The 57,671-nt window shown below is 45.6% G+C and carries 49 protein-coding genes and 1 pseudogene (1 of these 50 only partly in view); 26 read left to right on the top strand and 24 right to left on the bottom strand.

Annotated elements, in window-relative coordinates:
• Window positions 1–658 precede the first annotated feature (658 nt).
• Complete coding sequence (locus BN1123_RS20500; RefSeq protein WP_080768683.1) at window positions 659–2,479, top strand: recombinase family protein; 1,821 nt, start codon at window positions 659–661, stop codon at window positions 2,477–2,479.
• A gap of 614 nt (window positions 2,480–3,093) precedes the next feature.
• Here BN1123_RS20500 and BN1123_RS20505 read toward each other — a convergent pair.
• Genes BN1123_RS20505 through BN1123_RS00645 form a run of 4 tightly spaced genes read right to left on the bottom strand, consistent with a single transcriptional unit; the run spans window position 3,094 to window position 7,667 of the window.
• Window positions 3,094–3,573, bottom strand: a complete 480-nt coding sequence (locus tag BN1123_RS20505) for a Mov34/MPN/PAD-1 family protein (RefSeq protein ID WP_162517109.1) — start codon at window positions 3,571–3,573, stop codon at window positions 3,094–3,096.
• A complete protein-coding gene (locus tag BN1123_RS20510; protein WP_164537386.1) occupies window positions 3,560–5,281 on the bottom strand; it encodes a ThiF family adenylyltransferase in 1,722 nt (573 codons plus the stop codon). The genes BN1123_RS20505 and BN1123_RS20510 overlap by 14 nt, the downstream gene beginning before the upstream one ends.
• A 2-nt stretch (window positions 5,282–5,283) precedes the next feature.
• Window positions 5,284–6,582 (bottom strand): CBASS cGAMP synthase, encoded by a 1,299-nt coding sequence (locus BN1123_RS00640; protein WP_042024857.1) that lies wholly within the window; start codon window positions 6,580–6,582, stop codon window positions 5,284–5,286.
• Entirely contained in the window at window positions 6,579–7,667 is a 1,089-nt protein-coding gene (locus tag BN1123_RS00645) for a CBASS cGAMP-activated phospholipase (protein WP_042024858.1), read from the bottom strand. The genes BN1123_RS00640 and BN1123_RS00645 overlap by 4 nt, the downstream gene beginning before the upstream one ends.
• A 445-nt stretch (window positions 7,668–8,112) precedes the next feature.
• Between BN1123_RS00645 and BN1123_RS21765 the strand changes: the two are divergent.
• Window positions 8,113–8,346, top strand: a pseudogene (locus tag BN1123_RS21765) (DUF4172 domain-containing protein); the annotation flags it as partial.
• Window positions 8,347–8,412: 66 nt separating this feature from the next.
• On the top strand, window positions 8,413–9,240 hold the full coding sequence (locus tag BN1123_RS00650) for a Fic family protein (protein ID WP_224212420.1): 828 nt from the start codon (window positions 8,413–8,415) through the stop codon (window positions 9,238–9,240).
• A 397-nt stretch (window positions 9,241–9,637) separates the two neighbouring features.
• On the opposite strand, the gene BN1123_RS00655 is transcribed toward BN1123_RS00650, so the two are convergent.
• Both BN1123_RS00655 and BN1123_RS20520 read right to left on the bottom strand, forming a co-directional pair.
• Window positions 9,638–10,045 (bottom strand): H-NS family histone-like protein, encoded by a 408-nt coding sequence (locus BN1123_RS00655; RefSeq protein ID WP_042024860.1) that lies wholly within the window; start codon window positions 10,043–10,045, stop codon window positions 9,638–9,640.
• A 595-nt stretch (window positions 10,046–10,640) separates the two neighbouring features.
• Complete coding sequence (locus tag BN1123_RS20520) at window positions 10,641–10,832, bottom strand: hypothetical protein (RefSeq protein ID WP_042083548.1); 192 nt, start codon at window positions 10,830–10,832, stop codon at window positions 10,641–10,643.
• 111 nt (window positions 10,833–10,943) lie between these two features.
• On the opposite strand from BN1123_RS20520, the gene BN1123_RS20525 reads away from it, so the two are divergent.
• The 4 genes from BN1123_RS20525 to BN1123_RS21170 all read left to right on the top strand — a co-directional run bounded on the left by BN1123_RS20525 (window position 10,944) and on the right by BN1123_RS21170 (window position 15,144).
• The gene (locus BN1123_RS20525) at window positions 10,944–11,396 is read left to right on the top strand and encodes an antitoxin Xre/MbcA/ParS toxin-binding domain-containing protein (RefSeq protein WP_042083553.1); all 453 of its coding nucleotides are present in this window, start codon (window positions 10,944–10,946) and stop codon (window positions 11,394–11,396) included.
• A gap of 721 nt (window positions 11,397–12,117) precedes the next feature.
• Entirely contained in the window at window positions 12,118–13,608 is a 1,491-nt protein-coding gene (locus BN1123_RS00660) for a SulP family inorganic anion transporter (protein ID WP_042024861.1), read from the top strand.
• A complete protein-coding gene (locus tag BN1123_RS00665; RefSeq protein WP_224212397.1) occupies window positions 13,583–14,473 on the top strand; it encodes a universal stress protein in 891 nt (296 codons plus the stop codon). Before BN1123_RS00660 ends, BN1123_RS00665 begins: the two co-directional genes overlap by 26 nt.
• A 260-nt stretch (window positions 14,474–14,733) precedes the next feature.
• Complete coding sequence (locus tag BN1123_RS21170; RefSeq protein WP_128815196.1) at window positions 14,734–15,144, top strand: hypothetical protein; 411 nt, start codon at window positions 14,734–14,736, stop codon at window positions 15,142–15,144.
• 314 nt (window positions 15,145–15,458) lie between these two features.
• Here BN1123_RS21170 and BN1123_RS20530 read toward each other — a convergent pair whose 3' ends face one another.
• On the bottom strand, window positions 15,459–16,334 hold the full coding sequence (locus BN1123_RS20530) for a LysR family transcriptional regulator (RefSeq protein ID WP_080768715.1): 876 nt from the start codon (window positions 16,332–16,334) through the stop codon (window positions 15,459–15,461).
• Window positions 16,335–16,433: 99 nt separating this feature from the next.
• Here BN1123_RS20530 and BN1123_RS00670 point away from each other — a divergent pair, with 99 nt between their 5' ends.
• Together BN1123_RS00670 and BN1123_RS20535 are read left to right on the top strand one after the other, a co-directional pair.
• Window positions 16,434–17,495, top strand: a complete 1,062-nt coding sequence (locus BN1123_RS00670; RefSeq protein WP_052449224.1) for a YeiH family protein — start codon at window positions 16,434–16,436, stop codon at window positions 17,493–17,495.
• A 309-nt stretch (window positions 17,496–17,804) separates the two neighbouring features.
• Window positions 17,805–18,248 (top strand): CopD family protein, encoded by a 444-nt coding sequence (locus BN1123_RS20535; RefSeq protein WP_042084603.1) that lies wholly within the window; start codon window positions 17,805–17,807, stop codon window positions 18,246–18,248.
• Window positions 18,249–18,400: 152 nt separating this feature from the next.
• Here the strand turns inward: BN1123_RS20535 and BN1123_RS20540 are convergent, their stop codons facing one another.
• Window positions 18,401–19,072, bottom strand: coding sequence for a response regulator (locus BN1123_RS20540; protein ID WP_080768714.1), 672 nt, complete (start codon window positions 19,070–19,072; stop codon window positions 18,401–18,403).
• Window positions 19,073–19,145: 73 nt separating this feature from the next.
• Window positions 19,146–20,672, bottom strand: coding sequence for a nitric oxide reductase transcriptional regulator NorR (norR, locus tag BN1123_RS20545; protein ID WP_082037433.1), 1,527 nt, complete (start codon window positions 20,670–20,672; stop codon window positions 19,146–19,148).
• Window positions 20,673–20,842: 170 nt separating this feature from the next.
• On the opposite strand from norR, the gene norV reads away from it, so the two are divergent.
• The 4 genes from norV (at window position 20,843) to BN1123_RS20555 (ending at window position 25,220) form a co-directional block, all read left to right on the top strand.
• Window positions 20,843–22,324: an anaerobic nitric oxide reductase flavorubredoxin gene (norV, locus tag BN1123_RS00675; protein ID WP_017408675.1), complete on the top strand. Its 1,482-nt coding sequence runs from the start codon at window positions 20,843–20,845 to the stop codon at window positions 22,322–22,324.
• Entirely contained in the window at window positions 22,321–23,490 is a 1,170-nt protein-coding gene (norW, locus tag BN1123_RS00680) for an NADH:flavorubredoxin reductase NorW (protein ID WP_042024864.1), read from the top strand. The genes norV and norW overlap by 4 nt, the downstream gene beginning before the upstream one ends.
• A 62-nt stretch (window positions 23,491–23,552) precedes the next feature.
• Complete coding sequence (locus tag BN1123_RS20550; protein WP_017408673.1) at window positions 23,553–23,894, top strand: TehB family protein; 342 nt, start codon at window positions 23,553–23,555, stop codon at window positions 23,892–23,894.
• 108 nt (window positions 23,895–24,002) lie between these two features.
• The gene (locus BN1123_RS20555) at window positions 24,003–25,220 is read left to right on the top strand and encodes a 4Fe-4S binding protein (RefSeq protein ID WP_082037434.1); all 1,218 of its coding nucleotides are present in this window, start codon (window positions 24,003–24,005) and stop codon (window positions 25,218–25,220) included.
• Between the two features lie 78 nt (window positions 25,221–25,298).
• On the opposite strand, the gene narL is transcribed toward BN1123_RS20555, so the two are convergent.
• Both narL and BN1123_RS20565 read right to left on the bottom strand, forming a co-directional pair.
• On the bottom strand, window positions 25,299–25,976 hold the full coding sequence (gene narL, locus BN1123_RS20560; protein WP_017408671.1) for a two-component system response regulator NarL: 678 nt from the start codon (window positions 25,974–25,976) through the stop codon (window positions 25,299–25,301).
• A gap of 9 nt (window positions 25,977–25,985) precedes the next feature.
• Window positions 25,986–27,608: a histidine kinase gene (locus BN1123_RS20565; RefSeq protein ID WP_197064412.1), complete on the bottom strand. Its 1,623-nt coding sequence runs from the start codon at window positions 27,606–27,608 to the stop codon at window positions 25,986–25,988.
• Between the two features lie 447 nt (window positions 27,609–28,055).
• On the opposite strand from BN1123_RS20565, the gene BN1123_RS00690 reads away from it, so the two are divergent.
• The 6 genes from BN1123_RS00690 (at window position 28,056) to BN1123_RS21175 (ending at window position 36,696) form a co-directional block, all read left to right on the top strand.
• Entirely contained in the window at window positions 28,056–29,471 is a 1,416-nt protein-coding gene (locus BN1123_RS00690) for a NarK family nitrate/nitrite MFS transporter (RefSeq protein ID WP_042024865.1), read from the top strand.
• A 38-nt stretch (window positions 29,472–29,509) separates the two neighbouring features.
• Complete coding sequence (locus tag BN1123_RS00695; protein ID WP_042024866.1) at window positions 29,510–33,274, top strand: nitrate reductase subunit alpha; 3,765 nt, start codon at window positions 29,510–29,512, stop codon at window positions 33,272–33,274.
• Window positions 33,275–33,276: 2 nt separating this feature from the next.
• A complete protein-coding gene (gene narH, locus BN1123_RS20570; RefSeq protein ID WP_042084597.1) occupies window positions 33,277–34,815 on the top strand; it encodes a nitrate reductase subunit beta in 1,539 nt (512 codons plus the stop codon).
• Window positions 34,812–35,519 (top strand): nitrate reductase molybdenum cofactor assembly chaperone, encoded by a 708-nt coding sequence (gene narJ / locus BN1123_RS00700; RefSeq protein ID WP_042024867.1) that lies wholly within the window; start codon window positions 34,812–34,814, stop codon window positions 35,517–35,519. The genes narH and narJ overlap by 4 nt, the downstream gene beginning before the upstream one ends.
• Complete coding sequence (gene narI, locus BN1123_RS20575) at window positions 35,516–36,193, top strand: respiratory nitrate reductase subunit gamma (protein WP_042084594.1); 678 nt, start codon at window positions 35,516–35,518, stop codon at window positions 36,191–36,193. Before narJ ends, narI begins: the two co-directional genes overlap by 4 nt.
• An 86-nt stretch (window positions 36,194–36,279) precedes the next feature.
• Entirely contained in the window at window positions 36,280–36,696 is a 417-nt protein-coding gene (locus tag BN1123_RS21175; RefSeq protein WP_155395964.1) for a hypothetical protein, read from the top strand.
• 58 nt (window positions 36,697–36,754) lie between these two features.
• Here the strand turns inward: BN1123_RS21175 and BN1123_RS20580 are convergent, their stop codons facing one another.
• Window positions 36,755–37,177: a MarR family winged helix-turn-helix transcriptional regulator gene (locus BN1123_RS20580; protein WP_080768711.1), complete on the bottom strand. Its 423-nt coding sequence runs from the start codon at window positions 37,175–37,177 to the stop codon at window positions 36,755–36,757.
• A 102-nt stretch (window positions 37,178–37,279) separates the two neighbouring features.
• On the opposite strand from BN1123_RS20580, the gene BN1123_RS20585 reads away from it, so the two are divergent.
• From BN1123_RS20585 to BN1123_RS00705, 3 genes are all read left to right on the top strand, one after another.
• Window positions 37,280–37,861 carry a flavin reductase family protein gene (locus BN1123_RS20585; protein ID WP_159143395.1) on the top strand — a complete coding sequence of 194 codons (582 nt, stop codon included), beginning with the start codon at window positions 37,280–37,282 and terminating at the stop codon, window positions 37,859–37,861.
• Between the two features lie 63 nt (window positions 37,862–37,924).
• Window positions 37,925–38,287: a putative zinc-binding protein gene (locus BN1123_RS20590; protein ID WP_080768709.1), complete on the top strand. Its 363-nt coding sequence runs from the start codon at window positions 37,925–37,927 to the stop codon at window positions 38,285–38,287.
• 170 nt (window positions 38,288–38,457) lie between these two features.
• On the top strand, window positions 38,458–39,414 hold the full coding sequence (locus BN1123_RS00705) for a GGDEF domain-containing protein (RefSeq protein WP_042024868.1): 957 nt from the start codon (window positions 38,458–38,460) through the stop codon (window positions 39,412–39,414).
• Window positions 39,415–39,458: 44 nt separating this feature from the next.
• On the opposite strand, the gene BN1123_RS00710 is transcribed toward BN1123_RS00705, so the two are convergent.
• The 6 genes from BN1123_RS00710 to BN1123_RS00730 all read right to left on the bottom strand — a co-directional run bounded on the left by BN1123_RS00710 (window position 39,459) and on the right by BN1123_RS00730 (window position 47,775).
• Entirely contained in the window at window positions 39,459–41,606 is a 2,148-nt protein-coding gene (locus tag BN1123_RS00710; protein ID WP_052449225.1) for a putative bifunctional diguanylate cyclase/phosphodiesterase, read from the bottom strand.
• 21 nt (window positions 41,607–41,627) lie between these two features.
• Window positions 41,628–41,873: a hypothetical protein gene (locus BN1123_RS21605; RefSeq protein ID WP_052447230.1), complete on the bottom strand. Its 246-nt coding sequence runs from the start codon at window positions 41,871–41,873 to the stop codon at window positions 41,628–41,630.
• A 3-nt stretch (window positions 41,874–41,876) separates the two neighbouring features.
• Window positions 41,877–42,086 carry a YgaP family membrane protein gene (locus BN1123_RS00715; RefSeq protein WP_042024869.1) on the bottom strand — a complete coding sequence of 70 codons (210 nt, stop codon included), beginning with the start codon at window positions 42,084–42,086 and terminating at the stop codon, window positions 41,877–41,879.
• Window positions 42,087–42,366: 280 nt separating this feature from the next.
• Window positions 42,367–43,692 (bottom strand): competence protein CoiA family protein, encoded by a 1,326-nt coding sequence (locus BN1123_RS20405; protein ID WP_052449226.1) that lies wholly within the window; start codon window positions 43,690–43,692, stop codon window positions 42,367–42,369.
• Window positions 43,693–44,060: 368 nt separating this feature from the next.
• On the bottom strand, window positions 44,061–46,310 hold the full coding sequence (locus BN1123_RS00725) for a hypothetical protein (RefSeq protein ID WP_139459913.1): 2,250 nt from the start codon (window positions 46,308–46,310) through the stop codon (window positions 44,061–44,063).
• Window positions 46,311–47,547: 1,237 nt separating this feature from the next.
• The gene (locus BN1123_RS00730; RefSeq protein WP_080768707.1) at window positions 47,548–47,775 is read right to left on the bottom strand and encodes a helix-turn-helix domain-containing protein; all 228 of its coding nucleotides are present in this window, start codon (window positions 47,773–47,775) and stop codon (window positions 47,548–47,550) included.
• A 110-nt stretch (window positions 47,776–47,885) separates the two neighbouring features.
• Between BN1123_RS00730 and BN1123_RS00735 the strand changes: the two genes are divergently transcribed.
• Together BN1123_RS00735 and BN1123_RS00740 are read left to right on the top strand one after the other, a co-directional pair.
• Window positions 47,886–48,125 (top strand): hypothetical protein, encoded by a 240-nt coding sequence (locus tag BN1123_RS00735; RefSeq protein WP_042024897.1) that lies wholly within the window; start codon window positions 47,886–47,888, stop codon window positions 48,123–48,125.
• Between the two features lie 762 nt (window positions 48,126–48,887).
• Window positions 48,888–50,012, top strand: coding sequence for an HD domain-containing phosphohydrolase (locus BN1123_RS00740; protein ID WP_042024871.1), 1,125 nt, complete (start codon window positions 48,888–48,890; stop codon window positions 50,010–50,012).
• Window positions 50,013–50,091: 79 nt separating this feature from the next.
• Here BN1123_RS00740 and BN1123_RS00745 read toward each other — a convergent pair whose 3' ends face one another.
• The 6 genes from BN1123_RS00745 to BN1123_RS00775 all read right to left on the bottom strand — a co-directional run bounded on the left by BN1123_RS00745 (window position 50,092) and on the right by BN1123_RS00775 (window position 53,932).
• Complete coding sequence (locus tag BN1123_RS00745; RefSeq protein WP_026457974.1) at window positions 50,092–50,277, bottom strand: hypothetical protein; 186 nt, start codon at window positions 50,275–50,277, stop codon at window positions 50,092–50,094.
• Window positions 50,259–50,807 carry a NifB/NifX family molybdenum-iron cluster-binding protein gene (locus BN1123_RS00750; RefSeq protein ID WP_082037436.1) on the bottom strand — a complete coding sequence of 183 codons (549 nt, stop codon included), beginning with the start codon at window positions 50,805–50,807 and terminating at the stop codon, window positions 50,259–50,261. Before BN1123_RS00750 ends, BN1123_RS00745 begins: the two co-directional genes overlap by 19 nt.
• Window positions 50,797–51,117 carry a DUF134 domain-containing protein gene (locus BN1123_RS00755; RefSeq protein ID WP_042024872.1) on the bottom strand — a complete coding sequence of 107 codons (321 nt, stop codon included), beginning with the start codon at window positions 51,115–51,117 and terminating at the stop codon, window positions 50,797–50,799. The genes BN1123_RS00750 and BN1123_RS00755 overlap by 11 nt, the downstream gene beginning before the upstream one ends.
• A 186-nt stretch (window positions 51,118–51,303) precedes the next feature.
• Window positions 51,304–52,485, bottom strand: a complete 1,182-nt coding sequence (locus tag BN1123_RS00760; protein ID WP_042024873.1) for a dicarboxylate/amino acid:cation symporter — start codon at window positions 52,483–52,485, stop codon at window positions 51,304–51,306.
• Window positions 52,486–52,677: 192 nt separating this feature from the next.
• A complete protein-coding gene (locus tag BN1123_RS21180) occupies window positions 52,678–53,211 on the bottom strand; it encodes a class I SAM-dependent methyltransferase (protein ID WP_156130266.1) in 534 nt (177 codons plus the stop codon).
• Window positions 53,212–53,290: 79 nt separating this feature from the next.
• Entirely contained in the window at window positions 53,291–53,932 is a 642-nt protein-coding gene (locus tag BN1123_RS00775) for a TetR family transcriptional regulator (protein ID WP_042024876.1), read from the bottom strand.
• A gap of 140 nt (window positions 53,933–54,072) precedes the next feature.
• Between BN1123_RS00775 and BN1123_RS00780 the strand changes: the two genes are divergently transcribed.
• Together BN1123_RS00780 and BN1123_RS00785 are read left to right on the top strand one after the other, a co-directional pair.
• Window positions 54,073–55,254: an efflux RND transporter periplasmic adaptor subunit gene (locus tag BN1123_RS00780; RefSeq protein ID WP_042024877.1), complete on the top strand. Its 1,182-nt coding sequence runs from the start codon at window positions 54,073–54,075 to the stop codon at window positions 55,252–55,254.
• A 17-nt stretch (window positions 55,255–55,271) separates the two neighbouring features.
• Window positions 55,272–57,671, top strand: the 5' portion of a protein-coding gene (locus BN1123_RS00785) for an efflux RND transporter permease subunit (RefSeq protein WP_042024878.1). Its footprint extends 750 nt past the window's final position; the window shows 2,400 of its 3,150 coding nt (coding positions 1–2,400); the start codon lies at window positions 55,272–55,274; its stop codon lies off the right edge, out of view.

Raw genomic sequence — 57,671 nt, forward strand, 5'->3', positions numbered from 1 at the left:
CAGAAAGCAGAAAGCAGAAATGTGCCGATCTTCCTTACTTGCCAGTTGGTCAAAGAAGTGACATTCAATATAATTAATATGTTTACGTGGTCACGTTCTTCCTGCTTATTTTGACCAAACTCATCGGCTGACCATCATGTTCTCGGTGCCACACCATCACGGACTTTGGTCAAGTATCTTTTTATCATTGGAGTCTATCGTCATCTACACCGAATATGCGCAACCTTCATTTCGCGCTTGAGCAAGCGTATCTTGAGAAAGAACAAGACATCGCCATGGTGGTGGTATTATTACGGCAGTATGACTGCGAACCCTCGTTTCTCCTTGCTACTTCCTAGCCTGAAATATATAAGTGGAAATTAATAATAGAGAGTATGGATAGTTTATTTCTGATGAGGTGATTATTTTTTGATGGGGGTTGATATCTAGTGTTTTTGGATATAACCTTCCATTTAAATGTTTGCTAGTGGTTATATACCGTGTGTCGGCAATAGTGTTTGTGTTCAGAAAATGAACGGCGCTAAGTGATTGTGTCGTAGCTGGGCATCTGGTCTAGGCATGTCTGCTTTAATTTAATTCAACTGTACCGGTAGCGTACAAGTATAGTTGTGTATCTAGCATATATAGCCTCGTCATAGAATCAATTTTTGGAGATGTTATGGATTTAAGGTCGTCTGCACCAACACTATATCTGTATAGTCGTGTAAGTACGGATAAGCAGGCCGCCGGTAATAAAACTGGCGTACAACGTCAGACTGAGGGGGCTTTGGTTGATGCAACAAAGTTAAAATATAGTAACATGCCTGTTATCTATATGTCAGATAACGGAATGTCAGCCAGTAAGGGGGAAAACATTGAACATGGATGTCTGGGGAGGTTTATTGAACTAAGTCGTTCAGGTCATATTGCACCCGGCTCTGTATTGGCCATGGAAAACATCGATCGTTTCTCTCGCTTAGCGTTAACAAGAGCCAGTGAGTTCTTAACCTGTATTCTCGCAGCCAATATTGTTGTTTATACATGGATTGATGGGGCAGTATATCAAAAAGATAATCTTGCATCCGCGATTTTGTCACTAGTTAAACTTGAAAGCAGCAATGATTATACAAATAAACTTTCTGCTCGGGTTACTGGTGCAGCTCGTGTTGCATTAAAGCGTCATCAAAATGGTGAGTGCGATGCAGATGGTTATCCAGCTGCAATTAATGGCTTCGGTAAAAATAAATTTTGGGTTGATACGACAACTGGGTTTGTACGCCCTCATCCATATTATTTCTCTATAGTTAAAGAAATGATTATGATGATTCGAGAAGGGAGGGGGCATATAGCAATTAAAAAGCATTTAGATGAAAGTTATACCCCCCCTACAATAGCTCAAAATTCTAATAAAGAGGGGTGGGGAATAAATCTTATTAAAAAGATTATAAGTGATCGTGCAGTTTTAGGCGAAAAAATAATTCATATTGATGGTCGCGAGCATCTGTTGGTAAATTATTATCCCGCTGTTTGCACTGAGGCTGAATTTGCACAAGCTAAGCGAGTGCGTAGTGAAAAAAAACAGTTTACTAGTAAGATGAAAAACGCTGCGGGCATTGTTACTGGAATGCGTATAGCCACTTGTGGGGACTGTGGCAGTTCACTACAGGTCTACCGTAGTAAAGCCGGAAAAAAAGATGAAAAGCTCCGTTATAAATGCAGCGGAAGGTCAGACACTTCGGTGAAAAGCTGCACAGCTGCAACATTTGATAATAGATATTTTGAGTATGCACTAATGTTGCTGATTGGCAGCGTGATACTTCAGCCTAAAAAAAATACAAATGAGAATAAAGTTGCTTCGATTAAAAATAAAATAGAATCGATAAGTTCAAAAATAGAAATCATGATTCAATCTGTGGGAGCAACCACAGAGGGAGATATACATATTCTGTTGACTGAACGACTAGATAAATTATCTAGGGAACGTAAACAGTTAAATGAAGAATTGACCATTGAGATTAGTCATGCGGAGGCTTCTATTAACCCAGATATATATATGCTGATACCACCAAACTACATTGACTACAATCAGGCTGATATAAGGAACGAGGTAAGGGATATAATATATAAGACAGTAAAATCAATAAAGGTGCATTCTGTTACTGGCTGTTTCTATATTCAGGTTGAGTTGTTTGGTGGAATGAGTACCGATGGTATTGTTATTGACAATAAGTATATCTCCGACTTCGGTTTTGATATGCACCATCAGCAGGAGAACGAGGAAGCATTCCTGGCTTACAATAAATTTGTCAATAACTTCGAGTGTATCGATAAAGATGGAAAGTTAATTAGAATGTTAGACTTGGTGAATGGCACTGATTTTATAATTTCTGATGAACTATATCTCAATCAAAGGGTAAAGGTTTTAAAGGAGAAGCCTATGACTGAGGAAATGCGTACTGCTATTGAAAAATTTGAAACTTGGGTTCCTAAAATCCAGTAATTAATATGCCGGTTAGTGATAAGGATTTTTGCCATTGCTAATGGTTGATATGTAAAATCACTAAATTATTCTGCTAAGATAAATAATGCTGTATATTCACGGCATGATGTGTAGCGTCATGCATATGAATGAGCAAAAAAATGAAATTTTGTGGTGGCCCCATGCAGCGCAAGCTGCAAGACTGAAAGAATCCACCAAAATGGAAATGAGATTCAACTAAACCACCAATTTCTCTACATATTTTTTGATACCCAACCTAGTATTTTCTAATGCTTGCTGTAGCGCCACCCAGCAGCAATAAATCCAGTTTTTCATTAGCTCCGGTCTGTTATTTTAACCTCGCAGTTCCTTTCCAGTAGGCATACTTGCGGGAACGAACTCTAGGCGTGTCAATTCTCTCTAGAAAACGTTGTTTTTTTTCTTTAAAAATAGCATCTTAGACTATGAGTGTCTTGTAGCTTGCTCGATGACTACCATATGAATTTACCCTATAGCTGCTTCCAACATTTTTTGAGCTGTGCATGGCAAGGTAAATATGGGAAATGGTTAAAATTACCTTACCCTAGTGCATCTTAATAGTTAGGAAATTAAAATTTCAGATACCACTGTATCTTTCAAATTAGTATATTTTTCAATGCTTCACAGCGACCATTCTCACAGTAGCCCCACCAGTCAGTCTTTTGACCAATGATCGCTACTATGGATGTGCTGTTTTTAGGTAAGCCTTTACGCCAACTAGATACGTCAGTGGCAGAGGGCAAAGGATTCGATTCAGGATGGGTATGCCACTCACCTATGTAAGTAAGATAGCCTCCTGATGTGTGCCAAAGTTGATCAACCATAACTTGATGGTGTTGTTTTTTACGTACAAAACCAAAACGCGATGCTTGGTCGTAGGGACTAGGTTCTGTAACGTGAGTTATTATTATATGAGGTGGCCGAATTTCTCCAATAAATACACCTCCTTGCTCAGGTTGACTGTGATGTAACTGCCGATATCGATTTAAAATATGAAGTACCGCAGTCTCAACGATTATTAGTCCACCAGCTCTATTACTCAAGGTCAGCTCAGCCTTGACGTCAGGAACAAACACTACATTCTCCAAATTTTTTCAGCTTTCTACGCTTATGATGAATTACATTACCTGTCGAGTGTTGAGCATAGGTCCAGGGAAGCTTATCCTGAAGAGTATTCAGCACGGCCTCTTGAATTAGTGCGGCAGTAATTGTGCTGACGCTAGCATCATAGGGTGTAAAAATGCTGCCGCAGGAAACTCGATGAGGAGCTACAGGTCTATCGACCTCCTTGAGGATCTCGAGACGCTTGGCACATTCATAACAGGCTTTTCCATCGTCGATCATAACAACAGACGCTTGACCATAAGCATCATTGTAGCCGTGGATGATGAAGGGAGGACGTTGGGTAGAAGCTCGAGCCAAGTAACTGAGCATTTTACTTGTTGGGGCGTGACCAGTAGCATCGATCACAATATCATAGCCACGAATATTATCTTCATTCATTTCAAAACGATAAGGTTTGACATCTATTCTTGGATTGCCCAAAGAGTCACGCTTTATTAGCTTACTTAGGGCCTCAGCTTTATTCCAACCGATATAAGTGGCTGGGAGAGCATGCCGACTCAGATTGCCTGGAGACAGAATGTCACTGTCACAGAGAACTAGCCGACCGGTATTGCCACGCCCTGCTCCTACCTTGGCAAGCAGCTGAGCAGCAAAGCCACCAATGGTGCCGCAGCCAATTATCAAGATTTGCTTGTTCTCAAGATCAAGGAAAACAGGTCTGTTGCGCCGTTGAAGCTCTTGGTCGCTTATCGAGCTCACATTTAAGCGAGAGAATGCGGTCGTTGCGGATTTTGATCTGAGCATAGGAAGGGTAGAGCCGAGCTTTAGTTTGTGTTTACCTCCCCTAGATTTAGCTCGTTCCGTTGTACGGTGTTTCAGGATCGTCTGGGTGGCTTTACTGAAGCAGACTTCAAAGCCAATGATGCCTTCGTTCGAAATATCGAACAACACCATTTGCCTGCCCTTGGTGAGCCTGGTGAGTATTCCATTGGCCAGTGAGTCATGAGCAGGGAGGTCAGCAGATTTTAACCAATCAAAGACTTCCCTGAGTGATTGAGGCGGCCATTTACTTGGTGCTATCGCAGTGTTGTTAACTCTGACAACGGTCACGTCGCCATCAATGCCCACAGCCGGTTTTTCTCCTCGTAACCTAAACCAGTCATCCCTTTGCCCAGCGTTGCGGAAGACAACATATTCTTTGTCTGTTTGTCCATCTGCTGAGGTTGCCACTTTCAGCGACTTGTATGAGAATTTTGTACCTGAAAGCTTGCCTGCATCACCATAAATGTAAGCATCCACGACCCCATTCCAGTAGTTCACAAACTCGGTTTGAAATTCCTCTTGCCGTTGATGGCCAGCTGTTACGGCATTGTCCAATGCTTGCTGGATCAGGCTGTTTAACATGGTAATTACAGCAGGTGGGTGTTGGGGATCCCAATCGGCAGTGTCCTGGTTCACCAAACATAATCTTTGGAAACTGCTTATGTGAGGTAAGGCCATACCGATTAAGTTGGCAGGGCGACTGATAACGTAAGTTTCCGGCAAGCGACTAAGATCTTCTCTTGGCCTAACTACAGCAATAATGAATTCGCCTGCCTGTGTTTGGTAGGCTTTTATATAGGCTGGACACTCTCTCGGTAGAGAAATTGGTAGGCCGGTGATGTTGCGACTCTCGACATATCGAAAGCCGCTATGTAATAACAAGTTATGGATAGTCACTATCAACCACTCGTCATTGAATCGGTCATTTGGCTTTGTCGTTGAGGTTGTCGTTGTTGTTGGTATGCAGGTATGGCAACCCAAGGCTTGATAAGCTCTTCGTTTACAACACTGTCACCAAAAAGTCCATTTAGAGTTTTCAGTACTTCGTTCTTTGTTGAGAGCCTATTCAGTGCTCGATTAAGTTCTTCGTGCAGAGTCTCTGCTTTCGAGATAATGCTCTGAACCGTATTATCATCCATCTTTTCCTTGGGAAACAACAAGCGACCTTCATCTGAGGCATCTGGACTTTCCACTCCATCCCTTAACTTGGTGGCCAACTGTTCTGTTACTTTTAACAAAAGTTCACCATGATCTTTTGTGTCAGGCATAGGTGTATTATCAAAGGTGTCAACGACGCATTTCATAAGAGCTATGGAGGATAATTCAGGAGATTTCCACTGCACATCTCGCCAAGCCTTCAGGTATCGACAGACCTGCCGCATAGGGTCACCATGTCGCGCTACTGCGCTCCTGAACCAACGCGCAACGATTTCTGGATCTGACTTAATCCACTTATCCTTTCCTCTGACAGCCAAGTAAACACAATTTTCATCAAGCTTTCGAGTGGCTGACTTACTGAGAACACTTTCATTCAGTGAATCCATCCCTGCGACAGAGTTCAATGCCACTTCTCGAGTTTCAAACTGATCTCTTGGGATTGCATACATGGGCACATCTACATGCACATTTCTATCTTCGATGACAATACGTCCACAAGTAGGCTTCTTTAATGCTTTCCAGTTGTAGTTTTCTTCTGCCAAAGATGCTAGCGATGCATCTACAAGTAGGAGAAGAAGCTCATGGCCGACTAACGGTTGCTCTTTGAACATATCCATAGGCATGTATGTACCATCATCAATGTCCATCTGTTGTGGCGGTTTATGATATGGCTTGTTCAGTGTTTTGTACTTGTAACTTCCTTGAACCCAAAATCTTGGCTCTGTATTCAAGAAGGCTCCGCGTGCGTCATCACTCATATCCAAGAGCAGTTTCACAACTCGCTGGACATCTGCATTGTCAAGATAGCGCAGGTTGGTTTTCCTAATTGCACTTTCTACGAGTTGGATATTCGTTGAGCTCCGAGAACGGCTGGCCAGCATTTTGACGACATCTTTTGCTTCTGTGAATACACCCTTTGTCCGAATTCTGATCGTGTCCTTAAGTTTCTCGAGAGAAGCCTTGTCGGTGCTGGTAGGCTCCAGTCTTTTCATGAGACCGTCATTGGTATTGGTAAGATATAGATGTGCTGACCATTTCATTCTGACGCTTCCTTACGGTCGGTGGGGTGAATGAAGGCTGGAGCCTCCGTGCTAAAGAAAGTCTCGATAAGTGCTTTTTTGCCAGTAGCTGTGGTTGCTACAGATTTTCCCCACGCGACAAGTGCTTTCAGTGACTCTTCGCTCGCATTGTCTAACGAGATGACTCGAGCCTGTTGATCAGGCACGGTTTCATCAAGCGAGAAATAGCAAGGGGGCATGCCTTCTCGATTTAGTGCCTTACCGGCCATGAACCCGTGCATTTTCTGCGAGGAGGACATGACTGTCTCAATGAGTGCCTTTCCACCGCCCCAAAGGCCAAAGTACCCAGGGAACCACCTAGAGATGTTATTGGGATTGATACAAAAATCGTTGGAGAGGGTTCCAATATTAAGAATTTTGATATCGTTTGCTGTTATACCCTTAAACTCCTCATCATCCAGATAATTCAGCGCTTCATGATAGGCGACGAATGATGGATTGTTTGCTAGTAAGCCTCCATCGGCAAAATACGCACTCTGCCACTCGATATAGTGAGGTAGGAAGTAGGTGGGGGCAGCAGATGTAGCCATGGCTACATCAACCAAGGTGAATTGATCATCTCGGGTGAACAGGGAGTTATGACAGGTTTTGATGAACAAAGGGCGACCTGTGCTCAGGTTGACCGTTGGGATGAGCAGGCGTCGTTTTAGCGATCTGACCGTCTTGCCGGTTCCCACGATCTCAGTCACTGCTTTTTCCAGGTTGTTAGCCTTATAGAGAGGGCTCAGCAACAGCTTACCTAGCTGGTATATGTTTCGAACACAATTGGGCACCCAACTCTGGCGAGGGAAAATATCTGGAGCTGCTTTGTGAAACTTGCCCTGCAAGTCTCTAGCTTTCTGACCATCAGCCAAAGCAATGGCAATTATTCCGCCGATGGAAGCCCCGGTGATCATGTCGAAGTAATTACCGATGGCCAAATCAGGATTGTTGTTGCGCTCAGCCAGAACCCGTTCTAGTTCCGCTAAAATGGTAATTGAGAAGAGACCACGCACCCCTCCACCGTTCAAAGACAGGATTTTGAATTGCTTGTTAGAGTCGTTCATGGAGCCTCCATTAGAACCGTACACAATATGCGGGGATTCTGTGCTCACTTCAATGGGGAGAGTAAAAAGAACACTGTAACGGCTACTCTACGGCGCTGTTGCCAAAATGAACTGTTCTGATAACAGCTAACCCTGCTCCAAGTTACTGTTACTCTTTGGTCTTTTCTCCACGGGTCACCTGCCTTGGTAGAACCACTCACTGTGCAGTATGAGCGGGCACAGGCCAACATATATCGGCGATGAATGAGGCTAGAAAAGCTTATGAAATGCGTATTGCACGTCATTCCAGATATGTAGTTATGTTGAAGCTCTGCGGGCTAGAGCTGCATCCTCATTACTTGCTCTGATAGTGTGCTGCATGTGTTATATTCAGCTCAAATGTTGAGCCGAATGATGGGATAGGTCGGCTCATTATTGAGACCCTAGCACGTTGGATGAGGAAATAATGGAACCATTTTGGATTTGGCAACAAGCCGACTGGCCCCATTTTCGTTGGCGGGATAGCGAGATATTGCCCAGATTACGGCAGGTGCAACGCAGGCAGGGAATTCTAATCGGTAGTCATTCCAGGTTGGGGAACCCCGACCAAACGTTGGACACGTTATTGGCTAACATCATCGCCTCGTCCGCTATCGAAGGCGAACGCCTCAATGCACAATCCGTGCGTTCATCCCTGGCTAGGCGGTTAGGGAGCCCACAAACTCAGTCCTATCCAGTATCAGAGCGCTCAGAGGGGCTCGCGGCCATGATGCTGGATGCCATCGACAACCATGAACAACCACTGACAATTGAACGACTTTACCAATGGCATCGTTGGCTGTTCCCCGCCAACGAATGGTCGGTGCAGCCAGTGAACGTAGGGCAGTTGCGAGGAGATGAGCCGATGCAGGTTGTCTCTGGGCGTGTTGATCGCCCCACCGTGCATTTTGAGGCACCGCCCAGAGCAACTCTGGACGATCAACTGGCCGAGTTCATCCCCTGGTTTAACCAGACTCGGCATGACCCCACGATGGATCCGCTTCTTCGTGCCGCAATCATCCATTTCTGGTTCGTGACCCTGCATCCCGTTGATGATGGCAATGGGCGGCTCACGCGGGCACTGACCGATCTCGCGCTGTCACAGGCTGACAGCCACAGCATCCGGCTGTATGCCATGTCAGTTGCCATTCTAGAGCTGCGGGGTGACTACTATCGAGCGCTTGAGTCAGCGCAGAGGGGCTCGCTAGATATTACCTCCTGGATCTGTTGGTTCCTCGACACACTGGATTACTCCATAGAGTTGGCATTACAGGTTATTGATCGTTCTCTTGCCAAAAAACATTTCTGGTTGCAGCACTGTCATGATGGTCTGAGTCCAGAGCAAACCAAGGTTATTAACCGTTTATTGGATGGCGGCCAACAAGGTTTTGAAAATGGCATCAACGCCAGCCAATATCAAAAAGTCACCGGAGTCAGCAAGGCGACGGCTACACGCCATCTGGCCGAATTGGTGGGTAGGGGGTGCATTGAGAAATTACCTGGTGGCGGACGCAATACACGCTATCAGATCCGCTTGCACACCGAGGGAGTTTGAAAAAGCATCGCCATGGGGCGTTAATTTCATCTGGTAGATGAAAGCTGCGATTGGTGTACAAATGACGCTATTTAGTTAAATGTTGACGCCATGATGTGTGCCGTCAGGCATATGAACGAATAGACTTAACCGACAGTCATGGCTCTCAACTAATCTTTTGAGTGATAACAAACTATCGAGAATATCGGGATCTATTGCAGGAACATCACCAGGCCCGAGATTTGAAAGCAGTTTGGTCACACTGAGACGTACCAGTTGCTCTTCGGCCAGAGCCTTGGCTCTCTGGACAACCTCGGGTGATTCGGATGAAATCATATCCTCCAATGTCCTCCCCATACGGTGCTCCTACTACAGATAGAATTAAAGGCCCACGCCGAGCTGGCATGGGCTCTCAGCACTAGATCAAAAACTCTTCCAATGCACGACCATTAGCCACTGCTTCTGCGATGGTCTTGGGCATGCGACCTTGGCCAGTCCAGGTTTTCTCCTGACCGTCTTCGGTGTATTTGTATTTTGCAGGACGAGGAGCGCGCTTGCTCTTTACTGTACCCTCTGCTTTTGCAGTGGTTGCAGTACCAACAAGCTCACTCGGATCTATGCCCGCTTGTTTCAGCAGCTCGGTAAACTCAGCCAGTTTTTGCAGGCGTTCAGCGGACTCTTCTCTCAATTTGCTCTCTTGCTGCTCACGCTCAGCAAAAATCTCTTCGAATTTTTCTCTGATTTCGACCAGCTGCTCGAAAGAGAGCTCGCGCAATGCAGCTCGCAGACTACGAATATTCATCAGTATTTTCAAAAAATCGTTCATTTTTATCCTCATGTATCACATTTTTATATCAGGAAAATTATCTCTCAATCCCAGCATCAGCTCCACTGTTTTTGGCACCAAGATGATTCGAAAAAGCATCATTTAAAAATCCTGAGCTAAATTGCGTTTGGATCTACTTATTGGCCTAGCTCCAATCTGCTATGAAAATATGTAGCTAAAAATTAAATCCAAGTGGTAGTGAGCGTTGAGACCACCTCACCAGATGAGCCGATGAAGGATCTTGTTCGGCTCACGAAATGAGCCGATAGGACAATATCATTGGCTCACAGAATGAGTCGATGATAAGAAATTTTAGATTTGCCCCTTGAGGATCCAGACACTTCGCCCCTCTTAACTTAAGAGGAAGTCTTGGATGACTAGGCCACTACACATCCATGTCTCCAGAAAGCAAAAAACCCCGCAACGAGGCAGGGTTTCAGCATTTTTTCAACTTCGCACTCAGGGTAGCGACTCTCCCTTGTTTCAACTTCGCACTTAGGGTAGCGAATCTCCCTGTGCCTTGATTCTATGAAAGGTGAAGCCGCTAGTCAACATTATTACTGGCATAACCAGCATTGAGCACTTATTTGATATGTTATTTTTGGATGCCTTTGCACTCAAATTTTGGAGGTGTTTTCCAACCTGTAACGCGCCCGCTGCGTTTGTTGACCCTTCGGTATTCATTCCCCAACAGGATTTCCCATTCAGAGCCGTTCTCCGATAGAACCTGAAAAGTAGTCCCCAGCTCAATGCCTAAACCTGGTTCAGTACAGACCAACTCGGTCATCAGCCCTCCTCAATGTAGGGGCATTTGGTTGTTAATTTTCCACTCAAAACGACAGTTTGGGGTAGGATAGCTCATGAGAGGTCGTGTTTGTACAATGAGGAGTGCTACATGATGCCCTATGCAACCTATCATCCTAGTAGTGACGCAGTTACTCCGAACCGTCTCCTAGAAGGTCTTGGTATTCCTCGTGACCCACTAGGAGCACATCTATGGATCGTGGCTGGCGTAGCTCCTGGCAGCATTCATCGACTGGCTGAATTGATGAGTGCAGACATAGGTTTGATATGCCGCTTAGTAAGCATTAGCCGCCACACTGTTGCTCGCAAGCTGAGGATTGGGGCTCCCCTATCAATCTCTCAGGGTGCCAGGGTATACGGCGTTGTGCAGGCCCTCGATGCGGCACTATCCCTCAACAAGAACGATACTGCCAAGGCGTTGTCATGGCTAAACAGACCAGCCTGGGGCCTCGGTGGCGTGGCTCCAGCCACATTGTTGACTACAGATATGGGAGTTCAGGCAGTTATCCATTTGGTGGGGCGGATTCAGCATGGGGTGTGCAACTAAATCGAGGGTTGTGGTAGGCGCCCCCCCACAGAATGCTTCAAAAACAACCAATCTCATCATTTTTTGAAATTTATTTCATTTACCCCACTTGAAAAATTCGGAAAACTGTCCATTTACTAATTATGAGAGCTATAAATTAATTTTTTCCATTTCAACATTCCGCTGCTGCGCAGCGAAGAGAAACCAGTTTTACTACCCCTATAAGCTATTTTTATTAAATAAAAGAAGTTTAAAGAGCACTGATAAATTAAAGTTCCTTAACTTGGCTTAAGACATCAATGCTCCATCACTCAGTAATAAATTAGATTCATATAAACAGAAAACAGAAAACAGAAAACAGAAAACAGAAAACAGAAAACAGAAAACAGAAAACAGAAAACAGAAAATATGAGTAAAGGAATAATAAGAGTATGGCTATATTCGCCCTGTAGGGCGGAAAATTAAAAAGATGTTTTTGCTAGACATGATAACCCTGCCTGTGCAGGCGCTTCTCTGTTATCATCAGCAGCCCATGAACAAATCGCATACTGGCGTGACTGTTACGCCGCCTTAACCCCTACCTCTGCGGCTCCTGCCGCCTTACTCTGGTTATCACAACCAGAGCGCTTTTTTACACCCATTAGATCCCAATACAACAATCTGATCCTGTCCGAACTCCATCTGACCCCCAAGTAGATGGATGCGTTGTGCTATGGATCCTAAACAAGCGAGAAAATCCCCCATGCTGGAACGTGCAAGACAAGAATGGTTCTCCAACATCCGTGGTGACCTTTTAGCCGGAATTGTGGTCGCCCTGGCGCTGATCCCAGAAGCCATCGCCTTCTCCATTATTGCTGGTGTAGACCCCAAAGTCGGCCTCTATGCCTCCTTCTGTATCGCAGTGGTCATCGCTTTTGTCGGCGGTCGTCCAGGCATGATCTCGGCAGCCACAGGCGCAATGGCGCTCCTGATGGTGACCCTGGTCAAAGAGCATGGCCTGCAATATCTGCTGGCAGCAACCCTGCTTACTGGGGTACTCCAGATCGCAGCGGGTTACCTGAAACTGGGCAGTCTGATGCGGTTTGTCTCCCGCTCCGTGGTCACCGGCTTCGTCAATGCGTTGGCGCTCCTCATCTTTATGGCCCAGCTACCAGAGCTTACCAACGTCACCTGGCAGGTCTACGCCATGACGGCGGCGGGCCTTGGCATCATCTATCTGTTCCCGCTTATTCCGGTGGTAGGCAAGCTAGTGCCTTCTCCGCTGCTCTGCATCGTGATCCTGACGGCAGTCGCCATCACCATGGGCATCGATATCCGTACTGTAGGCGATATGGGCGAGCTGCCCGATACTCTGCCCATCTTCCTGTGGCCCGAAGTGCCGCTCAATCTGGAGACGCTGGCGATCATCTTCCCATATTCCGCAGGTCTGGCCGTGGTCGGTCTGCTCGAATCCATGATGACGGCAGCCATTGTCGATGACCTGACGGATACCAGCAGCGACCGCAATCGCGAGTGCAAGGGCCAGGGGATCGCGAATATCGGCGCGGGCCTGATGGGTGGCATGGCTGGCTGCGCCATGATTGGTCAGTCCATCATCAATATCAAATCCGGTGGTCGTGGCCGCCTCTCTACCTTTGTCGCAGGCACATTACTCATTCTGATGGTTGTATTCATGGATGAGTGGATCCGTCAAATCCCCATGGCAGCCCTGGTAGCCGTTATGATCATGGTCTCTATCGGGACGTTTTCCTGGGAGTCGGTTCGTAATCTCAAGAAGCACCCGCTCTCCACCAATATCGTGATGGTGGCAACAGTCGCTGTGGTTGTTGCTACCCATAACCTGGCACTTGGGGTATTTGTCGGGGTACTGCTCGCCTCTCTGTTCTTTGCCAACAAGGTTGCCCGCTTCATGCTGGTCAAGAGTGACAGTAAGCGTCATGGCGAGGTACGCACCTATCAGGTTTGGGGCCAGGTGTTTTTCGCCAGTGCCGAACAGTTTTTTGCCGGATTTGATTTCAAGGAAGTGGTAGAAAAAGTGGTGATCGACCTCACCCACGCCCACTTCTGGGACATCACGGCTGTCACCGCGCTGGACAAGGTGGTCATCAAGTTCCGCCGTGAGGGGACAGAGGTCGAGCTGATTGGCTTGAATCAGGCGAGTGCCACAATCGTTGACAGATTTGGTGTGCACGACAAACCGGAAGAAGTTGAAAAGCTGCTGGCTGGACACTGATCACAAGAAGGAATTTACCATGACAAACATTTTTGCCTGTATCGATGGTTCACCTGCCATGACAGCTGTGTGTGATGCTGCGGCATGGGCCGCAGCCAACACTGGGTTACCTGTCACTCTACTGCACGTATTGGAAAAAAATGAGTTTGAAGGACAAGCAGATCTCTCCGGCAACATCGGCCTGGGCAGCCGCGAGCATTTGCTCAAGGAGCTCGCCGAGCTGGATCACCAACGCAGCCGTCTCGCCCATGAACAGGGGCGCATTCTGCTGGACAGTGGCAAGGAATATCTGGCTGGTTTGGGGGTGTCAGGGGTCGAGGCCCTGCAACGCCACGGCCAGTTGGTCGAGACGACCCTGGAACTCTCATCCGGTATGCGGATGTTGATCATGGGCAAGCAGGGCACCGCCCATGCCCACGAACTGATTGGCAGCAATATCGAGAACGTCATCCGTACCTTGGCTAATCCCATCATGGTAGTGCAGCCGGGCTTTCAGGCCCCAAGCCGCTTCCTGTTTGCCTATGACGCCAGCCCGACCACCAAGAAGGTGCTGGAATTGATCGCAAGCAGTCCTCTGCTCAAGGGGCTGGAGTGTGACTTGGTGATGGTCGGCGAACCGAGTGATGAGCACGAGCGCCAGCTGGCACAAGCCAAACAGTTGTTGAAGAGTGCGGGTATCAGGGTTGAAGCAATGCTGCTGCAAGGAGAGGTGGTGCCAGTTGTTTGCCAGCATGCAGAAGAGGTAGGCTGCGACCTTATTGTGATGGGGGCTTACGGTCACTCGCGCATTAGGCAATTTATTGTTGGAAGTACGACAACGGCCATTTTAAAAATGGCGGAAAGAAGCATACTGCTGTTAAGATAGTTAGTCGTGCGCTAAATACAAAAAGGATGAGTGGAACAACCACTCATCTCTTACATTACGGATATTATAAATAATTCCTATTCTATATGGATTCCTAATAGTACATATTTACCATACTAGCACGAGATCAGGATATGCTATCTTTGACTGTTGTACCTAACAATTTGATAAGTATCGCATGTCCCCTCTTAATAACCGTTTGCAAATGCAATTACTTAGTGTAAAACTCATAAAGTGGTGTTTCATGCATTGGAGATATTATGTCTAAAAAACTCGAACACGGACGTTATTCAATAGAGCTTCATGCTGATTGTATCGTCATATGTGAGTTAATAGGTACATTCAATAAGGAGGGTGTGGCAGCATGGATTTTAGAAATGCATTCGACTATTGAAACAATAAAAGAAAAACCATTTGGCCTACTTATTGATGTAAGACATTATGCTGGTGCGACAGAAGACGCCCTTGAAGCGGCAGATAGTTTTCATCAATGGTTGGGAAATAGCATGCTAGTGTGCCAAGCGCATGTAATATCCTCACCAACGTTGTACTCAATTTCGATAAGTAGGCTCCCGTCACTTAAGCTGCATGAAGTAAAAAGTTTTTTAAGAATTGATGAAGCCTGCGCATGGATTGTAGAGAAACTAAAAAAACAAAATAATATAGTGTGATTAAGTGCGGTGATACTGAATTTAAGGCATGGAATTAGTCTAGAAATGCAAGCTATAGAAAATTAGTATCTATAAGCAGCTTTCCAATAAGTATACATATCTACTTATATCATATTAGATGTTACAGTCCGCATGAAGCTAAAAAACCACCTAAAAGATCTTGAAATAGCAGTAATGACTATATATTCCGGCTCAAATCACACCTTGGATTGAAATATGGATTTCTTTATGCGATAGATTATTTCTTTTAGAAAAATCGTCAACGCAGATAGAGTAGGAAATTCTACAACGCTTATTAGCTTGAAGATTACATATCAACTTTGACTCATCAAGATATTATAACATTTTTCTACAAGAGGAGAAATCGGCCTGTCTTTCAATAAAACGATAAATAATGGGCGAAATCTAATAGAAATAGGCATAACAGAAACATCATCAGCATATCCTGATTCACGCACCACCCGAGAAGACACCAGCGAAACTCCTAGTCCCTCAGCAACAGCTCTGACTATTCCTTCAGTACTACCATATTCAATGCACCGTATAGGGATAATGCCTTGATTTTCTAACCATAACTCTGTTGCTTCTCTTGTTCCTGAACCAGGTTCTCTTAACAACCAAGTGTGTTGTGCCCAATCATGTTCATATGTATCTGATGTTAGGGATGTAATAAGACAAAGCTCATCATCATGCCAATGACATGATAAGAGGCGAGGATCACTCAGTGTTCCTTCGACCAATCCGATATCGATTTGACAGTCTAATAACTGCTGTCCTATATACTGCGTATTTCCCGTAGTTATTTTTAGGTCAATATCAGGAAAACGTTGTATAAGTTTTGATAAATATGGTCGAAACCAATACCCAGCAATTGTGCTACTTGCTCCAATTGTCAAGCGCCCTTTCTTCATTCCAATTCTGGCTTGCATATCATCAATGGCAGCACGCTCTAACATGTATATTGCATGCGCATGGTCAAATAGCACTTGCCCATGCTCAGTCAAATGAATCCCTTTTCGGCTTCTACCTGAACCTCTTTCTAGTAATGGAAGTCCTATCTGACGCTCTAACTCACTAACTGCTTTTGATACCGCTGGCTGGCTAATACAAAGATGTGTGGCTGCATTGGAAAAACCGCCCTCACTTGAAACCGTATAAAAAATGCGCAAAAGGTGTAGGTTTATAACCATAACTGTAGGTTATCCATTGTTAATTATTATGTATTTTTATTATCAATTATCAAGGCATATAATGCTATAACACAGTAAATAAGTATAGAAGACCACTCAATGCCTCATTCGTCTGTTGTACATGATAATAATTCGTTTTTGAAAAGTAGCCTAAAAAGCTACCAGTGGTGGCTAGGCATCATACTCGTAGCGATAATTGCCGCAATGAGTATTTTAGCTAGTAAACTGGATGTTGCAACTCATATGGGCCTTAGTGCGCTTACTTTGGCTATTGTATTTGGGATTTTTATTGGAAACACCTTCTTCCCTCGTGTAGCAAATCATACTGCTATAGGTGTAGATTATGCTAAAAATAAATTACTTAGAGTTGGCATTGTTCTTTATGGCTTCAGAATAACCTTCCAGCAAATAGAGGGGATAGGCTGGGCAGGAATTATCATAGACATATTAATGATCAGCTGTACGTTTATCTTGGCTTATTATATTGGAACAAAACTATTAAGACTTGATAAACAGACAACAATGCTAATTGGTGCAGGAAGTTCCATTTGTGGTGCAGCTGCGATAATGGCTGCTGAACCTGTGATCAAGGGCCAAGCTCATAAGGTTTCAGTTGCTGTTGCTACGGTGGTTGTATTTGGAACTATTGCTATGTTTCTATACCCACTAATTTATCCCTATTTAGATATAAGTGCTGAACAATACGGCATGTTTGCTGGTTCAACAATTCATGAAGTCGCACAGGTAGTGGCAGCAGGCCGTAGTGTCAGCGAGGATGCAGCAAATACGGCCGTGATTGTTAAGATGATTCGTGTCATGATGCTCGCACCATTTTTAATAGTATTATCTACATGCATCGGTAAAGAGACTCATGATACGTCCCATAAAAGCAATAGCATTACTATACCATGGTTTGCGGTATTATTTATTGTCGCCAGTGGAATAAATTCCCTTAACATTATACTTCCACACATTGTCAATTACTTGATTGATATCGACAGTATATTGCTTGCAATGGCTATGGCCGCTCTTGGATTACGTACTCACATTGGTGCAATACATCAAGCGGGTGTAAAACCTTTGATTCTTGCTGCCATACTATTTCTATTCCTTTGTGTAGGTGGTTTTTTTATAAATCTAGCCGTATTAATTTTATTTTGAATATTAAAAGAAAATGGCAAAGATCTCATTTGATAATGTAATCCCACTTTAATATAAAAATTTTTTTCCATCATATAAAAATATAAATCAAGAGTGCAATTAAATACATTGCATCCAAATGCAAGATGTATCTTTCAGAGACATCTTGCATTGTGATGTAGAGCATCAATAATAATGCATCACACTTACTGTGATTTTAATTAAATCAGTTACTAACTACTGAATTTTTTTAGTAGAAATCATTAGCAAAAAGTGCTTTAATGAACATCCTGAATGCCAATTTAATGTGTAACATCGAAGGTGTTTGACATGCATGGAGTTGCGTTATTTTTGCATATTTTAGGTGCAACAATCTGGACTGGCGGGCATATTATACTCGCTCTAATAGTTCTCCCTAAAGCACTAAAGGAATCGTCAACGAAAATATTACTAGACTTTGAATCTGTATACGAGAGAATTGGAATGCCTGCCTTAATAACGCAGATAGTCACGGGTATTTACCTGGCATTGAACATTGAGAGTGATGTACTAAATTGGTTTAACATTGATAACAGGGTTACAAATGTTATTCTCATTAAATTGGCATTACTTACACTCACTACCTGTTTTGCAATAAATGCTAGATTTCGTGTAATTCCGAATTTAAATGAGTCTAATTTAGCTTTAATGGGATGGCACATTCGAGCAGTGACGATCATATCTATCCTATTCGTTTTTGTAGGCGTTTCATTCAGAACAGGATGGTTGTATTAAAGTTATAATGAAACTAATAAAAGCAATGTTAGATAAATCATCACTTGGTGCATAATATTATGTATGCCAAGTGGTGATTTCTTCTTAACCCAATACAAGGCATACATATGATGTGATATTTTATAGGAAATATAGGGGGCTATCCGATACACCTAGTTTATAGTTCGATTATGTGCCCACACTGCCACTTCCACTCTTGATTTCAAGCTTAATTTTTTTAGTATATTTTTCACGTGAATTTTGACTGTTCCTACAGATATAAATAATTCTTGAGCGATTAGCTTGTTTGAAAAGCCGTTTGACATAAGCTTTAGCACATCTATCTCTCTATGGCTTAAAGAATTTATCGAGTTAGCTGCTTTTTTTGATTGCTTAATATAATGATCTGAATTACAAATCTTTAATATTGAAGGGCTCGCCACAAATGAAATAGAATAAATTGATCTTATTGACATTATAAAATCAGATGGCTCTATGTCTTTGAGCAAATATCCATCTGCTCCTGCCCTGAAAGTCTCAATTACATCCATTTCAAGGTCGGAACATGTGAAAATTATGACTTTGCATTTCAGCCCATGTGCCTTTATTTTTTTTAACGTTTCAAGACCGTTCAGTATGGGCATATCAAGATCTAATATTATTACATCCGGCTCGTAAGTAATAGCCAGCTCTAGCCCTTGTTGGCCATCACCTGCTTCTGCAACGACTTTAATGTCAGGATCTGTAGATAAAAGCTCTTTTATTCCACTGCGTAGAATGGAATGATCATCAATCAATAAAGTTTTTAGTGGCGATGGTGGTCTGTTTGATTCAATGTTGTCCATAACTAGGGCTCTATTATATTATTAATGCTCTGATTTCAAATCGAAATTTCAAAAATGTAAAAAATACTGATATTTACTTCAGTCCCAACCGCTTGGCTAGGCGGTGTAAATTACCACAATCAATATCTAAGGCTCGTGCTGTTGCAGCCCAATTATCATTATGATCTGCTAGCACCTTCGTAATTAGCGCAGACTGAAATGCATCAGTTGATGCTCTCAAACCCATTTGGTTAGTGGTGAAGCCATCAATATTTTCGGCAGGGCTTATACTAGATTGAGGCATTGGTGGCATAGCTATACTGAAATGATGGGTTGCAAGCGTCAGAACCGGACTTCGTTGCTCTGCTCTAGCCAATACGGCACCACGATGAATGGCATGCTCCAGTTCGCGCACATTACCAGGCCAGTCATAGCCCTTCAAAAGATGCAGTGCTTGAGGTTGGATCCGCAGTTGCTCTAACCCCATACTCACTCGACAGCACTCGCAAAAGTAGCCAGCCAACAAGGAGATATCATCCTCTCTATCTCTCAAGGCTGGTACATGTATAGGGAAAACACTCAGGCGATGATAGAGGTCTGCTCGAAACTTGCCATCGATGACTGCTTTCTTCAAGTCTCGGTTCGTTGCAGCAAGCACACGTACATTGACTTTCAGTGGGGTATCATCACCAATGCGCTGCAAGTCTCCATATTGAATGACACGTAGCAATTTTGCCTGCAATGATAAGGATAATTCACCAACTTCATCCAGGAACAACGTGCCCTTATCCGCTAATTCAAATTTACCCGCACGATTATGAATAGCGCCTGTAAACGCTCCCTTTACATGCCCAAATAGTTCACTCTCTGCTACGGATTCCGGTAGGGCTGCGCAATTGAGATATACCAATTTGCGATCTGCACGTGGCGAGCCAAGATGTACAGCTTTTGCTATTAACTCCTTACCTACACCCGTTTCGCCCAAAATCAGGACGTTTAAATCAGTATTAGCAACTATATCTACCTCATGCTTTAGCTGCTGCATCGCCTGAGAATGCCCGATTATCTCGAACCTATCTGCACCTGTTGGTGTTGAAGGTATTAATGGCTCACTGCTCTGGCGAGCTAAACGCTCTAGTAGTAATGAGTTACTTAACGCCGCTGCCGCTAGCGCACCAATTAAACGCAACTCTTCATCGCTAATGTCATCAAACTGAGCAGGATTCATTCCATCTATGGTCAATGCACCAATCAAGACTTGATCGGAGAACAGAGGCAAACCAACACAAGCATGCACCTTAAATTCTGCATGATCAGGGATCAAGCCATCATAGGGGTCTGGCAAGCTACTATCTGCCGGAAAGCGTACTACGTCACCAGCACGGGCAATTGCCTCCATGCGTGGGTGCTCCTTGATGGCGAAACGGCGTCCTAATACGTCCTGCATTAAGCCATCGATGGCGAGCGGGATGAACTGGCCTCCTTCGTATCGTAGCAAGGCTGACGCATCTGAGTTCAGTAGGCTGCGAATACTCTGGATAAGGCGGTGGAATCTGTCTTGATGTGAAATCCCCAGCTGTATGTCTATAGCAATACGAGCCAAACTGTCTGTCGAAATCATTGTTAGTGTCCAAATGACATTAATGCTGTCATTTAAACAATATCAATACTATGTCATTTTAACAAGAAAATAAACTAAGCCTCATAAAAACAATGAGTTATGAGTTGGCATGTTAGCTGCAATAGTTGATATCAAGAAATACCAACTATTACATACTGAGGAATTGCCAGATGACCATTCATGTCAAAAACAACATTCACTGGGTCGGCCAACGGGACTGGGAAGTTCGAGATTTTCATGGTACTGAGTACAAGACAAACAAGGGGACGAGCTACAACAGCTATCTCATCCGTGAAGGGAAGAACGTGCTGATTGATACAGTCGATCATAAGTTCAGCCGAGAGTTCGTTCAAAACCTTGCAGCAGAGATCGACCTTAACCTTATCGATTATGTGGTGATCAACCATGCTGAGGAAGATCACGCAGGGGCACTGACCGAATTGATGGCTCGTATCCCAGGCACTCCGATTTACTGCACTCACAACGCTATCGACTCAATCACGGGACACCATCATCATCCTGAATGGAACTTCCATCCAGTCAAAACAGGCGACAGTCTCGACATCGGTAATGGCAAGCAGCTGGTGTTCATTGAAACACCTATGCTGCACTGGCCCGACAGCATGATGACCTACATGACTGAGGACGCAGTGTTGTTTTCTAACGATGCCTTCGGTCAACACTATTGTGATGAGCATCTGTTCAATGACGAAGTAGATCAAACCGAATTGATGGAGCAGTGCCAACGGTACTACGCAAATATCCTCACCCCATTCAGCCCACTTGTGACAGCTAAAATCAAAGAGGTGCTTGGATTCAACCTGCCAGTAAGCATGGTGGCAACCTCCCACGGTATTGTCTGGCGTGAGGATCCGACCCAAATTATTCTCAAGTATCTGGAGTGGGCAGACCACTACCAAGAAGATCGTATCACCCTGTTCTATGACTCGATGTCAAACAACACCCGTATGATGGCCGATGCCATCGCACAGGGTATTCACGAAGTTGACCCTGGGGTCGCAGTCAAGATCTACAACGTAGCCCGCCACGATAAGAACGAGATCCTGACACAAGTGTTCCGCTCCAAGGGAATACTCGTGGGCTCATCCACAATGAACAACGTCATGATGCCTAAGGTGGCAGGCATGCTGGAGGAGATAACTGGCCTGCGCTTTAGAAACAAGCGTGCTTCTGCATTCGGCAGTTACGGCTGGACTGGTGGTGCAGTAGATCGTATCCAGACCCGATTGATGGATGCAGGCTTTGATATCAGCATTTCTCTGAAAGCCAAATGGCGACCAGATGGTTCTGCACTGGCAGAGTGCCGAGAGCATGGACGCCAGCTCGCTCGTCAATGGGCGTTACATCCTATTGAGGTGCCTCGCCCAGAAAAAGCAGCCCATCAAGTGCCATTCACTGTTGATATCTCCCCTGTAGAGGAGACCACCCAGTCAGTTGTAGCCGGAGTAGACGATGAGCAAGCAATGCTTTGCACAGTCTGCCAGTGGGTTTATGACCCCGCCTTAGGTGAACCGGATCAATTGGTTGCGGTTGGCACTCCCTGGAGCCTTGTACCGGAGAGTTTCCTTTGCCCTGGCTGCGGCATCGGCAAGGAGGTATTCGAACCATGCGCAGTGGAGGCATGTGTATGAGCGCATTAAATGAGCATTATGCTGGTTCCAGCCAGGATATAGTCATCATCGGTAGCGGCTTTGCCGCTCAGCAGTTGGTAAAAAGCTTGCGTAAATTAGATGGTGAAAGACCGATCCGTCTTATTACCGCTGATAATGGCAATGAATATAACAAACCGGACTTGAGTCATGTGGTCAGTCGTGGTTACACCGCCAGCGCAATGACAAAGTTGACGGGGGCTCAATTTGCTGAACAGCAACGTATCATTCTGTCACCTAATACGATTGTGCATAGCATTAGTCCGAATAACAAAATGGTACACACAAATAATGGCGATTTTTCTTATGGCCAGCTAGTGCTGGCAACTGGGGCCAGTTCTATACTGCCTCCCGTTCCCAACTCGGATAAAATGGTAACCCTCAATAGCCAAAATGATTATGCCAATGCCGAACAATTAATTAAGAATGCAAAACGCATTATGGTACTCGGAGCAGGTTTGATCGGCTGTGAGTTGGCTATGGATATGGTGGGCCAAGACCGAATTGTGACGCTTGTAGATCTGGCGGACAGCCCCCTAAGTACATTAATGCCAGCTGCATTGAGTCAACCGTTACTGCAAGCCTTACGGGAGCAGGGGGTTGACCTAAAACTTGGTCGAGGTATCAAGTCGATACAAAGAGGAGATGCCAACGAATCCTTTACGATAGAGCTCACTGACAGCAGTTTCAGTGAACAGGATCTTGTCATTTCAGCTATAGGTCTACAACCGAATCTATCCTTAGCGATGAATGCGGGACTGGCTGTAAGGCGTGGAATTGTAGTGGATGAATACCTGAGAACATCGAGTGAGCACATTTATGCGCTTGGCGATTGCGTTGAGTGGAAAGGTGAATTACGCCCCTTTTTGCAGCCAATTGTTCTCGGTGCCAATGCATTATCTAAAACTCTGATTGGTAAGCCAACACCACTAACGCTTCCTCCAATGCTAGTGAAGGTAAAAACACTTCAATATCCTTTGCAGTTAGCTGGTAGAACAAAAGGTACAGACCTTTCATGGCAGTTTAAGTGGAATAAAAATGGAATGGTCGCAGAAGCTCGCAGCGAGGATGGTGAAATGTGCGGCTTTGTCGTAGGTGGAGACCAAATGGGAGCTGCATTCCCACTTCTACGCCTTCTTTCTAGATGAATAATTGCTGGCTGAGCATATGCTCAGCCTTACTTAATTTCATAGATTATTAAGGATAAAACATGTCGCTACTGCATAGTATACCAGCTCATTGGGTTGTTCGCCGTTCAACCCCATTCTTTACAAATGAAAACGTACCACAGGCTCTATTAACCCATCACAATACAGCTGCTGGCGTATTCGGTCAGTTATGTGTAATGGAGGGGACGGTAACATATTACGGTTTTGCTGATGAAACAGCGGAGATACCTGAAATTACGCTTGTAATCCGAGCCGGAGAGTTTGCAACCAGCCCACCTCAGTATTGGCACAGGGTTGAACTGTCTGAAGATGCTAGATTCAATATCCATTTTTGGGCTGAAAACGTAAGCTCAGACACCCCACTCATTAAGACAAGAGAATAAATTACAATCTGGTCATCGCCACAAACTAGGCCAACTGCCCATCCAGATCAAAATGAATAACTGTAATGTTGTTTATGATTGGCTGTTTTTGCGATGGGAGTTGGCTAGATGAGTGGGATTGAAACCATAACCATGCTGAGTGGCTTGGTGTATCTGTTGTTGTTCCAGTGGCATGAGCGTTCAGGCTGGTCTTGGCAGCTGTTCATGATGCTAACCGCTGCTGTATGGTTGACGGTAGCAGCCAAGCCACCACTAAGTAGTTTAATCGTGTTTGCTGTCGCTATTGGTATGCTTTATAGATATAAATTAATATCCGCATTTTATGATTCAAGTGATCAACAACTTCGTAGTTTAGTTAGATATTTCTTAGTTATATCGTGGGGATTTGTAACAATACAGTATGGCGTTTATATTTTTCAACTCCACCAGGGTGACCTACCTTGGCTGTCTAGACCTGATATCGTAGATGGCTTTCTACCTATAGCGGGCGGTCTTGGCTTGCGGGCGTTGTTGAGTTTGGGCATTACTGATTACCACCATCCAGCTGCAACAATCACAGTCTTGGTTATTTCCTTATCTGGACTCATTTTAGGTCGTGCCTTCTGCTCATGGTTTTGCCCTCTTGGGGTTGTCGGTGAATGGCTGCATCATTTTCGAAATTTGCTGCTACCTGGTGAGTGGACTCCGTCAAAATGGTTAGACCTACTGCTCAGGTCTCAGAAATGTCTAGTTCTATCATTTCTGATGTTCATAGTTATTCTTGCTGTTCCAAATGTTGCACTGCCAGGGTACTTGATGAGCCAGTATCACCAAGCTGCTGACATGAAAATGGGAGCCTTCTTTTTCAACTTGAACTTCATATCAGGCATTTTTGTTGCCTGGGTATTATGTATCACGATGTTTTTCAAGCAAGGCTTCTGTAGATACCTATGCCCTTATGGTGGATGGCTTGCCTTGTTAGGACTTCTGACACCATTACGTATTCGCAGGTCTTCCAGCAGCTGTTTACGAAGCAAGGGATACGATTGTGATAAATGCAGTAGAGCATGTCCATCAAGGATACAGGTTCATGAACTTATATCTGTCAGAAATATTGAGTGTACAAACTGTTTAACTTGTATCTCTGCATGCCCAAAACAAGCTAATGCGATTCATTTTGGTACTGCGAATAAAAAGGTTTCAGCAAAGAAACTGCTTGCAATGTTGTGTGTTTTACTTCTCTTAATGCCATTGCTAGCTCATGTGATTTTCGATTTTTGGACAAGCAACACACCATTAGAACAGCGCCGTTATCTATTGGAAATCCTTCCTGGCCTTTCACATTAGAGTGATAGCTATTAAAGCGCCACTTTTCGGTGACGCTTTATTTCTGCAAATGATTAAATAACGCAATAGTTATCACTACTAGTCGAAAATAATCTTCTCATTATGAACCCACACTGCAACTTCAATTCTTGAATGAAGATTTAATTTTTTAAGAATGTTTTTTACATGAACTTTAACTGTTCCTTCAGAAATAAATAAACGTCTTGATATAACCTTATTAGGCAAGCCTTGAGCAATAAATTTCAAAACATCTATTTCGCGATGGCTTAACACTTGGAGATTTTTGTCTTTAAGGCGGTTTTTTCTTCTTGACTGCATACTTTCAATAAGGATTGCAGTTAGTTTTGGGCTTATCACAAGCTTTCCCATGCACGCCTGTTCAATCGAGCTAATCAGGTCTTCAGGTTCCATGTCTTTGAGTAGATAACCATCTGCTCCAGCAAGTATAGCATCCGAAACATCATCTTCATAATCTGATACTGTGAAGATTACGATTCTGCTAGATACATTATGCGCTCGTAATGACTTTAATGTGTCTATACCACTAAACTCAGGCATATTAAGATCTAACAAAATTAAGTCAGGTTCATAATCTAATGCTAGCTGAACACCATCTTGTCCTGTACTGGCTTCAGCTACAATAGTTAAAAAGGGATTTGTACGTAAAAGTTGCTTAATCCCGCTCCGTAGGACAGGATGATCATCAATTAGTAAAATTGAAAAAACATCTGCGTTGGTTGTTAAAGCTTTTTCCATGTGTGTTCCTCAAACTACGTGAAGATCAATTTTCACTTGCGTCCGTTCATTAATGAATGAAATATTTTCTGATTTTAGAAAAACAACTAAGCTCGATATTGAATCCTCGAACTCAGCTTCACCCTTCAGGATGATAATGACATATTCAGCTAGGGATTTTATATGCAGCTCAATCCGTGATGGAGGCATACTTATCCTTAAACATTCGAATAATTTATTGAAGAAGTTCAGTATGAGTATTTCCTGCTCATGCGAATAGTCTTCATAAAAATCTTTATATTCCAACCTAATGTTAAAACCATATGTGTCATTAAATATTGCTATCGCATCTTTTAATAAAATTAACGTTTCGATTTTCTTATATGGAATTCTAAAAGTAGAAATTAGTTTTCTGATGTTTGAGTAAGCTTCATTTAACTCACACCTCATCTCTGAAACATTATCAACCTGAGAAGAACTAATGATGATTGGATCCCTTTGAAGAAGGCTAATCTTTATCTTTAAGTATGATAAAGACTGTGCTATCGAATCATGAAGTGTTTGAGCAATTGTGTTTCTTTCTTTAAATAATAATAGTTGTTGTTGTTGTTGCTCTTTGTAGTAAAGAGATAAGGATTGAGACAGCAAGTTGCAAAATGCAAATATTAATTGTTCTGTATCATGTAATATAGTGACTTCATTTGAAAAGAAAAATTCTATGTAACCATAATCATTATGCGCATCTCCAATGTTCCATAACCTATTATTATATTCACTCTCAATAGGGGATGTGACATCTGCATTATTAATACATAATGAGCAACGCATAGAGGCACAATGTAATGGCCTCACGTTCTCACCAAAGGTGTATAAATGTTTGACCGAATTTTTATGTTGATCATGAATATATACTTTTATTTTTCCAGCCCCAGTGTATCCGATTAATTCTTTCATGAAAGGAGCTAAAACTTTGCAGTTGAATTCTTGATTTTGAAATAATCTACAACTGCGATAAAGGAATTCTAAATGCAAATTCTGCAAGTTAAGTTTATGCGTTTTTTCAGCTACCATCTGTTCCAGATCGCTGTAGGTATGCTTAACAACCTCTGACATATTGTTTAATGCATTGCCAAGCTGCCACATCTCATCGCGGTAATCATGTGATTCAGAATCAAATTTTGAACTAAAATCACCATGCTGAATGTTTTTAGCCATTAACAATAATTTTGACCACGGTCTAAAGAAACGCTTATTTAAGCTATAAATTGCGATGAAGGAAAACAATATAACAATTAAAGAAGATGCTTTTTGAAGGCCATTAATCACTACGATCTTAGATTCTGTTTTGTTCTCAATGCTTTTGATTATCTTCTGTAGCAAACTAATAAACTCTTTAGAGCGGTTAATGCTTAATGGTGTTGCTACATCACCAGATTTTAAGTGGGAAAGAATGTTTTTTAATTTTGGATCCCACAAACTGTTGAGTTGTATGTATTCTTTATTAAGGTTGTGCTTTTCAGCCGTGTTAATAAAAAAAGGATCATGCAGAATTGATTCAACGCTATTAACCGCTTGCACTTTTTCATCAACAGACAGTGTTCCTGAGAGGAGTGCATAGACTTTCATTCTAATTGAACCAATACTATTTATCACATATGCATTCCCTTGGATGCTTGATGACAAATAAATCGATGCACTCATATTAAATATAGATATGAGGCATAGTGTACATATAATTGACGTTATAGAAATTGTAATAGACAGTTTCTTCCAATACTTCAATAGTATGTTCACGAATTTGACACTTCCTAAGATTGTCACTACTGATGTTTATACCTTTTAGATACCCTAATAAAAATACCTCAAAGTAAATACCTACAATATTCCAGACATTAGCCAGCTCATGATAAAGAAAGTCTTGTTGAAGCTAAGTGCATGATTTTGTTGTGGTTAATCTCAACCCGCCCCCCCCTGTAGTAGGTAGTTATCGAAATATTCATCATTTGTAATACATATGTTCAGTTGATCTAAGTCAATAAAAAATATCCATTTAAATTGTTTATTGGAAATTGTGTACCCCAACACTAACCGGTGAGCAAAATGTCCATATATCAAAAATACAAAGATGGATGTGAAGACAGTCACACAAATAAAAGAAATAACAGCAAAACGCTCGTTGACTGGAATCCTGATGACAAGTGCTTTTGGATTGAGAATGGTTCTCATATTGCCAGAAGAAACCTACTGATATCTATCCCTTGTCTACTGATCTCATTCTCTGTGTGGATGATATTCAGCGTAGTAGCAATGAACTTGCCTTTAGCTGGTTTCACCTTTACAACAGACCAGCTGTTTCTGCTGACTGCACTCCCGTCACTTACTGGAGCTTTAGGACGGATTCCTTACTCATTTGTGATCCCAGTTTTTGGTGGCCGGAGATGGACAGCATTCAGTACCTTGTTGCTTATGATACCTATGTCATGGTTGACCATTGCATTGCAAGACACCACAACGCCGTATTCAACATTTCTAATAATCTCTTTGTTATGTGGGTTTGGTGGTGCCAACTTTGCATCTAGTATGGCTAACATCAGCTTGTTTTATCCAAAAACTCAACAAGGAAAGGCTCTTGGTTTAAATGGGGGGCTAGGTAACTTGGGTGTCAGTGTCATGCAGATGCTTGTACCTATCGTAATTTCTGTAAATATCTTTGGCCCTTTCGGTTTAGGTCAAGGAAATCCTGATGCATCAATATGGCTCAGCAATGCACCCTTAATATGGATGCCAGTAATATTGATATTGAGTATTGCAGCGTGGCATTTTATGAATGATATTGCAGCACCCAAAGCCTCGTTTAAAGAGCAATGGGTAGTGTTAAAACAAAAACATCTTTGGATTATGAGTGTTTTATATTTGGCTGCCTTTGGTTCATTCATTGGATTCTCTGCGGGGTTTGCAATGCTCGCTAAAACTCAATTCCCTGATATTGAAATAATGAAATATGCTTTCATAGGGCCATTATTCGGCGCATTGATGAGGCCAGTTGGTGGCGTTTTATCAGATAAGCTGGGCGGTGTTAAAGTCACCTTTGTTAGCTTTTGCTTAATGGCTACGTTAGTTGCGGTTTTGTTTTCAACTCTTCCATCAGATGCAGGGCATGGCAACTTCACCTATTTTCTAGCTGTCTTTATGGCTTTGTTCTCATGCGCAGGAGTTGGGAGTGGTTCTACATTTCAAATGATCGCCGTTTTGTTTAGGGGGATGATGATAAAAAGGAATCTACAGCGATATGATTCAGAAGCTCAAGCCTTAAAAAAATCAGCAAATGATACAGCAACAGCATTAGGGTTCATCTCAGCAATAGGTGCAATTGGTGGTTTCTTTATTCCAAACGCATTCGGCTTATCAATAGCTCTCAGCGGAACACCAATTAATGCGATGAAAGCTTTTTTAGTCTTCTATGTTATTTGTGGGCTAATAACATGGTTTGTATATGGAAAAGAACTCAATAAATAGAATGTTACTATTAATGCATATGCATATGGAGCAGTAAAATGAGCAAGTTTCTTGACAGGTTTAACTATTTAAAGACATTAGGTGAAAAGTTTTCTGGTGAACACGGCCAAACGTACAATACGAACAGAGATTGGGAAGATGGTTACAGAGACCGCTGGCAACATGACAAAATTGTACGCTCAACACATGGCGTGAACTGTACTGGTTCATGTAGTTGGAAAATCTATGTAAAAAACGGCTTGGTTACATGGGAAACGCAGCAAACTGATTACCCTAGGACAAGGCCAGATCTCCCAAACCATGAGCCTCGCGGCTGCCCAAGAGGGGCAAGCTACTCGTGGTATCTGTACAGCGCCAATCGACTGAAGTACCCAATGGTCAGGAAAGCGTTGATTGAGCTTTGGCGAGACGCAAAAAGTAAGCACAAAGACCCTGTTCTAGCATGGGGTGCGATTGCTTCCGATCAGAATGTATCCAAAAAGTATAAGGCTGCCCGAGGTAGAGGCGGTTTTGTTCGTAGCACCTGGAATGAAGTTAATGAGATCATTGGAGCGGCAAACGTTTACACCGTAAAAGAGCACGGCCCAGATCGCGTTGTTGGCTTCTCACCAATTCCAGCGATGTCTATGGTTTCCTATGCCGCAGGTGCAAGATATTTATCGCTCATCGGTGGCTCTTGCCTTAGCTTCTATGACTGGTATTGTGATCTTCCTCCCGCATCACCGATGACTTGGGGAGAGCAAACAGACGTACCAGAGTCAGCAGATTGGTACAACTCCTCATACATCATAGCCTGGGGCTCAAATATTCCTCAGACTCGTACTCCTGATGCTCACTTCTTTACTGAAGTTAGATACAAAGGCACCAAAACTGTCGCCATAACTCCAGATTATGCTGAAGTAGCTAAGCTTTGTGATCACTGGCTTAACCCCAAACAAGGTACAGACAGCGCGTTAGCATTGGCTATGGGCCATGTCATTTTGAACGAGTTCCACGTTCAACATAAAAATGAATATTTTGTTAGTTACGCAAGGAAATATACCGATTTTCCGATGTTGGTCAGATTGACCAAACGACCAGATGGTAGCTATGAAGCAGGACGCTTCCTGAGAGCATCAGATTTGGTCAATAACATAGGTGAACAGAACAACCCTGAATGGAAGACCATAGCGATTGATGAGGTTTCTGGTGATCTGGTCGCGCCACAAGGGTCGATTGGCTATAGATGGGGAGAGGATGGAAAGTGGAATCTTGAAGAGACCGCTGGGCAGTCCAAGACACCAGTCACTTTGTCTGTTGGAATAAAGGAACCTCAACATTTAGTTGAGGTGGCTTTCCCATATTTTGGTGGATTGGAAAGTGAGCATTTCACACCTGTTGAATTAGAAGAAGTTATCAGAAGAAAAATTCCAGCTAAATCCATCGTGTTGGCAGATGGAAGCCAAGAATTTGTGACCACCGTCTACGATCTCACCGTGGCTAACTATGGTGTAGAAAGAGGGTTTGATGACCCTAGCAGCGCACATACCTATAAGGAAGTGAAGGCATATTCACCCGCTTGGGCAGAAAAAATAACGGGTGTACCACAAGATGAGATTATCCGCATCGCTCGTGAGTTTGCTGACAATGCAGCCAAAACACATGGGCGCTCAATGATCATCGTTGGTGCAGGCATGAACCACTGGTATCACATGGATATGAATTACCGTGGTTTGATTAACATGCTGGTATTCTGTGGTTGCGTAGGACAGAGCGGTGGTGGATGGGCTCACTACGTAGGGCAAGAGAAGCTTCGTCCCCAGACGGGCTGGCAACCGTTGGCATTTGGCCTAGATTGGCAAAAGCCTCCACGCCACATGAATGGGACGTCTTTCTTCTATAACCACTCTAGTCAATGGCGATATGAGAAGTTAGATGCCCAAGAATTGCTTTCACCTTTAGCTGATGCAAGTAAATATAGTAAGCATCTCATTGATATGAACGTGAAAGCAGAGCGGCTGGGTTGGCTTCCTTCAAGCCCTCAGCTGAATACTAATCCACTGAGTATTGCTGAACAGGCAAAAGCGCTTGGGGTAAGCCCTGTAGAGTTCACGGTTAACTCGCTGAAGGACGGCAGTATTCGTTTTGCTGCTGAGTGTCCCGAAGATCATTATCCACGCAATATGTTTATTTGGAGATCAAATCTTCTTGGGTCTTCAGGTAAAGGTCATGAATACATGCTCAAGTACCTGTTGGGCACAGAACATGGCATTCAAGGAAAAGATCTCGGCTCATTCAGTGATAGCAAACCATCTGAAGTTGATTGGAAAGATACCCCAACCCAAGGCAAGCTTGATCTCGTTGTGACTCTAGATTTTCGGATGTCGAGTACCTGTCTGTTTTCAGACATCGTGTTGCCTACTGCAACCTGGTATGAAAAAGATGATATGAATACCTCGGATATGCATCCATTCATCCATCCATTGTCAGCAGCTGTAGATCCAGCCTGGGAAGCAAAATCCGACTGGGAAATTTATAAGGCAATTGCAAAAGCGTTTTCTGAGCTCTGTAAAGGACATCTTGGCGTTGAAACCGATGTGGTTACATTGCCAATGCAGCATGACTCTCCAGCAGAAATAGCCCAAGCGTTTGAAGTAAAAGACTGGAAATTGGGTGAATGTGATCTCATTCCAGGAAAAACTGCACCACATATAATGACCGTTGAGCGCGATTATCCTAACACCTACGCAAGATTTACATCGTTAGGTCCACTCCTTGATAAGCAAGGAAATGGTGGCAAGGGTATTAATTGGAACACAGAAACCGAAGTAGACCTTCTTAAAAAACTTAACTACACACACCATGATGGCGCGAATGCTGGACGGCCAAAGATTGACACTGCAATTGATGCGGCTGAAGTAATTCTTACTTTAGCCCCAGAGACTAATGGTCATGTGGCTGTTAAGGCTTGGAATGCATTAAGTAAGCTGACTGGCCGAGAACATGCACATCTTGCTATCAACAAGGAAGAGGAAAAAATTCGTTTCCGTGACATTCAGGCTCAGCCGAGAAAAATCATATCTAGCCCAACATGGTCTGGTTTGGAAGACGAGCATGTCTCGTATAACGCAGGTTATACAAACGTTCATGAGCTAATTCCATGGCGAACCATTACTGGTCGTCAACAGCTGTATCAGGATCACCAATGGATGCGTGATTTTGGCGAAAGTCTCATTTCATATCGACCACCAATCAATACCCAGACTATTAAAAATATTATGGGTAAGAAGGGTAACGGTAACAAAGAGAAAGCTCTGAACTGGATCACTCCGCACCAGAAATGGGGTATCCACTCAACATACAGCGAAAACTTGTTGATGCTTACACTGTCTCGGGGTGGGCCAATTGTTTGGATAAGTGAAGATGATGCTAAAGATCTAAAAATTGAGGATAACGACTGGATAGAGGCATTTAATATCAATGGTTCATTAACTGCTCGTGCAGTGGTGAGTCAGCGCGTCCCTGCTGGAATGGTAATGATGTATCACGCTCAAGAGCGCCTGGTGAATATTCCAGGCTCCGAAATAACAGGACAACGTGGTGGGATTCATAACTCCGTTACTCGTGTCTGCCCTAAACCAACTCATATGATTGGCGGATATGCACATCAGGCTTATGGGTTCAACTATTATGGCACAGTGGGCTCTAACCGTGATGAGTTTGTTGTCGTCCGCCGCATGAATCAGGTTAAATGGCTTGATGACGAAAATAATGACTATACACAGGCTGACAATATGTACAGTAACAAGGCAGGGGAGAAGTAAAAATGAAAATTCGTGCGCAAATTGGAATGGTGCTAAACCTCGATAAATGCATCGGATGTCATACTTGCTCTGTTACTTGTAAGAACGTATGGACAAGTCGCGAGGGAATGGAATACGCCTGGTTTAATAACGTAGAAAGCAAGCCAGGCGTGGGCTATCCAAACGATTGGGAAAACCAGGATAAATGGAAGGGTGGCTGGGTTCGAAATATCAATGGAAAAATCGTTCCAAGAATGGGTAACCGGATTGGCGTTTTAGCCAAGATTTTTAACAACCCTGACATGCCGACTATTGATGACTATTATGAGCCTTTCACCTTTGACTATGAGCATTTACATAATGCTAAACAAGGTGCGCATCAGCCAATAGCACGTCCACGTTCACTGATCACTGGTCAACGTATGGACAAGATCAACAATGGCCCAAACTGGGAAGAAATCTTGGGCGGGGAATTCACTAAGCGTTCACAAGACTACAATTTCAACCACATCCAAAAGGAGATGTATGGACAGTTTGAAAATACGTTCATGATGTATCTCCCTCGGCTTTGTGAGCATTGCTTGAATCCTGCATGTGTGGCTACTTGCCCTAGTGGGGCAATATATAAACGTGAAGAAGATGGCATTGTCCTTATTGACCAAGACAAATGTCGTGGTTGGCGTATGTGTCTTACTGGTTGCCCCTACAAGAAGATTTACTTTAACTGGAAAAGTGGTAAATCTGAAAAATGTATCTTCTGCTACCCCAGAATTGAGTCTGGTCAACCAACCGTCTGCTCTGAAACATGTGTAGGACGAATTAGATATCTGGGAGTAATCCTTTATGATGCAGATCGTATTGAGCAAGCAGCATCAACTGAAAATGACAAGGATTTATACAACAAGCAGTTGGAGATTTTCTTAAATCCACATGATCCTGCTATCATTGAAGAAGCCTTAAAGCAAGGCATCACTCAAAATGTTCTAGATGCTGCTCAGAAGTCACCTGTGTACAAGATGGCGATGGAATGGAAGCTTGCACTCCCATTACACCCAGAGTATCGCACGTTACCGATGGTATGGTATGTACCACCTCTTTCCCCTATCCAATCAGCCAAAGATGCAGGCTATTTAGGTGATGATGGTGTTCTACCAGATATTTCTAGCTTGCGAATTCCTTTACAGTATTTGGCGAATCTGTTGACCGCTGGCGATATAGCACCTGTTAAGAGTGCACTGAATCGTATGTTGGCAATGCGTCATTATAAGCGAGCTGAAACTGTAGATAAAAAGGTGGATACCAGCGCATTAGAGCAGGTTGGTTTAACTGAACACCAAGCGCAGGAAATGTATCGTTATTTGGCTATAGCTAACTATGAAGACCGCTTTGTAGTTCCTTCCAGTCATCGCGAGCTAGCACGAGAAGCATTTCCTGAAGCTAAAGGGTGTGGCTTTAGCTTTGGTGATGGTTGTAAAGGTAGCGACACTAAGTACAACCTGTTTAATAGCCAGAGAATTAATGCCATTAATGTATCTACAAATCCAAGTGAGGATAAAAAATGAAATCTTTAAAGATCATATCAATCCTCTTGGACTACCCAGATATTGATCTGTGGGAAAACAAGGATGAAATCTTTGATTGCATAGCTGAATGTAATGAGCTGACATCGGCACAAAAATCATCAATATGTGATTTTGTAACATATGCGTTTGATCGTTCTCTACTTTCATTCCAAGAAATATATTGTGATATCTTCGACCGTGGCCGTTCCACCTCTCTGCTTCTTTTTGAGCATGTTCATGGTGAGTCGCGTGATCGCGGACAAGCAATGGTAGACCTGCTTAAGCAATATGAAGATGCAGGATTTTCTCTTAACAAAAGAGAATTACCGGATTTTCTTCCTGTTTACTTGGAATACCTTTCAACAAGAAATAACGCTGAAATTATAGAGGGGTTGTGTTTTATCACTCCGATCTTGGGGTTGCTTAAAGAGAGGCTACTCAAAAGAGAAAGCAAATATCATGTTCTATTTGGGGTTCTAATTGATCTATCCATGACAGAGTACGATAGCGCTCTTATAAGCACACAAGTTATGAAAGAGGCTGATGATGCAACACCCGCTGCGTTAGATGCTGTTTGGGAGGAAGAGCAGGTGAAGTTTTTAGGAGGAGAATCATGTCCCAGTTCAATTCAATCGATTCATAGCAACCGATTTAAGAATGCAGTCGTACCACAGTACCTTGAAATTGGTGAGGCAAACAAATGAACTATATTCATAGCTTCTTCTTTGATATATACCCATATATTGCAGTTACCATTTTTCTACTTGGTAGTTGGGTTCGTTACGATTATGGGCAGTACACTTGGCGAGCAGGATCAAGCCAGTTACTTGATAACTCGAATATGAGGCTGGCATCTGGACTGTTCCACATTGGCATTCTTGGTATCATCTTCGGCCACTTTTTTGGCTTGCTGACACCTCACTGGGTATATGAGTCATTCTTATCATTGCAATCAAAACAACTCATAGCGATGTGTGCTGGCGGTATCTTTGGTGCAATGACGTTGTACGGTGGTTATCTGCTCTTAAAGCGGCGTCTGACAAACGTAAGGATCAGAGCAACATCATCGACTGCGGATATTTTGATTTTAGTGCTATTAGTTTCCCAGGCAGCGCTTGGTCTTCTGACAATTCCATTTTCTGCTTTCCATCTTGATGGAAGTGTCATGATGAAGCTCGTAAGTTGGGCACAAGATGTTGTAACGTTCCAAACAGGGGCATCTAAAAATTTAGAAGGGGTATCGTTTATCTACAAAATTCATATGATTTTAGGTATGACTTTGTTTGTTGTCTTTCCATTCTGTCGATTGGTACACGTTTGGAGTGTACCGCTCGAATATTTAACTAGACGCATCCAGATCGTAAGGTCTCGTCGGTAACATGATTAGGGTAGTAGTCGCAGTGTAAACTGCGACTACTATTTATCAGGTGTAGTATGGTATATCACGTATCAAATAAGCAGTTTGTGACTAAGTTAGTCGAACCTTTCTTTGTTGCAATTTTCTGGCCAACTCTGCTGTTGTTGGTATCCGAAGTGACCGGTTTGCCAATAACTGAAGAGTTATATCGCAATACTATTTTATTTTCATTGCTAATATTCATTATTACTGCATTTATAGATATAAGATACATTTGTATAGCAAGGAAAGTAAAACTGGAATTGAACTTCAGCGGCATTGAGTTTCATTGCCATAAAAAACATCTATTTTTCTCATGGCACCAAATAACTTTAATTAAGTTGGTTGAAAGCAAGCCTGGCTCTAGAGTACTAAATATACTTCCTGATAATGAAACTATTGACTTAATTCTTTTTGAAGACCACGATAAGATTTGTTCACAAGTTATATTTTATTGTAAGCAGTTTAATGTCGAGTATAGTTAGAGTCTTTGTATGATTAAGTATGAGCAATTAGCTTGCTCATACTTTTCATGGTTGTCTTTCACTTATCAGGAACATGATATTCGTTCAGTGCTGTAATTCGTGCTACTTGGAATGTATTTTGTAGCGATTGTAATTCTGCCTTATGTTGTTGTGCCAATTGTTGTAAATAGTCTCTTCCTTTATTTGTCAAATGTACATCAACTCTGCGCTTGTCATTTTCACTTTTACGTCGTTCCACGAGATCTAGTTCCTCACATCGCGTTAGTAAAGCCACTGTAGCGTGATGACTCATTTGCAGTCTCTCAGCTAGCTCACCCACGCTTGCCCAGTCACGCCCTGGGTATCCTTGTATATGTAGGAGGGATAAATACTGTAATGGAGTGAGTCCGAGCTCCTTGGCTGCGGTTTCACTGAAGTGAAGGAAACGCTTTAACTGATAGCGAAACTCAGAAAGTGCCTCAAATTGAGCTTTTGTTAGCATAGCTTACTCGGTTGTTGACTTCTCAGGTGAAATACAATAGGTTCAATTATATCACATTGTGATATATTATTTTGTAGTGTTTTTGTTACAAAGGAGATGGCAATGCATAAGCAAATTCACCCAAAATCACTTTATTGGGGAAATACTGTAATTCTACTTAGTACCATCGATAATACTGATACAACTAACATTACGCCAATATCATCAAGTTGGTCTCTTTCGAACAATATTGTCATCGGCCTTAGTCTAAATTCAAAGGCTATCGAAAATATTGAGACATGTCCAGAAGTCGTATTGAATATTGCATCAGACAACCTTGCGGATAGAATTGAATCTATTGCCAAATTTACCGGAAAGGATCCTGTTCCATCTGAAAAGATAGGTTTCAATTATTGTGGTGATAAATTTAGTCTTGGTAGATTTACAGAGTTGGCGTCTTGTACTGTTAAACCATCTCGTATCCAGGAATGTTTAATTCAGGTCGAGTGTTTAGTTGAACATATAACAAAACGCAATAATTTTGCTATCGTTGAATTGCGAGCCACTCATGTGCATGCAGATGCATCTTTACTTAAAAAATATGACGTTATTGACGCGGATTTGTGGAGCCCTCTAATTTATAGTTTCAGGAGTTACCACGGAATTACCAACACTATTGGTAGAAACTTTAAATTTGATAATTGATTTCGCTGATGCCCTATTTATTAAGGGCATCTTTATAGGACTATGATATTTAAAGGATGATTTATGAGTGAATGTTTACGTTCTTTACCATTGGTTTATTCATGCTCTGGTTGTTCAAGTGCAGCGCAGATGGCAAACTATATGGCTATTCAGCTAGATAAACGAGGCGACGCAGAAATGTCCTGCATTGCTGGTGTTGGTGGAAATGTAAAGCATCTAGTCCGAATAGCTAAGTCGGGTAGATCTATCATTGCTATCGATGGATGCCCTCTACAGTGTGTAAAAAGTTGCTTATCAATTCACAATATCATCCCTGAACATCATATTTTACTTAATGAGTACGGTGTAAAAAAAATTCAGAAAACAGATTTTGATTATGATGAAGCTGATAGGCTTACTCTGGATATTTCAAATTCATTAATATAAGATGGTGACCTGATATTACAAAGTGTTGCCGCTTATTTTGGTGTGTTTTCATTCATTTTGAATAAATTTTTATTCAATCAATCTCTCCCATACAAATTAAGGTTTCCACCATAGCGTTCTACTATATAAACTAACATCATCATGTCGTCAAACGCGGTAAGGAGATGTTGATGCAAAGCCCTGTAGTGCCAGATAACGAGAAGCAGCGGTTAGATGCGCTACGCCGTCTTGCTGTACTTGATAGCCCAGCAGAAGAGCGTTTTGACCGCATAACCAGGATGGCTCGTAATATGTTTGATGTACCCATTGCGCTGGTTTCGTTAGTTGATGAAAACAGACAGTGGTTCAAATCGTGCTGTGGATTGCCTGTCCTGGAAACACCACGAGAGATTTCATTTTGTGGTCACGCGATCCTCGGCGAGGAGCTATTCGTAGTCGAAGATGCAACTCAAGACCCCAGATTCTTTGACAACCCCTTAGTCACTGGGGAGCCTCACATCCGATTTTATGCGGGCCATCCATTGGAAGTGGGAGATGGCCTGAAACTGGGCACCCTCTGTATTATAGACAGAAAGCCCAGGTCATTGAGTGATAAAGACCAAGCCATGCTAGCAGATTTGGCATCAATGGTCGAAAGTGAGCTAAGAGCCGTCCAGATGGCCACAATCGATGAATTGACGGGGATTACCAACCGCCGTGGATTCATGCTCCTTGCCGACAAAAGTTTGAAATATGCATTTCGCGTAAAAAATCCAGTCACGCTGTTATTTTTAGATCTTAATCACTTCAAAGTGATCAATGATACATATGGGCATAATGTCGGTGATGATGCTTTATGCCAGATGGCTGAATTACTGTGTCGCGTATTTAGAGATGCCGATATTTCGGCTCGTTTAGGTGGCGATGAGTTTGTTGTTCTTTTACCTGGCACGGGTCATGAACATAGCTCACGGATAAAAGAGAGATTTTATAATGCACTAGAGAATTTTAACCACACCAGCGGCAAGCCTTATCAACTCTCTTGCTCACTAGGTATCGTTGTATACGATGCTCTCACCCCTCCTAATTTAGACAGTCTACTGTGCTTGGCCGATGAAGAAATGTATTCATGCAAGCTAAAAAAATAAACCGCTTAATTTTCAGGTGATAAGTACAAGGTGTAAATACTTCTTTATTTTTGTTCTGTATACAGTTCGACTGTGTGAGGAAAAATACCATCCTCCCTATTTTGAGTATGATGGACAGTAACCCAACCAGCAAATTCCTCTGCGGGCATTGGCTTGGCGACAACATAGCCCTGCACGGTATCGCAATGATTGGCCCTCAACCATGCAAGTTCTTCCTGGGTTTCGGCCCCCTCCGCGACAACTGACAATCCCAGTTCCTGACACAACAAAATGGTGGAGCGGACAATAGCTGCATTTCTAAAATGCTGGTCAACACCGCTCACGAAAATGCGGTCAATCTTCAATTCATGCACAGGTAAATTCTTCACATAAGCGAGAGAGGCTTGCCCTGAACCATAATCGTCAATGGATAGCTTCACCCCCAGGCTGGCAAGCTCTTTCAAATGCTGTAACGCAATATCAGGATCATCCATGAGTGCGCTCTCAGTGACTTCCAGACAAAGCAGCTGAGCAGGTAAGGTATTCTCTTGCAGTGACTTTATGACCTTTGGTACTAGGTCTGGTGATGTCAAGTCGAGCGTAGACAAGTTGACTGACGTGACGATATCGTGTCCCTCTCGGTGCCAGGAAGCCGCTTGACATATCACATGCGCTAATAACCATGGCGTGATCTCACGGATAAATCCCGTTTGCTCGGCAAACGGAATAAAGCGTCCAGGTGGCACCAACCCTTTGGTTGGGTGTTGCCATCTCAATAATGCTTCTGCTCCCTTGACGAGGCCACTCGCAAGCTCCAACTTGGGTTGAAAGAAGGCGACAAACTCCTCGTTGATCAAGGCATCTCGCATTTCACCAATCAAGGCTAATTGCTCATGGGGGGATTCATCTGCAATCTTGCACGCAAAGGCGAAACCGTCACGGCGGCGTTTGGCATGACGCATTGCCATACCTGCTCGCCTCATTAGCAAGCTGCTGTTATTACCATCTTCTGGAAATATCGCGATCCCCAGACTGCCCTCAACGTCAAGGCGTTGACCATCCAGTTCAATAGGCTTACGGAGTTGCCCCAGTAACTCTTGGGCATTATCAAGGATATTGAAGTAATCGACCTCTTTGATAAGTAGCGCAAACTCATCGCCTCCCAAACGCGCCACCAAGTGCTTGCCAGCAACCATGGCGAGTAAACGTTGAGCCATCTCCTGTAGGAGCCTGTCGCCCACCAGATGGCCCAGAGCATTATTAATTTGGGCAAATCTATCAATATCGATGAGCACTAAAGCGCCACTACCTTGTAAAGCCGCCTCTGTCAGCGCCTCCATAAAACAGGTGCGGTTTGGGAGCTCAGTAAGTGGATCCGCATACGCTAGCCGCAAAATATGCTGCTCGCGGGTCGAGATACTACGGCGCATGGTATCAAGAGCCCGCATAAGTGCTTTCGTTTCAACGCCTAGGCCTAAAGGCACCTTGCACTGGTAATCCCCTCCAGCTATAGCCTCAGCGACCATCACAGCTTTGTGTACAGGTTTGGCAATGCTTCTGGCAATCAACAGCGCCAAGACACTTCCAGTGACGAGCGCACTGAATGCAAGGATAATAACGGTCAAACGCGCTCGGTTTGCATCGTCTTTGAGTGCGATAACCCCACTTTGCATCAGTTCTTGCTGATGCTCTGCAATACGTAGTGTCTGAACAAGCAATGCTTTAAGAAGTACATCAGTTTGCTCTTCATAGTGTTGGCGAGCGGAAGACAAGCCATCAATTTCGATTCGTTCCACCGTTTGCTGAAAAGAGTCACCATAATGCTTTCGCAGGTTTATGAGTTGGTCAATATCACCCACATCTCCCCCCATTGATGCAGCCCGTTCTAATCCTTCAATAGCGGCATCGGATGCAGCCAGTGCAGAGTCCATCGCTGTATAGAGGGGTACACGCTTGTAACGTTCGTCTGTTTGCAGAAGAAGCAGCAAATGCAGTGCTGCGTTCTGAGAGTATTGATTAGCTCGTTGGGCAAGAAATTCAATCCGTGCTTGCTGCTCGACAAACTGATTGATTCCATCTGTTAACGTATTAAAACGATGCAGGGCAACGGACGAGACGGCAAGCAGAAGTAACAAAAGCAGGGAAAAGGCGATAAGGAGCAGTGTTCGTATCGAACTGTTGTCAACCAGCACCAAAAAAGGATTATTCATCATCTTTGTAGCCACCCAACTTTGTCATGTGTGGAATCTTGAGGCGGAATTCTGCAAGCCTTTGGAAGGCTCACCCAGTGTCAGTGTTATTTCAGCAACATCCGCTGCGGCGATCTGATTGGTGTTATCAACATCACTGGCATGACAGTGTTTGCGTGCGTAGCGCCGTGCATCTGCATGGCATACTGCCAGCAAGCGGGAGATAGCCGCATGATCTTCTGTCTGAGCAGACAGAATGAGGTTCTCTTTTTCCATCATGCAATGTGTCATGACTCAGTTCCTTTTGTCGAGTTTACGGCCAACCATGGCGCACATCGGGCAGAACCCCATCAGGCCCGTCATGGAAAGGATGGCACTCATTACTCCTGCTGCAACAGCAAGGTCAGATTTCCCCCAGCTCATCACTGGAAACACAAGCGCCATGATGCCCAGGATGATGCGTAACACTCGCTCCCAGTTTGGGACATTCTTTACATAGAACATGTCAGTCTCCTCCGATGGCAAGAGTGTTGAATCACTCTCTTGCTTGATAAGAGGGGCTAGGTGAGCAAAGCGGTTCGCAGAAAATGAAAAAATCTCAATTGAGCCCATTCAAGTATATCAGTCGATTATTGTCAATGATGTCACTAGAGATGCTCTTATAGCTGGTCAGCAAACTTTACCGAGTTGGTACTCTATGCTTGGGGTCAGAGAACATTTGGTTTGCTGTAAGTTGATGACGGGATCTAGCGCGTAGCAGTAGTTTTGAAAAGACCAAAATAAGTTATGGGATCTTGATATATGAACTATATTTTCGCCTTAAATCATCAATATCTTTTTTTGCTTTCCTTTCTTTTTCCTCAAGAGCTTTTATCTCATTTGCTTTTTCTTTCAGTAACTGCTCAAACATTACTTTAGCCTGCTCTCTTGATTTAATATCTACGATGTTTGCCAAGTCTTTGGATCTTTCTGTTAGAGCATATTCTCGTTCTTGTAATGAGATGAGGCTATCATTTAGATTTTTTTGTATAAGGTTTAACGAGGCTGACCGCCTGCGTATTTCGACTTCACTAGCTTCAAGCTGAGCCTCTTTGGCTTTAATGGTTCTATTTATATCATCAACCTGTGAATAAAACTCAGCCTTAAGTTCATCTAAATTAAGAAGGTCACGTAGTAAATCTTGCTTTTGATCAACTTCATCTTGTCTATGATATAGACGGTCTTTCAATTCCATTTCAAAGCTTCTGTATTGATCTTCCAATAGGATTATTTTTTCCTGTGCCTCTAAAATGGACGACTCTTTTTCTTTTAACACTCTCTCCCATCTTTTTAAAATGGCGTTAGCCTTGCCTTCTGCATGCCGAGACTGTTGAATCACTCTTTGCATATCGCTTAGTTCTGATTCGCGCGTATTTTTTATCGCTTCGAATTCTGCATTAAGTTTTTTAACCTCTGTCTGGTGCTTTGAACTCAAAGATGAATACTGATGCTGTAAAGACAATAATTGTTGTCTATTATGGGAGTAAATCATTTCGGAGAAGTTGCCTACAGGGGCTACAGACACCCATTTTTTGGGGCATTTTTTTAGATAATCTCTTATCTCTTCTTTTGATATTATCTCTCCTTTCACACGAAATCCACTCAGGTCAAGTTCAATGCAGGTTGCATTCACCCTCTTTAATTCTTTAACTTTCTCTCGATCACAAAAATGCGTAACTGCAATTTCGATGAGAACCTTCTCTCCCTCGATGAACCCAATAACATCAGGTATAACTCTGCCTTCATAAACCTCACATACCATCTCATCAAAGGCTATATTTTGATGTATTGGATTTATAGTTCCAATAGGCAGTAACAACTGCCTATCCGTTGCTAAAACCTCTTTAGCTAGGATATGTATTTCCGTTTCCGGCTTCCAGGTACAGGCATTCTGTTCGACTGAATTAGGCTCATGAGAGAAATAATGGGCTTTAACTTGCCCCTTCATTGCCCAGACAGCGCCCTGACAACCTATGCATGTGCAATTGCATGCTTTTCCACTCACAACATCTTTGACATCAACGATATGGCCGTTGTCGTCAAGGGCGCGAGTCATCAGGATTCTTGCCATCTCTATCCTACCCACAAATGGATCTATGTATAAAAGCACATCAGTTTATTCAGTTAAATTGGATGCTTTAACTACATCAGTAGTTACAACACTTTCATGAAAAATCATACACTTACATTTGATTGTTTTGAACTTCGTCAAGTTCCAATTGGATTTAGATGTATGACCACTCCCCAGGTGAGCTCATTGAGCTTTAGAGGGTGCGTAGGAGCGGGCTGGTAATCAGGGAGGGGGGATGGATGCAGTACGGTGGAAGGCTCTGATATTGATACCAAAGGAAGGGCGCACGAAAGTAGCGTAAACAAGACACCGATTTTAGGTCGGTGTCAGGTGATAACTAGAACTGTATAAATATTCTCTACTGCTTATTATAACGTAAATGAGAAGTCCAGCGTTTCATTGTCAGATACTCTGCGCATCGCTTTAGCTCTATCCTTATCACCGTAGGTCTTAATTATTTGCTCCACGTCATCATTGAGCTTCGCTGCTGCACCAATAAAATCACCAGGATGTTCCTCGAGATGCGTTTCTGCAACAAGGTGTCTTAACGCATGAATGTTGATACCATGTTGTTTATCATGAGGCATCGTCATCAGATAGGCCTGATATGTCAGTGATATGAAATTATCTGACAGTTTTGATGATATTTCTATATATTTACTTCTTATTTTAAGGTTTTCCTCGTTGTTTACTTGGCTTTGTCGAATGCTACGCCAAGGGAAAAAGATATCAATATCGTCAATTGACTGAACGCCCGCAAAGGTCATGAGATCAAACTCAATATAGCTGCGCCTTATGTTCAAATACTCTTTGATCAGCGGGGTAAGCTGTTCTGGTAACTCAACATCAACATCCACGCTATTTTTTGCATTTGCGTTTTTAAGATATCTGTACTTTGTGTTATCGTCACTAACCATCGATGTACCAAAACATGGGATATATAGTTGGAATCGGTTACGCTGACGATGATATGTTATACTTGCATAGTTTTTGTTCTGTGATGTCGCATTAGGGTAAAATTTCAATTCAGTCCAGTTTGCGCTGCGTGGAGATTGATAAAAACTGATTGTTTGTATCAGTCCTGCTCTAAAATACTGCAACGCACGGCCAATCTGAGATGCTGCACTTTTTCTATGCGCCAGCTCTAGTTTTTTATCGTCTGTGTTATTCGAAAGTAAATTTTTTTGCTCAGCATTGGTCTTGTATACTTTTGCTTTATCGAATAACCACTGGCTGGCCCTATAAACCGCATTTCGGCGATCTGACGCAGGTATGTTGAGTAAGAATTGAATGTTCAGTTTCCCTTTCTTGCCCGCTTGGCCGCGACTGTTGATGCCTTTCTCTGCCATCTTAAACCAATTAGGATATTCCTCGATAATAAAATCTAGGTCTTTAAAAAACTCCTCGATTGTTCTGTTACCACGATCGGCACAAAACCTTAGGTAGCCCTTCGAATCCGACCCTCGTTTTACAAAATTTAGCACTCTAGAGAATTGGCTTGTACCCGTTTGCAGTCCTTCCGAATATTCAGCCATAGCCTGCATAATCTCAGGTATTGTCAAGTGATAACTGCTAACAGACATGTAATCAATAGCTAATTCAGTATGACAAAAATGTTGAAATGAAAGTAGCTGACTTTTAAATGCGATAGCAGAGCCGCATTCGCCCTTCGCGTTGATTGTCCATTCATTGTTTCTTCTGTTTTTTTCATTGACTTTTGCTCGTATCTCATAGCGTCGATCTGACCTAAGCTCGTCAGAAATGTTTACTATCGCTGGTTGTTTTTTATTTATTTTATACTCACAATACTCATCATAAACCTTCTGTAGATTTGGATTCAGTGACGAGCTAATGAATGTGCTGCGATTGATAGCCGACAGATCAAGATCTGACCGATTTTTTCCTCTGCGTTGATGGTCAACTTTTCTATGAATTTTATCTAACAACAAGTTTTTTGGTAAATTGAAATAACTTTCAATGAAATTGATGCGAACGTCAGGTACTCGCTCGGCAGGGTGTGATGTACCCATCATATAATCGCGCAAAACTTTTGTTGCGCTGCCAATCGCTTGTGGGCTACTTTTCAGAATTGGCCATGCCTCTGGGCAGTTAGATAATGACGCGTTGATAATTTCACGTGCTACTTCTCTGTATGTAATGAAGCTTTTCTTAATATTATTCTGCGTCTTAGGAGTGACCTCATCGAGCCAGAGACGCTCACCGTATTTCCTCTGAACTGCTGCTGCCAGAGCCTCACAAAAAGTCATTTTGCTGAAATCTATGTTGTTTATTTGAGCGTAGAACTCTGCCAACCGACGCACTCGTGTCAGTGGGCCTCGCGTATCACTCCTGCTCTGACGTGCCAAGGTCATTTTCAGCTTTTCTATTGTTTCACTGAGATTTTCTAACAGTGCAGTTTCCAGCTCATCCTCGGACTGCACAATTGATGTTTTCAGTAACATGTTGAGTGCTGTCTGATGGTGCCTATAACGCGCACTTTCAGTTTTGTCGCTACTCTCAATGCCTTGAATGATCCGTTCTCTCAACTGCCTAATGCTCATAATTGCCACTCCATAAAAATACAACAACTGGTCTTTTTGTTCATTATAGTGCTGCAAACATCAATCGCCACACCAAAACGAAAATTATCGAAAAATAGCTTTTGACTTATTTGAAATTTCTTATATATCAATGTCTTTTTTGGTTTTTTGTGAGTTTTACGAGGGATTTCATGATTTTTAAAATTGGCAATGAAGCAAAGATTGATTAGGTTGCAATCAGCATTAAACAACAATACATGAAGTTTACAACAGTGATGAATAATCAATTAAAATTAGACACTTAGCTATATTCTTTAATTCCTGAATCGGAAAAACTATGACTGTATTTCTCTGATTTGTTGTAATTATGGTGTAAGGGGCTAAGTTGGAAGGACATTTTGTTGTAAAAACAAAAGCATCATAAAAACATATGGTTAGCTAAAAAAATGTCAACAAATCATATAGTAATAAGTTATTGATTTGCATGTGACTTTCTATTTTTACAACAAAATCTCTTAGATTATAGAGAATCACAACGCCTGCTTGCTTGAACCCTCTTTATATCAAGCAAAAAGTGGGCTGTCTGCCCGCGTTGTAAATGGTAAAACGAAGGTGACCGCACAATGTCTCTACCTATGATTGTATCTGACATGAAAATATGTGACCTAGGATGCAAGAGTGCTCCAACGCCGTTTGGCTCTGCGTTGCAGTCCTATCTATTTCAGCCGGTAGGATCGTTCCCCATAGTTATTTGTCGCTGTACTGGTGGCAGAGTAGAAATGAGAACTACGGGGTTGTGTATATGATTAAAACGAAATGTTAGTCAGCCCAGCTTGGCTGCACACTCAGAACTGGCTAACTATGAGCCAGAATACATTTTTTGGTGATATGGATAGGGCTTGAGATGGCAGATTGGATGATGCTGTACGATGCGGTGTAGCGATTCATACCGGTCGAGCTAAATTAATTTCAGCGCTCGATACGCTGTGTAATGCCTGTGCAGTCGAGTCTGAGTACACCAACCTCAGTATCATCGATATTTTCAGAATGCCCCCAAGCTCAGGGTTATTGTTTTCAATGGTTTTGTTGTGGTCAACAATGAGGGGATTGAGAAACCTGCCGGTTTCTAGTTGGCCATCTGGACGATGCTTCTGATGACAACGAATGTGGTTTCGCCTGGCACTGGCTGAAACTGTACCAGACCAGACCAGACCAGACCAGACCAGACTTGGGTGGTTTGTATGCAGTTATAAGGTTAGGTGTTTGGCATGTTCGAGTTTATTGGCAGGCCATTTGGTTAGAGCAACAGCTATGGTTATGGCAGCAATGATGCAGGCGAGACCCCTAGGGCCTTGGCGATCTGATAAACTTTTTCCAGGGTTACCCTAGTTTCCCCACGTTCGATTTTTCCCATATGACCACGGTCTATACCAGCAATTAGTGCTAGTTTTTCCTGTTGCATACCTCGTGCAGACCGCAGCTCTCGTACATTTTTACCGAATGCAGTTGCGAGCATCGCCAGCTCAAACTCGTCAGAATCCATTTTATCTCCTCACTAGAGGATCTATGGTCTACGTTATACGGCGTGCTGTACACGGCTGTGAGTACACGCATATAATGACACTGCATATAAGCATCATTTCGAGGTGGAAAATGTCCAATCAGCAGATCGTTCTGAGCCAGAATCAAAAAAGTGGCACAGTGACACTAACCTTTCAAGATGCGGATTTCCTAGCCGCAGTAGGAGATTCTTTGAGAGTGGAGTCATTCGTACATGTCACTATCAATCAATCCGTATATGATGAATTTGTTAAGAGCATTATGGTTTCGTTTGTTGCCGAATTTATGGATTTTAAGCAGCAATGGCCGATACCTCAGGAGCTAAGAAAGTGAACAAGTCTCTGACATGATGGAGGGCATTCGGGTCTTTCTCGCGGTTTGCTGTATTGGTGGACTTATTTGTAGCTCATCCTCGTAAAGTAATGCCAACGTAGCCTCAGCTTCTTTGGATTATAACCGGCGCCAATTAGCGTTTTTATCGCCTTATGAGTCTCCATAGAGACGGACGTCATTAAGCACCTCTTTAATATCGGTAAACCCAACATAACATCCTAGCCTAGGCGTTCAGTCAGGATCCCATGCTCGATGCGGCTGAGGAGGTCGAGCACAGCCTGAGCGAGTTCGGGCGTATCCTGATGGTTGAACGGACGAACACATCCTAGGTAACGGAATATATGATCCTGTGTTGAGCAACATGTCAGTACTACAGCTTGCAACTCCGGCATCGGTACAGTGATGGGAGCCCGCCAGCACAAGCCTTACTGACAGTATTAGCCATGGATTGGTCTTGTTGCTTTGGGTCAACCCAAGGAGACGAATCCTACTTTGGGGGCCTGTTTTGTGTTGGACATCGCTCAATCACTCTTAGGTGGCTTTACTTCAAGGGCGCGGATTTTACCTAAATGGCTAACCAAAAACTATACAGCTGACACACTGGAGCGGAACTATCTCTGTCATCCGGGGTGATAACGGCGCGGTGCGCGTTCTCCGTGACGACCCGGTGGCACAGATATCTTGTTGAGCCATATGTTATTTGAGCCGGGAGAGTAGAGTAGATTCACTATACTTCCAGCAGATAAAGGGATGGGGGAAGGAATGGACAACTCATTTGGTGATCGCATGCAGAGTATGCACGCCACCCTGCGCCAGCGTTTTGACAAGCTGAGCCGGGTGGCCATTGCGATCTACGATCAGCATACGGATCAGCTCAAGACATTCAGCCACAGCACCGACGGCCCCTCTCCCCTGATGCAGTACGAGATCAAGTTGAGCGACGTGCCCTCCCTGAATTATCTGGCCACTCATCAGCAATCGCGCGTGCTCGATACCCTGGCATCCTTAAAAGGCTCCCCCGCGGAGCACAGCCGCAAGCTGCTGGAGGCGGGGTATGCCTCCAGCTATACCGAACCGCTGCTGTTCAATGACAGGCTGTTCGGCTTTCTGTTCTGCGATGCCAGGGAGCCGGATTATTTCAGTGTTCCCCTGTGTAACGAGCTGGCAGCTTATGCCCAGATGCTGGCGGCCATCATAGCGGTGGAGTTTTTCTCCATTCAGACCCTGAACGGGGCCCTGACCACGGCGCGGGAGTTCAGCCGTTACCGGGATGAGGAGACGGCCAACCACCTGCGGCGGATGTCGGCCTATGCCCGCCTGATCGCCAGGACCCTGGCCCCGAGCCATGGTCTTAACGATGAAGAGGTGGAGTTCATTCATCTCTTTTCGGAGCTGCACGACATCGGCAAGATTGCGGTGCCCGATGCCATCTTGCTCAAGCCGGGCAAGCTGACACCGGAGGAGTTTGCTGTCATGCAGACCCACACCCTCAAGGGGGAGGAGATGATAGCGCTGATGATCAAGGAGTTCGGCCTCGATGGCATTCATCACATCGACATGTTGAAGCACATCATCACCCATCATCATGAGCGCTTCGATGGCACGGGCTATCCCTATGGGCTGAGCGGCGAGGACATCCCGCTGGCCGCACGGATAGTGACGGTGGCCGACGTGTTTGATGCTCTTACCAGCAGGCGCCCCTACAAGGAGCCCTGGGATTTCGACACGGCCTTTCATTATCTGGAAGAGTATGCCGGCAGTCAGTTTGACCCCGCTTGCGTCGCGGCGGCGCTGCACAACAAAGCGGCCTTTCTTGCCATCCATCAGCAGTATCAGGATCCGGCCTTCACGCTCGGAAAAACGGTAGAGCGGGCCAATCCGGCATGATGAAAGGGGGCACTGTCAGGTGCCCCCTTCTCCTTTCTCTATACGGCCTGTGCCGGTTGCCCGATAACCTTTGGGGACATCAGGGTTTGGGCGGCGGTTCGCTTATCTGATGCAGGTGATCCGCGCAGGCGCTCGAGCAGCCGCAAGGGCGTACCTCTTTATCCCCCCGCTTTTGTGCCAGCTTGTACTGACGCCACCAGATGATGGTGCCCATGGCGACGATAAGGACAAATGAGGCGAGCAGGCTCAACAGCCAGATTGACATGATTTCTCCTCCCTGTGGTGGCAGCAGGGGTGATCAACGCCCCGGCCCTTGTTTTGAGTATTGCGGCAATGGCCATGTGCCGCCCCGCTATTTCGCCGGCAGGCGTGTGTCCCCGACTGTTGGCCGGCGGGACGGATCCCGTGGATGGATGGTGCACCTTGATGGTGTCGTGACGGACGGCCCTGACTTGCCTCTGTCAGCGGTATCAAGTTGGCGGAGGCCAGCAGTGCAGGCAGGGGTAAACGGCCCGAGCGACACTGCATGACCCGGATGCCGGCAGCCAGCAGGCGGCCCAGCATCTGCTGGCCGATGTTGCGTACCATCACCTGGTCGACGCCATGTTCGGCCAGCGTCGCCAGCAGCGCCTGTTTGCCGCCGCATCCGGCCGTGGCCGCCGGATTGGCCAGCGTAGTCAGTACGGCTTCATCAGGGCCCAGGATTTGCAACTGTTCGGCACGGCTGAAATGGCCGGCCAGCAGGCCCTGGCTCAGCATGATGGCACTGTTGCCGGGGGTTGTTTCATGGTTCATCACGATCTTCTCCACTGGTTTCGTGGCCGGGTTCGGCAGGCTGCATCATCAGCGCCTTGCCCAGGCTCAGACATTCCACCACCTTGTAACGGCCTTTTTTCAGGATATTGGCCAGGGTCTGGCGGGAGACGCCCATCACCTGCGCGGCCTCCTGCTGCTGCATCCCCTGCAGGTCGACCAGTCGCAGGGCCTCGAATTCATCGGCCGCCAGGGCGACTTGCTCCAGCTGGTGCATGGGGCGGCCATTGGGTTTGAAGCAGCTGTTGGCGGGGCGGCCACAGATCTGGCGGGCAATCTTGGGTCTTGGCATGGTGGCTCCTAATTGGCATATGCCATTTATACGCCTGTAATTAGCATATGCCAATTATTTTGTCGGATTGAGTCATGGATGACGTCTTTGCGAAGAGGGAAGAGAGATGCATGAAGAGGGAGAAACAACACGGGCCCAAACCGAAGTTTGGGCCCGTGGGGGCATGTCGGGATTTTCGCCGCTTGCTTACGCGGCTTCAGATTGGCGAGTCACCCCGGTGGCTTCATTGCCATTGGCGAAACGGTCGGCCCACAGGGCGATGACGCCATCGCCGGTCACGTTGCAGGCGGTGCCGAAGCTGTCTTGCGCCAGGTAGAGGGCGATCATCAGGGCGACGGAGGCCTCACTAAAGCCGAGCATGGAGGTGAGCAGGCCCAGAGCCGACATCACGGCCCCCCCCGGTGCGCCCGGTGCGGCGATCATGATCACCCCCAGCATCATGATGAAAGGCAGCATGGTGCCATAGCCCGGGATGGCCAGATGCTCGGAGAGGAACATCACGGCGGTGGCGCAGGTCACCAGGGTGATGGTGGAGCCGCTCAGGTGAATGGTGGCGCACAGAGGCACGGTGAAGTTGGCGATCCCCTCGCTCACCCCGTTGTTCTTGCTTGAGCGCAGGGCGACCGGGATGGTGGCCGCGCTGGACATGGTGCCCAGGGCTGTGAAGTAGGCGGGCAGCATGTTCTTGATGAGGGTGAGCGGTGAGCGGCCAAGGGCCAGACCGGTACCGATGAAGAGTACGGAGAGCCAGATCCAGTGCATCAGGATGGCCATCACCAGCACCACGCCAAAGGTCTTCAGGGTGGCGAACACAGTGCCGACTACGGTCATTTCGGCGAAAACACCGGCGATGTAGATGGGCAGCAGCGGGATGATCACCTTGGCCAGCAGGCGGTCGATGATGTCTCGGCCCTGATCGACTACTTTACGCAGGTCGGTGGCCTGGGTAGCACTGATACCGATGCCGAACACAAAGGCGGCGACTAGAGCGGACATCACCCCGAAAAATGGCGGGATCTCCAGATTGAGGTAGGAGGCGAGCTCGGTAGCGGTTTCTGCCGTAGGCTCGGCGGCGCTGGTCAGCTGCGGGATCAGGTGGCTGGCCACGGTGAAGGCGAACAGACCCGCGAGTATGGTAGAGCCGTAGGAGAGGGCAACCGTCTTGCCCAGCAGCTTGCCGGAGTTTTTCGGCAGGCTGGCGATGCCGCTCATGATGAAGAACAGGATGATGAGCGGGATGGTGAAGGTGATCAGCTGGCCTATGACTGTCTTGGCCGTGAACAGCACGCGCGCCACCCACTCAGGGGCGTAAAGACCGAGCAAGAGGCCGGCAAGGATGCCAGCAATGAGTTTGAGGACAAGTTTCATAATAAAATCCGCCTGAATATGTATTGTCTGGTTTGTTATTTAATTTCTATATTAATCGTGTTTTTTTAACATTAAATCCGTGCTATGTCTGCCTATTTCGTTAAATCTCCGAGTTAAATATTGTAAATCACCACAAACACCGAGTGGAACCCTTTGGACTCAGTTGCCGGAAATATGTGATGAATTAATTCGTTAGGGAATGGGTTGCGGGATCCGCTGCAGGTAGAGAAGGGGTTGCGGTTGCCCTATAGCAGAGGGGGGCTGACAGTGAGTCGGTACTAATGGCAGGCTTGTTTGCTCGATAACCAGCTGAATCCTGTCTCTTGCTTGGGTCATATCATCTTGTGGCAAACGGATGCCCAGCAGAGCCCCCGGTTTGAGCAGGCTTGCCAATCGCTGCAATTGGGTGGTAAGGGTGGAAACATGGTGGCCAAACTGGCCACTGATCCAGATGCCGTCATAGGGCAGCACTGAATGTATCTGCTCGATATGACAGACGCGTACCGCTTGTCCGGTTTGTTGCGAGGCGAGCTTGGCTTGTACCAGTCTGGGCTCGCAGGCGGTCACCACATGGCCCAGTTGGCGAAAATGCGCCAGATCTTCGCCGCTGCCGCAATTGGCGTTGAGCAGATGAGCCTGTTTGGGCAGGGCGGCGAGAAAGTGGGTGCACACCGTCTGCACTTGGGCAGAGTGTGGCGCCGACAAGGGGCTGACGGGGTGTGACACTGAGGGACCTCCAACAAAGGGGGGCATACTCTAGCAAACTTGGCTGTGACCAGCCAAAGGTTGTGGCGTCAGGGGAAGGTTATGGGCGGGTGCTGGCCGGGCCGTCAACCAGCTGCAACATGGCGAAGATACTGTCGAGCAGGAAGTCCGCTTCCTTTATAAGGTCAATTCTGGCCGGAAAGTGCAGCCAGTTGACTATGTAGCCATCCAGGGTGCAGTGCACCAGAGTGGCGGCCCGCTTCAGATCCAGGGTCGCCGGCAATTGCCCCTTGCGGATGGCATTGGTGAGGGCCGTCTCCAGATCCTGAAAGAAGTTGCCCGACTCGCTGCGGATGTGTTCGCGCAAAGAGAGCGTCTCGCCATCGAGCGATTCCAGATTGAACAGTATGGTGAACATCTGTTGGTGAGCCGGATCCGTGGTGATACGGACAAGGACCCCTTTGAGAAAAGTTCGCAGTTTGCCCAGGGGGTCGGGCTCCTGCTCGGAGATGCAGGCATCAAGTTGGTGGGAGAGCGGCTCGCACAGCTCTTTCCACAGTGAGAAGAAAAGCTCTTCCTTGTTCTTGAAGTGCCAGTAGATGGCACCGCGAGTCAGCCCGGCGGCCTTGGCGATATCGGTCAGGCTGGTTCTGGCCAATCCCTGGGCACAGAAGAGCGCCAGTGCGGTCTTCATGATATGGCAACGGGTCTGCTGCGCCTCTTCTTTGGTTCGTCTGGCCATGGGGTGATGCACCTCGATATAAGCAAAAAGCCACTTACATACATTTATGAATGTATGTATATTGCCTCATCTTCCGATTTTTTTCCAACGGGGCCGTCTGGCCCTGCCTGTTCATTGACTGGCTGAGATTAAGGTGTTTCATGCATAAACATATTCTTGCTCGTTCGGTGGGCCTTGCCTTGCTGGCAACGGGCCTGCTGGCAGGTTGTGGTGACAAGGACGGGATGCCGCAAGGGCAGGGGGGCATGCCTCCGGCAGCGGTCGATGTCGTCACGCTGCAAAGCGGGCCGCTGCAACTGACCACAGAATTGACCGGCCGCAGCGCAGCGCTGCGCATCGCCGAAGTTCGCCCCCAGGTGAGCGGTATCCTGCTCAAGCGTCTCTTTACCGAAGGAAGCGACGTGAAGGCGGGCGATCTCCTTTATCAGATCGATCCGGCCATCTACCAGGCGGAAGTCGCCAGCGCCAAGGCCAATCTGGCCAAGGCCGAGGCCAATGAGCGCAGCGCCCGCCTCAAGGCCAAACGTTATCAGGAGCTGCTCAAGGTCAAGTCCATCAGCCGTCAGGATTATGATGACGCCGATGCCAGCTGGAAGCAGGCCCAAGCCGAGATCATGGCGAGCAAGGCAGCCCTGCGCACCGCCGAGATCAATCTGGGCTACACCCGGATCACGGCGCCCATCAGCGGCCGCATCGGCAAGTCTGCGGTGACCGAAGGGGCCCTGGTGACTGCCCAGCAGGCCAGTGCACTCACCACCATCCAGCAGCTCGACCCCATGTATGTGGACGTGCGCCAGTCCACCGCCGATCTGCTGCGCCTCAAGCGGCTGGTGGCCGAGGGCAAGTTGACCCAGGACGAGCAGAAGGGAGCCAGGGTGAACTTCCAGCTGGAGGATGGCTCCAGTTACGGAGAAGCAGGTTCACTGCAGTTCTCCGATGTGACCGTGGACGAGAGCACCGGCATGGTGACTCTGAGGGTCATAGTGCCCAATCCTCACCAGTTGCTGCTGCCCGGTATGTTCATGCGCGCCACCTTGCAAGAGGGTGAGCGGGCTCAGGGGCTGCTGGTGCCGCAGACTGCCGTTAGCCGTACCCCCAATGGCGGCGCGACCGTGCTGGTGGTAACAGCCGACAACAAGGTCGAGCTGCGCAATGTCCAGCTGAGCCGGGTCGTCGGCAGCAACTGGGTGGTGGAGTCCGGCCTCAAATCAGGTGAGAAGGTGATCGTCGCCGGTCTGCAGAAAGTGCGTCCGGGTGCCGAGGTCAACCCGACTGAGCAGGCGGCCACTGTGTCTGCCGCCCAGACTCCGGCCAACAAGTAGGATGGAGTAGTCACTTCATGGCTCGATTTTTTATAGACAGACCCATTTTTGCCTGGGTGATTGCGCTGGTGATCATGCTGGCGGGCAGCCTGGCCATCATCAAGTTGCCGGTGGCCCAGTACCCGAGCATAGCTCCGCCCGCGGTGAGCATCTCCGCCAGTTACCCCGGCGCTTCTGCCAAAACGGTGGAAGACTCGGTGACCCAGATCATTGAACAGAACATGACAGGGCTGGATCACCTGCTCTACATGTCCTCCCAGTCTGACTCCGCTGGCCGGGTGTCGGTGACCCTGACGTTCCAGCCGGGTACCGATCCCGATATCGCCCAGGTGCAGGTGCAGAACAAGCTGCAGCAGGCGATGTCGCTGTTGCCGCAAGAGGTGCAGCAGCAGGGGATCCGGGTCCAGAAGACCTCCAGCAGCTTCCTGATGGTGGCGGCGTTCATCTCCAGCGATGGCAGCATGAACAACGACGATCTGGCGGATTATGTGGTCTCCAACATCAAGGAGCCCCTGAGCCGTCTGGACGGTGTGGGCGAGATCACCCTGTTCGGTAGCCAATACTCCATGCGAGTCTGGCTCGACCCGCACAAGCTCAACCGGGTACAGATGACCCCGGGGGACGTGCAGGCCGCCATCAAGGCGCAAAACGCCCAGGTGGCCTTTGGCCAGCTGGGGGGCACCCCTGCGGTCAAGGATCAGCAGTTCACCGCTACCATCATGGGGCAGACCCGTCTCTCTACCCCAGAGCAGTTCAACAACATTCTGCTGCGGGTGAATCAGGATGGCTCCAAAGTTCGTCTGAAAGATGTGGCACGGGTCGAGTTGGCGGGTGAGAGCTATGATGCCGACGCACTCTACAACGGTCAGCCGACCGCCGCCATTGCCATCAAGCTGGCGACCGGTGCCAACGCGCTGGATACCGCCGAGAAGGTGCAGGCCAAACTGGATGAGCTCTCCGAGTACTTCCCGGCCAACATGGAGATCGTCTATCCCTACGACACCACGCCGTTTGTGAAGATCTCCATCGAGGAGGTGGTGCAGACCCTGATCGAAGCGATCATCCTGGTGTTCTGCGTCATGTATCTGTTCCTGCAGAACTTCCGCGCCACCCTGATCCCGACTATCGCCGTGCCCGTGGTGCTGCTCGGCACCTTCGGCGTGATGGCGGCCTTCGGTTTCTCCATCAACACCCTGACCATGTTCGGCATGGTGCTGGCCATCGGCCTCTTGGTGGATGACGCCATCGTGGTGGTGGAGAACGTGGAACGCCTGATGAGCGAGGAGGATCTCTCCCCGCTTGAGGCGACCCGCAAGTCGATGGATCAGATCACCGGCGCCCTGGTGGGGATTGCTCTGGTGCTGTCGGCGGTGTTCGTGCCCATGGCATTCTTCGGAGGGTCGACCGGTGCCATCTATCGCCAGTTCTCGCTCACCATCGTTTCGGCCATGGTGCTCTCGGTGCTGGTGGCCCTGATCCTGACGCCAGCTCTGTGTGCCACCCTGCTCAAGCCGCTGAAACATGGCGAGTTTGCGGCCCAGCGCGGCTTCTTCGGCTGGTTCAACCGGGCCTTTGATGCCAGTGCCAGCCGCTATCAGAACGGGGTACGCAAAGTGATCAAGCAGGGCGTACGCTACAGCCTCATCTATGGCGCCATGCTGGTAGTGCTGGGTGTGCTGTTTATGCGGATGCCCACCTCCTTCCTGCCTGAGGAGGATCAGGGGGTCGTCATGTCCATGGTGCAACTGCCGGTCGGTGCGACCAAGCAGCGTACTGAGGTGGTGTTGGCCCAGATGCGCGATTATTTTCTCGAGAATGAGAAGGAGAATGTGGAGTCGGTACTGACAGTGGCGGGCTTCAGCTTCGCCGGTAGCGGTCAGAATGCGGGCATGGCCTTTATCAAGCTCAAGGACTGGAGCGAGCGGGAGAGCCCGGATCGCAGCGCTAATGCCATCATTGGCCGTGCCATGGGTTATCTGTTCAGCATCAAGGAGGCACAAGTTTTTGCCTTCAACCTGCCGTCGATCCCGGAGCTTGGAACGGCCACCGGTTTTGATTTCTATTTGCAGGATCGTGCGGGACTGGGCCACGACAAGCTGATGGCGGCGCGTAATCAGCTGCTCGGCATGGCGGCGCAGGATCCGAACTTGGTGCGGGTACGCCCGAACGGGATGGAGGATACCCCCCAACTCGATATCAAGCTCGACTATGAGAAGGCATTGGCGCAGGGGCTCTCCATTTCGGATATCAACAGCGCCCTGTCAACGGCCTGGGGCTCATCTTATGTGAACGACTTCGTGGATCGTGGTCGGATTAAGAAGGTCTATATGCAGGCCGATGCCCCCTTCAGGATGAATCCGGAAGATCTCAAGCTGTGGTATGTGCGCAACAGCGCCGGCCAGATGGTGCCTTTTTCC

This window comes from Aeromonas enteropelogenes (genome assembly GCF_000819845.1).
In the GTDB taxonomy this organism is placed as follows: Bacteria; Pseudomonadota; Gammaproteobacteria; order Enterobacterales; family Aeromonadaceae; genus Aeromonas; species Aeromonas enteropelogenes.

Excerpts from the sequence above, each read along its gene's own strand:
- narH (WP_042084597.1), top strand. The coding sequence starts at position 33,277 with ATGAAAATTCGTGCGCAAATTGGAATGGTGCTAAACCTCGATAAATGC.
- BN1123_RS00760 (WP_042024873.1), bottom strand. The coding sequence starts at position 52,485 with ATGAAACTTGTCCTCAAACTCATTGCTGGCATCCTTGCCGGCCTCTTG.
- BN1123_RS00695 (WP_042024866.1), top strand. The coding sequence starts at position 29,510 with ATGAGCAAGTTTCTTGACAGGTTTAACTATTTAAAGACATTAGGTGAA.
- norW (WP_042024864.1), top strand. The coding sequence starts at position 22,321 with ATGAGCGCATTAAATGAGCATTATGCTGGTTCCAGCCAGGATATAGTC.
- BN1123_RS00745 (WP_026457974.1), bottom strand. The coding sequence starts at position 50,277 with ATGTCAATCTGGCTGTTGAGCCTGCTCGCCTCATTTGTCCTTATCGTC.
- BN1123_RS00650 (WP_224212420.1), top strand. The coding sequence starts at position 8,413 with ATGATGCTGGATGCCATCGACAACCATGAACAACCACTGACAATTGAA.
- BN1123_RS20525 (WP_042083553.1), top strand. The coding sequence starts at position 10,944 with ATGCCCTATGCAACCTATCATCCTAGTAGTGACGCAGTTACTCCGAAC.
- BN1123_RS00730 (WP_080768707.1), bottom strand. The coding sequence starts at position 47,775 with ATGGATTCTGACGAGTTTGAGCTGGCGATGCTCGCAACTGCATTCGGT.
- BN1123_RS20590 (WP_080768709.1), top strand. The coding sequence starts at position 37,925 with ATGAGTGAATGTTTACGTTCTTTACCATTGGTTTATTCATGCTCTGGT.
- BN1123_RS00655 (WP_042024860.1), bottom strand. The coding sequence starts at position 10,045 with ATGAACGATTTTTTGAAAATACTGATGAATATTCGTAGTCTGCGAGCT.
- BN1123_RS00645 (WP_042024858.1), bottom strand. The coding sequence starts at position 7,667 with ATGAACGACTCTAACAAGCAATTCAAAATCCTGTCTTTGAACGGTGGA.
- BN1123_RS21605 (WP_052447230.1), bottom strand. The coding sequence starts at position 41,873 with ATGACACATTGCATGATGGAAAAAGAGAACCTCATTCTGTCTGCTCAG.
- BN1123_RS20585 (WP_159143395.1), top strand. The coding sequence starts at position 37,280 with ATGCATAAGCAAATTCACCCAAAATCACTTTATTGGGGAAATACTGTA.
- BN1123_RS20555 (WP_082037434.1), top strand. The coding sequence starts at position 24,003 with ATGAGTGGGATTGAAACCATAACCATGCTGAGTGGCTTGGTGTATCTG.
- BN1123_RS00705 (WP_042024868.1), top strand. The coding sequence starts at position 38,458 with ATGCAAAGCCCTGTAGTGCCAGATAACGAGAAGCAGCGGTTAGATGCG.
- BN1123_RS00715 (WP_042024869.1), bottom strand. The coding sequence starts at position 42,086 with ATGTTCTATGTAAAGAATGTCCCAAACTGGGAGCGAGTGTTACGCATC.
- narJ (WP_042024867.1), top strand. The coding sequence starts at position 34,812 with ATGAAATCTTTAAAGATCATATCAATCCTCTTGGACTACCCAGATATT.
- BN1123_RS00775 (WP_042024876.1), bottom strand. The coding sequence starts at position 53,932 with ATGGCCAGACGAACCAAAGAAGAGGCGCAGCAGACCCGTTGCCATATC.
- BN1123_RS20520 (WP_042083548.1), bottom strand. The coding sequence starts at position 10,832 with ATGACCGAGTTGGTCTGTACTGAACCAGGTTTAGGCATTGAGCTGGGG.
- BN1123_RS00755 (WP_042024872.1), bottom strand. The coding sequence starts at position 51,117 with ATGCCAAGACCCAAGATTGCCCGCCAGATCTGTGGCCGCCCCGCCAAC.
- BN1123_RS20405 (WP_052449226.1), bottom strand. The coding sequence starts at position 43,692 with ATGGCAAGAATCCTGATGACTCGCGCCCTTGACGACAACGGCCATATC.
- BN1123_RS20500 (WP_080768683.1), top strand. The coding sequence starts at position 659 with ATGGATTTAAGGTCGTCTGCACCAACACTATATCTGTATAGTCGTGTA.
- BN1123_RS00710 (WP_052449225.1), bottom strand. The coding sequence starts at position 41,606 with ATGATGAATAATCCTTTTTTGGTGCTGGTTGACAACAGTTCGATACGA.
- BN1123_RS00780 (WP_042024877.1), top strand. The coding sequence starts at position 54,073 with ATGCATAAACATATTCTTGCTCGTTCGGTGGGCCTTGCCTTGCTGGCA.
- BN1123_RS20535 (WP_042084603.1), top strand. The coding sequence starts at position 17,805 with ATGCATGGAGTTGCGTTATTTTTGCATATTTTAGGTGCAACAATCTGG.
- narI (WP_042084594.1), top strand. The coding sequence starts at position 35,516 with ATGAACTATATTCATAGCTTCTTCTTTGATATATACCCATATATTGCA.
- BN1123_RS00740 (WP_042024871.1), top strand. The coding sequence starts at position 48,888 with ATGGACAACTCATTTGGTGATCGCATGCAGAGTATGCACGCCACCCTG.
- BN1123_RS21170 (WP_128815196.1), top strand. The coding sequence starts at position 14,734 with ATGTCTAAAAAACTCGAACACGGACGTTATTCAATAGAGCTTCATGCT.
- norV (WP_017408675.1), top strand. The coding sequence starts at position 20,843 with ATGACCATTCATGTCAAAAACAACATTCACTGGGTCGGCCAACGGGAC.
- BN1123_RS00660 (WP_042024861.1), top strand. The coding sequence starts at position 12,118 with ATGCTGGAACGTGCAAGACAAGAATGGTTCTCCAACATCCGTGGTGAC.
- BN1123_RS00735 (WP_042024897.1), top strand. The coding sequence starts at position 47,886 with ATGTCCAATCAGCAGATCGTTCTGAGCCAGAATCAAAAAAGTGGCACA.
- BN1123_RS20540 (WP_080768714.1), bottom strand. The coding sequence starts at position 19,072 with ATGGACAACATTGAATCAAACAGACCACCATCGCCACTAAAAACTTTA.
- BN1123_RS20580 (WP_080768711.1), bottom strand. The coding sequence starts at position 37,177 with ATGCTAACAAAAGCTCAATTTGAGGCACTTTCTGAGTTTCGCTATCAG.
- BN1123_RS20530 (WP_080768715.1), bottom strand. The coding sequence starts at position 16,334 with ATGGTTATAAACCTACACCTTTTGCGCATTTTTTATACGGTTTCAAGT.
- BN1123_RS00750 (WP_082037436.1), bottom strand. The coding sequence starts at position 50,807 with ATGAACCATGAAACAACCCCCGGCAACAGTGCCATCATGCTGAGCCAG.
- BN1123_RS00640 (WP_042024857.1), bottom strand. The coding sequence starts at position 6,582 with ATGAAATGGTCAGCACATCTATATCTTACCAATACCAATGACGGTCTC.
- BN1123_RS00670 (WP_052449224.1), top strand. The coding sequence starts at position 16,434 with ATGCCTCATTCGTCTGTTGTACATGATAATAATTCGTTTTTGAAAAGT.
- narL (WP_017408671.1), bottom strand. The coding sequence starts at position 25,976 with ATGGAAAAAGCTTTAACAACCAACGCAGATGTTTTTTCAATTTTACTA.
- BN1123_RS20550 (WP_017408673.1), top strand. The coding sequence starts at position 23,553 with ATGTCGCTACTGCATAGTATACCAGCTCATTGGGTTGTTCGCCGTTCA.
- norR (WP_082037433.1), bottom strand. The coding sequence starts at position 20,672 with ATGATTTCGACAGACAGTTTGGCTCGTATTGCTATAGACATACAGCTG.
- BN1123_RS00690 (WP_042024865.1), top strand. The coding sequence starts at position 28,056 with ATGTCCATATATCAAAAATACAAAGATGGATGTGAAGACAGTCACACA.